Consider the following 54,653-nt stretch of genomic DNA (forward strand, 5'->3'; position numbering starts at 1 on the left):
TGGGGATGCTGGATCAGGCCCTGCGAGGCGGAACCTGTCCCAGGAGGCCGACTTCGCGCGCCCGGTTGGGGCGAAGGTAGGCCCAATTCAGGAACGCGGCGGGGACGCCGATCACGAGACCCGCGAGCGCAGCCCAGAGGAAGGTTGTCCAATGGTAGTGGCCAAGGGTAAGGCCGACGATGACGACGGCTCCGGCGACGGAGGAAGCCCAGAGCGCAATCAACCAGACGCGGAGGTGCGGGAACATGGGGGGTCTCCCTGTAGATGGTGGTTCATGGTGTCAACCCGGGGGGCCGGTCACGGTTCCCGTTCGGCGGTCGTATCCTGGCCCAACGCCGACCACGCCCTGATCTGCTTGCGGAGCTTCGCATCGACCTCCGCGCTGACCGGGGCACCGTTGGATGGTGCGCTGTAGCGCAGCCTACGATCGCCGCGCGCCGTCAACCGATGTCCAGCCCGATCGCATGAACCCGGCGGTTCAAATCCCCCAGCGCGGCCTGCACCGCGCGGTGCCGGGCCACCCGGTTCATTGCCGCAAGCGCCTCTGCCCGGATCGTGATGTGGAAATGGCTTTCCCCCGATCCGTCATCGCCGGCGTGCCCCGCATGGCGGTGGCTCTCGTTCACCACCTCCAGCACCGAGGGCGCGAAGGCGGCGGTAAGGCGGTCCTCGATCTCGTCTTTCACAGCCATGTCAGCGCCCCCTGCCCTTCCAACTTCCGCGAAAAGCCCTAAACTCGTGGCCCCGAGTCGGAAAGGCCCTACCCGCATGTCCAGTCGTCCGCCCTTTGATTTCAACCTCAGCGCTGCTGCTGACAAGAAGCGCAAGAAAACCGGGCGGCGCGGCATGTCGGGGGCGTTCGAGACGGCGGACAAGCCGTGCGATTATCCGGGCTGCAAGGAGAAGGCCGCGTTCCGGGCACCGAAATCGCCGGACCTGCTGGACGAGTTCTTCTGGTTCTGCAAGGACCACATCCGCGAATACAACCTGAAATGGAACTTCTTCCAGGGGACCAGCGACGAGGAGTTCCAGAAGTTCCTCGACAAGGACCGGGTCTGGGAACGCGAGACCAAACCCTTCAGCCGTCAGGGCGACGGCAATGCCTGGGCGCGGCTGGGGGTGAACGACCCGATGTCCCTTCTGGGGGAAAAGGCGACGCAGAATCCGGGCCGTGTGCAATCGACCGCGACGCGGAAGCTGCCTGCGACGGAGCGGAAGGCGATCGAGATCCTGGACGCGCGCGACACGATGTCGAAGACGGAAATCCGCAAGGTCTACAAGGGGCTGATCAAGGTCCTGCACCCTGACATGAACGGCGGCGACCGCAGCCATGAGGAACAGCTGCAGGAGGTCGTCTGGGCCTGGGACCAGCTGAAGGACAGCCGGTATTTCCGGGACTAGGCGGCGCAGACCGGCAAGCGGAAAATCCTCGGGCGGATCGGGAACCTTTGCGCGCGGCCTGCATCCAATGGGCATGTCAATTCCGACATGCCTGATGGAGACCCAACATGCGCAAGCTATCCCTGATCGTCGCCGCCCTGGCCCTGGGGACCACCCCCGCCCTTGCGGAGGGCAACCTGACGGCGCCCCCGCCCGCCCCCTTCGCCAAGGTCAGCGATCTGGTGCCGCTGCCGGATTTCCTGCCGGGGCTGGGCACGCTGTATGTCGATCCGGCAAGCCTGCCCGCCGGGCCCTTCCTGGGCTATGACCACGACGGGAAGCTCGCGGCCACGATCTACATGATCCCCGTCGCCGACCTGAACCCGGACAAGTCCTTCGCCGATCTGGCCGTCGGCGCCGGGACGGTCACCTCGGTCGATGTCTATTACAACGCCGGACATGCGGGGGTGGAGGCGCCGCACGAACACATCGTCCTTTGGCACGATGCGGGCGCCAAGGAGCGGGTGGCGAAATGATCCTCACGCGCAGGGGTGCGCTGGCGACGGGGGGCGGGTTCGCCGCCTCCCTCCTGGCGGCACGGGTCGGGTTTGCAGCCACGGCGACCGAGATCGCGATGCGCGGGACCAATTATGGCGGGCGGATTTCGTTCGACCCCGTGGGCCTGTGGATCGAGCCGGGGCAAAGCGTGAGGTTCGTGAACCGGGACGGCGGCAACACCCACACCTCGACCGCCTATTGCCCGGACATCGACGGTCGGCCGCTGCGCATTCCGTCCGGCGCGAAAGGGTGGGACAGCGACTATCTGGAGCCGGACCAGGCCTTCGAGATCGCGCTGGAAGTGCCGGGGGTCTATGACTTCTACTGCCGTCCGCACGAGCATGCCGGAATGGTCGGGCGGATCGTGGTGGGGCGCCCCGGGGACGGCGGGCAGTGGCAGCAGAACGCGGAGGTTGGCGACCTGCCGCCGGAAATCCTGGCGGCCTTTCCCACCGTCGATGACATCCTGTCGATGGGCCGCATCGCGGTGGCGTGGTAGGATGCGGCGATGAAGGACCATGCAACCGTCTTGCCGCGCCTTGCAGACAGGTCGGACCTGTCCGAAGCCGCGTTGCTGGAGCACGCCCGGTACGGGGACGAAACCGCGATCGGGCTCTTGATCCGCCGGTACAACCAGCGGCTATTCCGGGTGGTGCGGGCGATCCTGCCCGATGATGCCGCCGCGGAGGATGCGGTGCAGGAGGCTTATCTGGCGGCCTTCTCCAACCTCGCAGGTTTTCGGGGCGACGCGGGCTTTGGCACCTGGCTGACCCGGATCGCCATCAACGAAGCCTATCAGGGCCTGCGCCGGACGCGACCCTCCGCGCCCTATGACGCGGTCGCCGATCAGGTGGCGCAGTCGGATGGACGGGTGATCGCGTTTCCCGCAAGCGGGCCGGGCGTGGAGGAAGAGCTGATGCGGCGCGACGTGCGGAAGCTGTTGGAGCAGGCGGTCAGCGATCTTCCCGAGCCATTCCGCCTCGTGTTCACGCTGCGCGAGATGGAGGGGTTGTCGGTGCGCGAGGTGGCGCGGCTCCTGGGCCTGTCGCTGATCACCGTGAAGACCCGGGACTTTCGGGCGCGCCGGTTGCTGCGCCGCCATCTGGAGGCGGCGTTGATGGGTGGCTTCACGGCGGCCTTTCCCTTTGCGGGCGCGCGCTGCGACGCGTTCAGGGATCGCGTCCTGCGTGAACTGGCCGCGCGGCGGCGTGCCGGGCACTGAGCCTCGGCTGCCGGGTTGCCTCAGCCAGGCTGGTGCTGACGGACGGACTGGTCATGCCGCGTGCCGGGCCATGCGCAGCGGGAAGTTGCCCGGTCAGGCGAGCGGGAAGCCGCCCTTCCCCTTGAACCCCCCCGCGTTATGTTCCAAGGATGGCCAGTGCGGCGCGATGGGGCGTCTGCAGCTTGGGATGGACTAGGGCGATGCTGGATCAGGTGATGAAACCGACCGAGGAAGTTTCGGTCCGCGATGTGTTCGGGATCGACACCGACATGCGTGTGAAGGGCTTCGCCGAGCGCACCGACCGCGTGCCCGAGATCGACACCACCTACAAGTTCGACCCCGACACCACTTTGGCGATCCTCGCCGGCTTTGCCTATAACCGCCGGGTGATGATCCAGGGGTACCACGGCACCGGGAAATCCACTCATATCGAGCAGGTGGCGGCGCGGCTGAACTGGCCCTGCGTGAGGGTGAACCTTGATTCGCACATCTCCCGGATCGACCTGATCGGCAAGGACGCGATCAAGCTGCGCGACGGCAAGCAGGTGACGGAGTTCCACGAGGGCATCCTGCCCTGGGCGCTGCGCAATCCGGTGGCGATCGTCTTCGACGAGTATGACGCGGGCCGGGCGGATGTGATGTTCGTGATCCAGCGGGTGCTGGAGCATGATGGAAAGCTGACGCTTCTGGACCAGAACGAGATCATCACGCCGCATCCCTGTTTCCGGCTGTTCGCGACGTCGAACACCGTGGGCCTGGGGGATACCACGGGGCTTTACCACGGGGTCCAGCAGATCAACCAGGCGCAGATGGACCGCTGGAGCCTGGTGGCGACGCTGAACTACCTGTCGCACGATGCGGAAACGGCGATCGTGCTGGCGAAGAACCCGCATTACAATACGGACAAGGGGCGGAAGACGATTTCCCAGATGGTGACGGTCGCAGACCTGACGCGGACGGCCTTCATGAACGGCGATCTGTCCACGGTGATGAGCCCCCGGACCGTGCTGAACTGGGCACAGAACGCCGAGATCTTCCGCAACGTGGGCTATGCGTTCCGGCTGACCTTCCTGAACAAATGCGACGAACTGGAGCGGCAGACGGTGGCCGAATTCTACCAGCGGTGTTTCGCCGAGGAGCTGCCGGAGAGTGCGGCGAGCATGGCGATGAAGTGATAGGCGGGGCCCGGATCAGTCCGGCCCTTCTCCTTTTCGCAGTGCTCGGTCTTGCGGGCTGCGTCGACCCCTCGTCAACGATTGCTCCAAGCATGGCACCCGCGGCGGGGTCAGGCTGTCGCGTGACCTATGTCGTTGATGGAGACACTGTTCATCTTGCCTGTCCTGGCACGGGTGAGGTGAAAGCGCGGCTTCTGGGGTTCGACACGCCAGAAGTGTATTCGCCGGGCTGTAGGCGGGAACTTGCTGCGGGGCAGCAAGCAACGGCGATCCTTCGGAAGGTACTGCGTTCGGGGCCGATCACCGCAGCACGTTTCCAAGGCCATGACCGTTACGGTCGGGAGCTGGTGCAGTTGGAAGTTAATGGGCAAGACATCGCCGGAACGATGATCGCTGCCGGGTATGCAGTTCCCTATTCGGGTGGACGAAGCCCGGACTGGTGCAGGATGCTCTGACGGCGCCCCGCACAGAGGTTTTCACTTTGCCTTGAAAGCGTGCGCATTTCCGGGCTTCATGCCGAAATGGCGCGCGGTTTGGAAACTTTTCTGGCCGTCCTTGTGCTCGGGGTGTCCAGTGGCCCCGCAGCGGCTGATCCCTTGTTGCGCCAGTTTGCCATCTGCGCGGGGCGGCTTTCGGCACTGATGGAAGACCAGTGGATGTTCGATGGGCCCGGGTCGGAGCGGACCGCCGAGGAACTGGCCGCGGTGGTCTCGCTGATCGAGGCCTCGATGCCCGAAGGCGGGGGGCGGCAGGTGCTGGGCTGGCGGGTGGACGCGAAGGTGGCGCAACGGGCGCTTCTGGGTCAGGCGCGGTTCGGGCGGGATCGGCGGCTGGCGGAAACGGCAGCGGCCAGAGCAGAAGCCCTGGCCGCCGAGTGTCGTGCAATGTTGTTGGGTTAGGCGGCGGCGCTCATTTCAGCGCGGGCGGCCATCGTGGCCTTTGCCCACCACATCACGTCATCGAGCATCGCCTTCGCCGACGGGGCGATCCCGGCTTCGATGTCGGCGAGGTTGCCCGAGCCGCCCATACCGGGATGGACCTTGAAGAAGTCGCTGCCGCCGATGCGGACGTTGTTGCGGGTGGGGACCATTTGCAGCTCCACCCCGATGTTTTGCAGGTGGCCAAGGGCATTGGCCGCACCCATCGAGCCGTAGCCGACCGAGCCGAGGGGCTTGTGCGCCCATTCGACATAGGCCTGGTCAAGCGCGTTCTTCAGCGCGCCGGTGATCGAGCGGTTGTATTCGGCGACGACGAAGATGTAGCCGTCGAATTCGGCGATCTTCTTCTGCCATTTCTGGGCGACCGGATTCTGGGACGGCACCCAGGCGTTCGAGGCGACCTCGTCGAAGAAAGGCAGCGGATAGTCGCGCAGGTCGACGACCTCGACATCCATGTCGCCGCGGGCTTTCGCCTGCTCGACGATCCATTTCGTCGGGATATCGGCAAAGCGGGTCGGGCGGGTCGAGGAGACGACTACGGCAATCTTGGGTTTCACGGACATGGTTTACTTCCTTGCGGTCTGGGTTGTTCGCTGCGAATAAAATGAATGCAGGCGCAGAAAAACCAATTCCCCACACCCGCGCCGCATCTGTGCGCCACCGCACGGAGTCTTGCCGCCTGCCCGGTCGGGTGATTATCTGCCGGGCGACTTCGGGAAAGGGATGATCATGCATATCGGCCTGATCGGCGGCATCGGACCGGCGGCGACGGTGGTCTATTACCAGCGGCTGTGCGCGGCGATGGCGACGCGGGGGGCGCCGTTGGAGCTGACCATCGTGCAGGCGGACATTCACGAGCTGATCGCGAACAACCTAGCCGACCGGCGGGAGGAGCAGGCGGAGGTTTATTCCGGGTTGATCGACCGGCTGAAGGCGGCGGGCGCGGGTTGTGCGGCGATCACCTCGCTCGGCGGGCATTTCTGCTTTGACGAAACGGTGGCGCGGTCGTCCTTGCCGCTAGTTTCCGCGGTTGAGCCGCTGGATGCGTTCTTCGCGGGTGAGGGGATAGCGACGGTCGGCCTTCTGGGCACTCGCGTGGTGATGCGGACGAAGCTGTACGGGCAGCTTGTGAAGACAAAGGCGGTTGCCCTGGAAGACGAGATCGAGGACCTGGGCCAGCTGTATCAGGAGATGGCGGTTGCGGGGGTCTGCGACGCGGCCAGGCGCGCCCGGTTTCTGGGCGCGGGACAGCGGCTGGTGGACCAGGGGGCCGAGGCAGTGGTGCTGGCGGGGACGGACCTGAACCTCGCCTTCGACGGGCAGGAAACGCCGTATCGGGTGATCGACGCTCTGGACGTGCATGTGGCGGTACTGGCCGATCTGGCCTCTGGCAGCCGGTCGCTGGACGCATTAGGCTGACCCGCATGACCAAGCCCAGCGACAACCCCGCCGATCCGTTCAAGAAAGCCCTGGCCGAGGCCACCCGCACCATGGCGGATGACCCGGAGATGAGCGTCACCTATTCGGTCGACCCGGCGGGGATGAACAAGGAAGGCGTGCGCCTGCCGCAGGTCAGCCGCCGGATGACGCGGGATGAGGTGTTGCTCGCGCGTGGAACGGCGGATGCTTTCGCGCTGCGGCGTCGCTACCACGATGACGCGGTGGCGGCGCGCTATGCGCCGACCGGGCCTTTGGCGCGCGACATCTACGAAGCGATGGAGAACGCCCGCTGCGAGGCGGTTGGCGCGCGCGACATGCCGGGGACGGCCGGAAACATCGATGCGAAGATCGCGAACGAGGCTGACCGCAAGGGCTATGGCCAGGTGACGTCGGCATCCGAAGTGCCCCTGCCGGTGGCGGCGGGCTATCTGGTGCGGCAGATGGCGACGGGACGGGCGCTGCCGAAGTCGGCGGAGCACGCGGCGGAGCTGTGGCGGGGCTTCGTCGAGGAGCAGGCAGGGGCGACGCTGTCCAATCTGGATCACGTGCTGGCCGATCAGGCGGCATTCGCCCGGCTGGCGCGGAAGGTGATTGCCGACCTCGGCTATGGCGACCAGTTGGGCGACGACCCCGATGCGCCCGAGGACGCGGGTGACGACCAGGCGGAAGAGGATCAGGATTCGCCTGACAGCGCGGGGGAGGAGCAGGAGGAGGGCGAGGATTCCGAGGCGTCGCCCGAGCGGAGCCAGGAGGAGCAGCAGGATCAAAGCCAGGCGCAGGTCACGATGGAGGACAGCGCCGACATGGAGCAGGGCGACGAGGCGGAACTGCCCGAGGGCGAGGCACCGCTGGAGCCGCCGCCGCCTGCACCACATTCGGACGCAGACCCGAACTATGTCGTTTACACAACTGATTTTGATGAGGAAATCAAGGCGGAAGAGTTGGCCGAACCCGCAGAGCTGGAGCGCCTGCGGGCCTATCTGGACCAGCAGTTGGAGCCCCTGAAGGGGGCGGTGTCCCGGCTGGCGAACAAGTTGCAGCGGCGGCTTCAGGCGCAGCAGAACCGGTCGTGGCTGTTCGACCTGGAGGAAGGCACGCTCGACGCGGGCCGTCTGGCACGGGTGGTGGCGAACCCGACGACGCCGCTGTCGTTCAAGCAGGAGAAGGACACCGAGTTTCGGGATACCTGCGTGACGCTTCTGCTGGACAACTCGGGGTCGATGCGGGGACGACCGATTTCGATTGCGGCGATCTGTGCCGATGTGCTGGCCCGGACGCTCGAGCGGTGTTCGGTGAAGGTTGAGATCCTGGGCTTTACCACGCGGGCCTGGAAGGGCGGGCAGTCGCGCGAACGGTGGCTGGCGCAGGGGCGGCCGCAGATGCCGGGGCGGCTGAACGATCTGCGGCACATCGTCTACAAGTCGGCGGATGCGCCTTGGCGGCGGGTGCGACCGAACCTGGGACTGATGATGAAGGAAGGGCTTCTCAAGGAGAACATCGACGGCGAGGCGCTGGAATGGGCGCACCGGCGGATGATGGCGCGGCCCGAGGCGCGGAAGATAATGATGGTGATTTCCGACGGGGCGCCGGTGGATGACTCGACCTTGTCCGTCAACCCCGCGAATTACCTGGAGAAACACCTGCGCGACGTGATCGCGATGGTGGAACGCCGCCGGGCGGTGGAGTTGATCGCCATCGGTATCGGTCATGACGTGACGCGCTATTACCAGCGGGCGGTGACGATCACCGACGTCGAGCAGCTGGCGGGCGCGATGACCGAGCAGCTGGCGGGGCTGTTCGAGGTGGACCCGAAGAAGCGCGCGCGGGCGATGGGGATGCGGCGGGCGGGTTGAGGCGCTGTCGTTGAGTATTTGGGCCAAGAGGAAGCCGGATGTTCCAGACCTTTGACAGCCATGCCTCGCCGGACCAGGGGCCGCCGCGGCTGGCGGCGTTGCGGGCAAAGCTGGCGGAGATGGGGCTGGCGGGCTTCATCGTGCCGCGGGCGGATGTGCATCAGGGCGAATATGTTGCGGCGCGGGATGAACGGTTGCAGTGGCTGACCGGGTTCACCGGGTCGGCCGGGTTCTGCATCGTGCTGACGGATGTGGCGGCGGTGTTCATCGACGGGCGGTATCGCACGCAGGTGAAGGCGCAGGTGGACCTTGGCTCGTTCACGCCGGTCCCCTGGCCCGAGGTGAAACCGGGCGAGTGGGTGAAGGAGAAGCTGGCCGAGGGGCGGGTGGGGTTCGATCCCTGGCTGCATTCGGGCGACGAGGTGGAACGTCTTGAGAGATCGCTTGAGGACTCTGGCGTAACTCTTGTTCCTGTGAGAGAAAATCCGGTTGATGCGATCTGGCCGGAGCAGCCTGATGCCCCTATTGGGAAGGCCTTCGTGCACCCGCTCGACCTCGCCGGAGAGAGCCATGCGGAGAAACGCGCGCGACTGGCCGAAGGGCTGCGGAAAGCCGGGCAGAAAGCGGCGGTTGTCACGCTGCCGGATTCGCTCTGCTGGCTTCTGAACATTCGCGGGGCGGATGTGCCGAAGAACCCGGTGCTGCACGGGTTTGCGGTGCTGCACGACGATGGCCGGGTGGACCTGTTCGTCAATCCGGCAAAGCTGGATGACGCGGTGCGGGCGCATCTCGGGGGTGAGATCGCGCTGCACCCGGTCGAAGCCTTTGCCGGGGCGCTGAGCGGTCTTGCCGGGCCGGTGCGGGTGGACAAGGCGACCGCCCCGCTTGCGGTGGCGGACATCCTGCGCGGGGCGGGGGTGGAGGTCGTCTGGGGCGACGATCCCTGCCGGTTGCCGAAGGCGCGCAAGAATGCGGCGGAGATCGCGGCAACGCGGGAAGCGCACCTGCGCGACGGGGCGGCGATGGTGGAGTTCCTGCGCTGGCTTGATGAGGCCCTGCCCAAGGGCGGGCAGACCGAGATTTCGGTGGTGCAGGCGCTGGAAGGTTTCCGGCGGGCGACGAACGCGCTGCATGACATCAGTTTCGACACCATTTGTGGCGCGGGTCCGCACGGGGCGATCATGCATTACCGGGTGACGGAGGAGACCAATCGTCCGGTCGGGCAGAATGAGCTGCTGTTGGTCGATTCGGGGGCGCAGTATCTGGACGGGACGACCGACATCACGCGCACGGTGGCGGTGGGCGACCCGGGGCCGGAGGCACGGGAGTGCTATACACGGGTCTTGCAGGGGTTGATCGCGATCAGCCGGGTGCGGTTCCCGAAGGGGCTGGCGGGGCGCGACATCGACGCGCTGGCGCGGTTCAACCTGTGGGTTGCGGGGCAGGACTATGACCACGGGACGGGACATGGGGTCGGGGCGTTCCTGAGCGTGCACGAGGGCCCGCAACGGATTTCGCGCGTCTCCGAGGTGCCACTGGAGCCCGGGATGATCCTGTCGAACGAGCCCGGATACTACCGCGAAGGGGCATTCGGGATCCGGCTGGAGAACCTGATCGTGGTGCAGGAGGCCGCTGCCCTTGGCGACAACCGGGCGCAGATGGCGTTCGAGACGCTGACCTTCGTGCCCTTCGACCGGCGGCTGATCCTTGTGGAGGAGCTTTCGCCGGGCGAACGGCGCTGGCTGGATGGCTACCATGCAGAAGTGCTGGCAAAGCTTGCGTCCCGGGTATCGGGGGCAACGCTCGATTGGCTGAGGGCCGCCTGCGCCCCGATCTGAGGAGGACGACATGGGTCTGCCGATCACCATCACGCCGATTGCCGGGCAGGTCACGGTCGCGGTGGGATCGACCGTGCTTGGCGACAGCACGCAGGCGCTGGAGTTGCAGGAAGCGGGTCACGCACCGGTCGTCTATTTTCCGCGCGAGCATATCGACATGAGCAGACTGGTGCGAACGGACCACAAGACGAAATGCCCCTGGAAGGGTCAGGCCAGCTACTACTCGATCAAGGGCAGGGTCGGGATGCTGGCCAACGCGGTCTGGACCTATGAGGACCCCCTGCCCGAGGTGGCGCAGATTGCGGGGTATCTGGCTTTCCATGCCGACCGGGTCACGATCACGCGTGGCTAGCGGCTTCCTCACGGATGCGCTGCACCATGGCGCGTAGCCCGTTCGAGCGCTGGCTGGAGAGATGTTCGTTGAGACCGAGGCGGCCGAGTTCCGCCGGGGCGTCGATCTTCGCAACTTCGGCCAGCAAGACACCGGAATAGAGCGCGTGCAGGACGGCAATCAGGCCGCGCACGATCATCGCGTCGCTGTCGCCCTGAAAGTCAAACCTGCCCCCTTCGATCAGGGGCCGCAACCAGACCTGGCTGGCGCAGCCCTGGACCTTCAGCGCGGGGACCTTGAAGCTGTCATCAAGCGGCGGCATGGCCTTGCCCAGCTCGATCACATGGCGATAGCGGTCTTCCCAGTCGTCGAGGAAGTCGAAGGTTTCCGCGATGTCTTCAAAGGCTTCGGTGGCCATCTGCGCCCTCTTCTATCGAAGGTGAGGTAAGCCCGCGGGCCGCAAAGGTCCAGCCCCAGAGAAGCGCTTTTCAAACGCGGTGCCATCGGCTACCCAAGAGGCACATGTTCAGGATGCTTGCCCATGCCCGTTTCCCGCCGTCACGTCGTTCTTGGTCTGGCCGTCGCCCTCGCGGGATGCGGCAAGCTGCGGCAAAGCAAATTGAACCCGTTCAACTGGTTCAAGAAGTCCGAGCCGCGTGAGACCATTGTCCTGCCGGGAAAGGAGGAGGATCCGCGACCGCTGGTCGACACCGTGCTGACGATGGCGGTGGAGCCGATCCCCGGCGGCGCAGTGGTGCGGGCGCGCGGTGTGACGCCGACGCAGGGGTGGTGGGATGCCGAACTGGTGGCGCGCGACGTGGATGAAAAGGGCGTGCTGGTCTATGACTTCCGCCTGGTGCCGCCGACCGGACAGACGGATGTGAGCACGCAACAGTCGCGCGAGATCGACGTGGCGATCTATATCTCGGACGTGAAGCTGGAGGCGGTTCGCGAAATCGTGGTGCAGGGCGCGAAGAACGCGCGGGTGTCGCGGCGGTAGGGACGTTTTCTTCGGAGAAGTCGCTTTCGCGCCCTTGAAGGCTCCGGCCCGGACTTTCCGACAAGCCCGGGACTGTCAGAGATGGACGACGCGAACCTCGTTGCCCTTGGCCGAGAGTGCAATTTCGCCCTTGCAAAGGCGCATGGCATCATCGCCGAAGGCCTCGCGTCGCCAGCCGGAAAGGGCCGGGATGTCGCGGTCGCCTGCGGCGATCTGGTCAAGCTCGGCGGAGGAGGCGATCAGGCGCGGGGCCACGCCCAGGGATTCGGATTTGGCCTTGAGGAGAACCCGCAGAAGATCGGCCAGCGCCGGGTTGACCTGCATCTGTTCGCGCGAGGCATCGACCTTCGGCATATCCTCGGGCCGCATCTCCAGCCCTTCCTTCACCGCGGCAAGGATGCCGTCGGCGATCTCGGGCTTGCGGCCTTCGCGCAGCAGGAGTCGGGAGCGGCCCAGTTCCTCGGTGCTGGTGGGGCGGGTGGAGGCGAGTTCGAGAAGCGCGTCGTCCTTCATCACGCGCGAGCGGGGGACGTTCTGCCCTTGCGCATAGGTTTCGCGGAAGCGGGCCAGCGCCTTGACCACGGCGAGGAAGCGGCCCGAGGTGGTGCGGGTCTTGATGCGCTGCCAGGCCTCGTCGGGATTGACGGTGTAGGTGGCGGGGTCGGTCAGGAGCGACAGTTCCTCGGCCACCCAGTCGGCGCGGCCGTTCTTGCGCAGCTGCGCGGCGAGAAATTCGTAGATCACCCGCAGGTGGGTGACATCGGCGACGGCATAGTCCTTCTGCGCCTCGGAAAGCGGGCGGCGCGACCAGTCGGTGAAGCGCGAGGTCTTGTCGAGGTTGGCCTTGGCGATGCGTTTCACCAGGGTTTCGTAGCCGACCTGTTCGCCAAAGCCGCAGACCATGGCGGCCACTTGCGTATCGAACAGGGGCTTCGGGAAGACGCCGCCTTCGACGAAGAAGATTTCCAGGTCCTGCCGGGCGGCGTGGAAGACCTTGACCGTCGCCTCGTGCCGGAAAAGGTCGTAGAGCGGCTCCATCGACATGTCCGGCCCTTCGATCGGGTCGATGAGAACAGCCTCACCCGCTCCGGGCAGCGCCATCTGGATCAGGCAGAGCTTGGACCAGTAGGTGCGTTCGCGCAGGAATTCGGTGTCGATGGTGACGAAGGGCTGGGACTTGGCAAGCGCGCAATAGGCGGCGAGGTCTTCGGTCGTGGTGATCGTACGCATGGGTCAGCCTTTCGTCCACGGGGTCATCCCGCGCTTTTCCGCGCCTATAGGCGGGACCGGGCGAAATGAAAAGAGGCGGGTTGCGGTTCCTGCTGCCTCGTGCCTTGGTTGCAGCGGTCTACGGGAGGCGCGATGCGCGGATTGTGGTTGGCGGCAGGGATGCTGTTTCTGGGGCTGGGGCTTCTGGGCGTCGTACTGCCGGTCCTGCCGACGACGCCGTTCCTTCTGCTGGCGGCGGCGTGTTTCGCCCGGTCTTCGCCCCGGCTGCACGGCTGGCTGCTGAGCCATCCCATGTTCGGCCCGCCGATCCGGAACTGGGAGGAGAACGGTGCAATCTCGCGTCCTGCCAAGCGGTTGGCGGCGGGCAGCATGGTGGCGGTTTTCGCACTGTCGGCGGGTCTGGGGCTGTCGTGGAAGGTGCTTCTGGCGCAGGCGGCGCTGATGGGCCTTGGCGCGGCCTTTGTGCTCAGCCGCCCGGACGGACCGCGGGACTAGACCCGGGCTCGCCGGATCGCGCCGAGGCTTGAAATATCCGCGTGCGAGCCACATCCTTTCAAGGTCGGGCTCAGCGGCGGCACGCATCGGGCGGGTCGGCTGCGAACCTTGTAACCGGAGATAGCGTCATGAAATTGTCTGACATGTTTGCCAGCCTGTCCCGCGGCGCCCAGGACCTGGAGGGACGGATGGGCGAATGGGAGAAGGACTTCTCCAAGCGCGGTTCGGAATGGCTGGAGAGCGGCAGGCAATGGCTCGCCGAGGCGCAAAAGCGCGATGACGAGATCGCGGCCCAGATGAAGGGCTATGTCGATCAGGCCAGCGACGCGGTCAAGGCGCAATGGGCCAAGGCGCAGCAGGACTGGGACGCGGAAGTGACGCGGGTGCGCGGCATGGCGGAGACCCTTCGCGCCGACGCCGCCAAGCTGACGACGAGCGAGCGCGCAGAATGGGCCGAGGCCTATGCCGCGCAGATGGTGAACTTCGCCCAGAAGATGCAGGAAGAGGCGGGCAAGGCGGTGGCCGAGGCGGGACAGGCCCGCGCGAAAGCCGACGAGGCGAAGAAGGCCTGAGGCTCAGGGCAGCAGCACGGGCGTCCGGTCGTTCGTCGCGAAGCGGCGCAGCACGGCGGGGTAAAGCCGGTGTTCCTGGATGAGGACGCGGGCGGCCAGGGTATCCGGCGTGTCACCCGGCAGGACAGGCACGCGCGCCTGGCCAAGGATCGGGCCCGCGTCGAGGTCGGCGGTGACTTCGTGGACTGTGCAGCCCGCCTCGGTATCCCCTGCTGCAAGGGCGCGAGCGTGGGTGTGGAGGCCGGGGTATTTCGGCAGGAGCGAGGGGTGGATGTTCAGCATCCGTCCTTCGTAGTGCCGGATGAAGCCGGGCGTCAGGATGCGCATGAAGCCTGCCAGGCAGATCACGTCGGGATTTGCGGCGTCGAGGATGCGGGCGAGGTCGGCCTCGAAAGCCTCGCGCGAGGGATAGGCGCGGTTGTCGAGGGCGGCAGTGGGGATGCCGAGGGCGGCGGCTTTCGCAAGGCCTCCGGCTGAGGGATCGTTCGAGGCGACGAGGACGGGAAAGGCGGGATGGTCGCCGGTCATGTCCCGGGCCAGCGCCAGCATGTTCGAGCCACCCCCGGAAATCAGGATGGCGACACGCTTCACAGGAGCTTGCCCCGGTAGACGACCCCCTGCCCTTCGACGATCCGGCCAAGGCGGGTGACGGTTTCGCCTTCACCTTGCAGGAGGGAGGTCAGCGCGTCGGCGCGATCCTCGGCGACGACGAGGATCATGCCGATGCCGCAGTTGAAGGTTTTCAGAAGCTCGGGTTCCGACATGTTCGCGGTGGTGGCGAGCCAGCGGAATACCGGCGGCAATGCCCAGGCGCCAAGGTCGATCTCGCAGGCGAGGCCTTCGGGGAGGACGCGCGGGGGGTTCTCGGTCAGGCCGCCACCGGTGATATGGGCCAGGCCGTGGACGCCCCCGGCACGGACAGCGGCGATGGCCTGCTTCACATAGAGCCGGGTGGGGGTGAGGAGGGCTTCGCCGAGGCTGCCGTCGGAGAAGGGCGAAGGGGCGTCCCATCCGAGACCGGAGAGTTCGACGACCTTGCGGACGAAGCTGTAACCGTTGGAGTGGACGCCGCTGGAGGCGAGGCCGAGGAGGACGTCGCCCTTCTGCACCCCTGCGGGAAGTTCGGTGCCGCGTTCCATCGCGCCGACGGCGAACCCGGCCAGGTCGAAGTCGCCCTTGTGGTACATGCCCGGCATTTCGGCGGTCTCTCCCCCGATCAGGGCGCAGCCAGAGTCGGCACAGCCCTTGGCGATGCCGGTGATGATGCGGGTGGCTTCCTCCACCTCCAGCTTGCCGGTGGCGAAATAGTCGAGGAAGAACAGCGGCTCCGCGCCCTGGCAGACGAGGTCGTTGACGCACATCGCGACGAGGTCGATGCCGATGGTATCGACATGGCCGGTGTCGATGGCGATGCGCAGCTTGGTGCCGACGCCATCGGTGGCGGCCACGAGGATCGGGTCCTGATAACCCGCGGCCTTGAGATCGAAGAGCGCGCCGAACCCGCCGAGGCCGCCCATGACCCCGGAGCGGCTGGTGGACCTGGCTGCAGGCTTGATCCGGTCGACGAGCGCGTTCCCGGCGTCGATGTCCACGCCCGCATCGGCATAGGTCAGCCCGTTGTGGCCCTTGGTCATCTGCCTGCCCTTTCACGCGGAATCGATTGCCGCCCGCATAGACGATTGGGTGCTGGCGTGCAACGCGGCCCGCTTGACCCTTCGCCCGGTTCTGCTAGGCAAGGCCCAGCTACGGGCCTGTAGCTCAATTGGTTAGAGCAGGGCGCTCATAACGCCTTGGTTGGGGGTTCAAGTCCCTCCGGGCCTACCAGATCCCTTCAGAGCCCCGGATAGATGGGGAAGCGCTGGCAGAGCGCCTCGACCTCGGCGCGGACCTTGGCTTCGACGGCGCCGTTGCCGTCCTCGCCGTTCGCGGCCAGGCCCTCGACCACCTCGATGATCCAGGCCGCGATCTGGCGGAACTCGACCTCGGTGAAGCCGCGGGTGGTGCCGGCAGGCGTGCCGAGGCGGACGCCGGAGGTGATGGTGGGCTTCTCGGTGTCGAAGGGGATGCCGTTCTTGTTGCAGGTGATCCAGGCGCGGCCGAGCGCCTTCTCGGTCGCGTTGCCCTTCACGCCCTTGGGGCGCAGGTCGACCAGCATCAGGTGGCTGTCGGTGCCGCCGGTGACGATGTCGAGGCCACCCTTCATCAGCTCGTCGGCAAGGGCCTGGGCGTTCTTCACCACCTGCGCCTGGTAGGTCTTGAACTCGGGGCGCAGCGCCTCGCCGAAGGCCACGGCTTTGGCGGCGATGACATGCATCAGCGGCCCGCCCTGGATGCCGGGGAAGATCGCCGAGTTGACCTTCTTGGCGATCTCTTCGTCGTTCGTGAGGATCATGCCGCCGCGCGGCCCGCGCAGCGTCTTGTGGGTGGTGGTGGTGGCGACATGGGCATGCGGGAAGGGGCTGGGGTAGATCCCCGCCGCGACGAGGCCCGCGAAATGCGCCATGTCGACGAGCAGGTAGGCGCCCACGCTGTCAGCAATCTCGCGCATGCGCTTGAAGTCGATGATCCGGGGGATCGCGCTGCCGCCCGCGATGATCAGCTTCGGCTGGTGCTCGGTCGCAAGCTCGGCCAGCTGGTCGTAGTTCAGCGTCAGGTCCTGTTTGCGGACGCCATACTGCACCGCCTTGAACCACTTGCCGGACTGGTTCGGCGCCGCGCCATGGGTCAGGTGGCCGCCCGCGTCGAGCGACATGCCGAGGATGGTGTCGCCGGGCTTGAGGAGCGCCTGGAACACGCCCTGGTTGGCCTGGCTACCGGAGTTCGGCTGGACGTTGGCATGGGCGCAGGCGAAAAGCTTGCAGGCCCGGTCGATGGCCAGGTTTTCCGCCACGTCGACATACTGGCAGCCGCCGTAATAGCGCTTGCCGGGGTAGCCTTCGGCGTATTTGTTGGTCAGGACGGACCCTTGCGCCTCCATCACCGCGCGGGAGACGATGTTTTCGGACGCGATCAGCTCGATCTCGTGGTGCTGGCGGCCCAGTTCCTGCGTCACCGCCCCGTAGAGCTCGGGGTCGCGCGAGGCGAGGGATTCGGTGAAGAAGCCGGGGTCGCGGGGCTGGGCATTCATCTGGTTGGTCCTTTCGGTCAGCCGGTCCAGCCGAGGCCGGAGGCGATGCAGGTCATGGATTGCATGAGGGGGACGGTGGTGCCAGCGGCCCCGGTGCGGGACTGGCGGAGAAGGGTGATCTGCAGGTGGTTCAGCCGATCGAGCTGCGGGCGCAGATCCTCGCAGCGGGCCTGCATCTTCGGGAAGCGCAGGCCGAGCGCGGTGCCGGTGATGTCGCGCAGGGAGGCCAGCGCGGCGAAATGTTCGGCCTGGATGCGCGACAGGATCGGCGTGCGGGTGGCAGGGTCTTCGACAAGGTCCGCATAGGCGGCAGCGATGTCCATGTCGGTCAGCATCAGCGACTTTTCCACCTCGTCCACCATCAGGCGGAACAGGGGATGGCGGGTATACATGTCGGTCAGCAGGCGGTCGGCTTCGGGGCCGCGGACCTGGCGGAAGGCACGGAGTGCCGAGCCGAAGCCGTACCAGCCGGTGATCATGTGGCGGTTCTGCGACCAGGCGAAGACCCAGGGGATCGCCCGCAGATCGCCCAAGCTGCGCGCGCCGAAGCGCCGGGCGGGACGCGAGCCGAGCTTCAGCATCGCCAGTTCCTCGACCGGGCTGGCCTGCTGGAAGTAGTCGAGGAAGCCGGGCATCCCGAGGAGAGAGACGTAAGCGGTCTGCGACAGGCCCGCGAGCGCTTCCAGCGCGTCGATATGTTCGGGGTCGGCGGCAGGCTGCACGCGGACCGGGAGGTGGCTCAGGACCGAAGACGCAAGGAGTTCGAGATTGCCGACGGCGGTGCCGCGGTTGGCGTATTTCGAGGAGACGACCTCACCCTGTTCGGTGATCCGCAACCGGCCCTGCACGGTGCCGACGGGCTGGGCCGCGATGGCCCGGCCGGTGGGCGCCCCGCCCCGGCTGACCGAGCCGCCGCGACCGTGGAAGAACACGGGCCGCAAGCGGTGGCGGGCGAGCGACTGGGTCAGGCGGCGCTGCGCCTTGTCCAGTTCCCAGGTGGAACAGAGGAAGCCGCCGTCCTTGTTGCTGTCGGAATAGCCGAGCATCACCTCGACCGTGCCGTCGCGTGACCGCAGCGAGCGTTCAGCGAGGGGAACTTCAAGCAGGGCATCGAAGACCTCGGGCGCGCGGCGCAGGTCGTCGATGGTCTCGAACAGCGGGACAACCTGGAGGTCCAGCTTTTCCGCCCCGAAGCCTGCATGGCGGGCGAGGAGGAAGATGGCGAGAAGGTCGTCGGCGGTGCGGGTCATCGAGAGGATGAAGGGGCCGATGGCCTCGGGGTCGTGGGATATCCGGGCCTCGCGGATGAGGGCGAGGAGGTCGAGCAGCTCCCGCGCCTCGGGCGTGAGGCGGGTGCGGTCGGCGTGGGTCAGCTCGGGGCGGCCAAGTTCGTCGCGCAGGCGGCGGGACCAGCCGGGTGTGCCGTAGGTGGGGGCCGAGCCGGTGAGCGACCAGAGTTCCGTGAGGACAGCCGTGGTGACAGTGGAATTTTGCCGGATGTCGAGGGTATGGGTGCGGAAGCCAAAGACTTGGGCCTGCCAGCGCAAGGGCGTCAGGTAGCGGGTGGCCAGCCGGTCGGCGCGGAGGGTGTGGAGGCCGTCTTCCAGCACGCGCAGGTCAGTTAGGAAATGGCTGACCGTGGGGTAGCCCCCTGCCCCGCCGCCCAGCATGGCTTGCAGCCGGTCGGCGATGGCGGTGAGGGCCTGTCGGAAGATCTCGCCCGGGTTGCGGGTCGCAAGGTCGGCGGCGCGGGGGCTTTGGGCGATGATCGCCTTGATGCGGGCCTCGACCTCGGCCGGAACCGGAGTGATCCGCGTGGTGATGCTGATCCGCGCGGCGGCTGTGGTAACCGCCTCGAGATAGCGGCCCAGGATCGCCCGGCGCGAGCGGTCGAGCGCGTCGCGGGTGGTGGCGGTGGTGACGTTCGGGTTGCCGTCACGGTCGCCGCCGATCCAGGAATGGAAGCGGATACAGGGGGTGATGGCGAGACCCTCGCCAAAACGGTCACTGGTGGCAGCGGTGAAGCGGTCGAAAAGCTGGGGCACGGCGTCGTAAAGCGCGTCGCGGAAGAATTGCAGGCCCCATTCGATCTCGTCGGCCAGACGGGGGCGTTCGATACGCAGCTCTCCTGTCATCCAGAGAAGGTCGATCTCACCTTCGACATCGGCGAGGATCTCGTCGCGTTCGCGTGGGGTCCAACGCTGGGTTTCAAGCGAGACGAGGAGCCGATAGATCCGGCGGTGGATTTCCAGCACGGTGACGCGCTTGGCCTCGGTCGGGTGGGCGGTGAGGGTGGGGCCGACGGAGAGGCGGGCAGAGAGCGCGGTGAAATCCTCACGCGTCATGGCCGGGTCGAGGGCGGCGAGTACTGCGGCGAAGCTGCCTTCCACGGCTTCGGGGCCTTCGGCGGCCTCGGTCATGCGGCGGGCGCGCATGGCGGCGTTTTCGTCAATGATCCTGTTGAGTTGGAACCAGATGTTCACAGCCTGCATCAACGGGATCGCAGCCTCTCCCGACCGGAGGTGCGCGGTCGGGGACAGCGCAGCCTCCAGCACCTCGGGCGCGCGGCGCTGGATCACGTTGCCCCAGAGGCGGCGCAGGTCGGCGCGGAGCGTGGCGGTATAGTCGTCGCCCTCTTCCGCCGCCGAGTCGGTCAGGTGCGGGGCGGCGGGCATTTCAGGCCACCCGGTCGCGGGGGGTGCGGCCGTCGAAGAAAGCGGTGAGGTTGTCGAGAACCCGGAAGCCCATCGCCTCGCGGGTTTCGCGGGTGGCGGAGCCGAGATGCGGCAGAAGGACGAGGTTGTCGGCGTTGAGGAGCGCGTCGGGAACGGCAGGTTCGCGTTCGAAGACGTCGAGGCCTGCGCCGCCGATCGTGTTGAACCAGAGGCTCTGCGCGAGGGCGTGTTCGTCGACAACTTCGCCGCGGGCGGTGTTGATCAGGAAGGCGGTGGGTTTCATCAGGTCCAGCCGACGGGCGTTGATCAGGTGCCGGTTGGCCGCGCCGCCAGGACAGTGCAACGAGACGAAGTCGCAGTCCGGGAGCAGGTCCTCGATGGTCGGGACCTGGGTGGCATTGTAGCGGGCTAGGACCTCCGCCGGGACGGGGGAACGGTTCTGGACGAGGATCTTCATCCCGAAGCCGAAATGCGCGCGCTGCGCCATGGCCTGCCCGATGCGGCCGAAACCGATGATCCCCAGCGTCGCGCCCGAGACCTTGGTGCCGATCAGGTGGGTCGGGCGCCAGCCGGTCCAGCGGCCTTCGCGCAGCTCGCGCTCGCCCTCCCCTGCCCGGCGGGCCACCATGAGGAGCAGCGTCATCGCGATGTCGGCGGTGCATTCCGACAGCACGTCGGGGGTGTTCGTCACCGCGATGCCGCGCGATTTGGCGGCATCGGTGTCGATATGGGCGAAGCCCACGCCGTAGTTGGCCAGAATCCTTGTGCGCGTCGACGATCCGTCAAAGACCGCCGCAGGAAGGCGGTCGGTGACGGTCGGCAAGATCGCGTCGTATTGGCCCATCGCGTCGCGCAGATCGGCTTGGGAGAGCGGCTGGTCCGAGGTGTTGAGATGCAGGTCGAAAACCTGCGCCATCTTCGCCTCGACCGCCTCCGGCCAGCGCCGCGTCACAAGGACTCTGGGTCTCGTCATCGCATCCCCCTTCAGGCGGCGCGCTTGTTCAGGACGCGGGCGACGGTTTCGCCGATCACGCTTGGGTTCTCGGCCACGGTGACACCGGCGGCGGTGAGGATTTCCACCTTCTCCGACGCGCTTTCGCCGAAGGCCGAGATGATCGCGCCCGCATGGCCCATGGTTCGGCCCTTGGGTGCGGTCAGGCCCGCGATATAGGCGATGACCGGCTTGGTCATATGCTCCTGGATATAGGCGGCGGCTTCTGCCTCTTGCGGGCCGCCGATTTCGCCGATCATGCAGATGATGTGGGTGTCGGGGTCGGCCTCGAAGCGTTCCAGGATGTCGCGGAAGGACGAGCCGTTGATCGGGTCGCCGCCGATGCCGACCGAGGTCGAGATGCCGATGCCACGGTCTTTCAACTGCTGCGCGGCCTCATAGCCCAAGGTGCCCGAGCGGCTGACGATGCCGACATTGCCCTGCAGGTAGATATGGCCGGGCATGATCCCCAGAAGCGCCTTGCCGGGGCTGATGGTGCCCGCGCAGTTCGGCCCGGTCAGGACCATGCGGCGTTCGCGGGGGTAGCGCATCATGTAGCGCTTGACCCGGATCATGTCCTGCGCCGGGATGCCGTCGGTGATGCAGACGCAGTAGCGGACGCCCGCATCAGCGGCTTCCATGATGCTGTCGGCGGCAAAGGGCGGCGGCACGAAGACGAGGCTCGTGTCGCAAGCCGTGGCGGCAGCCGCTTCTTTCATCGTGTTGAAGACCGGGATGCCCATGACGGTTTCGCCGCCCTTACCGGGCACGACCCCGGCGACGACATTGGTGCCGTAGTCGAGCATCTCCTTGGTGTGGAACTGCGCCATGCGGCCGGTGATGCCCTGCACGACGACGCGGCTGGAACGGTCGAGATAGATGCTCATCAGACGGCCCTCATCATGGTGTTCTGCTTGCGGTCGTTCTTCCAGGCGGTCACGGCGCGTTCGGCGGCCTCCATCAGCGTGTTGGCGCGGATGATCGGCAGGCCGGACTTCGCGAGGATCTTCTGTCCCTCCTCGACGTTGGTGCCGGAGAGGCGGACGATCACGGGCACGTCGACCGGGTTCGCTGTCAGCGCCTGGACGACGCCCTCGGCCACCCAGTCGCAGCGGTTGATGCCGGCAAAGATGTTGACGAGGATCGCCTGGACGTTCTGGTCGGACATGACCAGACGGAAAGCCTTGGCGACCCGCTCCGGGGTGGCGCCGCCGCCGATGTCGAGGAAGTTCGCCGGTTCACCCCCGGCCAGCTTGATCGTGTCCATCGTCGCCATCGCCAGCCCCGCGCCGTTCACGATGCAGCCGATGTTGCCCGCAAGGCCGATATAGGCCAGCCCCCGGTCGGCAGCGCGGCTTTCGCGCGGGTCTTCCTGCGACTTGTCGCGCAGCTCCGCGATCTGCGGGTGGCGGAACAGCGCGTTGGTGTCGAAGGTCATCTTGGCGTCGAGTGCCAGGATGCGGTTGTCGGCGGTCACGACCAGCGGGTTGATCTCGACCATGGTCGCGTCAAGCTCGCGGAAGGCGCGATAGCAGCCTTGCAGGGTGCGGACCATCTGCTGGGTCAGTGCGGGCGGGATGCCGAGGGCATAGGCAATCTCGCGGGCCTGGAATTCTTGCAGGCCGACCGCCGGTTCCACGGTGGACCGCGCGATGCTGTCGGGACGCGAGGCGGAGATTTCCTCGATCTCCATCCCGCCTTCGGAGGAGGCGACGATCATCACCCGCTGAGACGAACGGTCGAGAACGAAGCCAAGGTAGATCTCGCGGGTGAAGTCGACGGCATTCTCGACATAGACGCGGTAGATGCCCTTTCCCTCGGGCCCGGTCTGGTGCGTCACGATCTTGCGGCCGAACATCGCGTCGGTCGCTTCCTGGATCTCGTGTTCGGAATTGCAGAGCTTGACGCCACCGGCCTTGCCGCGGCCCCCGGCGTGGACCTGGGCCTTGACGATCCAGCGTTCGCCGCCCAGTTCACGGGCGCGGTAGGCGGCCTGTTCGGGGCTGTAGGCCAGCGCGCCTGCCGGCACGGTGACGCCGAATTTGGCAAGGATTTCCTTGGCCTGATATTCGTGGATGTCCATTGGTTCCTCCCGTTATTCGGCAGCCAGTGCGGCGGTGTAGTGGCTTTCCAGCGCGCTGAGCGCCGTGTTTACGTCGACACCCGCGCCCATGGCGTTCATATCGGCGGCGAAGCGGGTCACGATCTCGGTGATCGCGGCTTCGCCGAGCTGGTTCAGGATGCCGATGCGGACCTGTACGGGCTCCGACAGCGTCGGCCAGATGCCGAAGCCCTTGGCGCGGCAGTTTTGCACCAGCTCCTTCTCGCGGCCCGCAAGCGACGGCGGCAGGTTCAGGACGACAAGGCTGGTCATGTTCGAGGTCACCTCGCAGCCAAGCGCCTGGACCGCCGTGCGCAGGGCGGCCTCGTGATGGGCGTAGTCGGCGGCCTTCTGCGCGCGGCCGTGCTGGAGGTTGATGCGCAGCGCCTCATGAAAGGCGGCGACGGCATAGCCGGAATGGGTGCGGTGATAGCTGCCCGCAGCCACGTCGCGGCCCTCGACGATGCCCCAGTGCCGGGCTTCGAGGATCGGGTTGTGGACATAGGAATAGCAGCCGTTGGCGCGCAGATGGGCGATGTAGCGGTCGGTGAAGCTGACCGGGGCATAGGTCAGCGGCAGGCACAGCACACCCTTCTGCGGGCAGGATGCCCAGCCCGCGACGCCGGGATAGTCGTCGATGGCGAAATCCGCGATCCCGAGCGAGGAGACGGCGTCGACAAGGCCCATCACGCCATGGCGGAGGCAGGCGTCGGAAAAGCCCTTCAGGTCGTTGATCCGGCCCGAGCCGGTCTCCCAATGCGCCATCACCGCCCAGGTGGGCTTGTGTTGGGCGAGCGCCTTCTCGACGATCTCGGCGGTGACGGACTGGCCGTGGGGGACGTTGATCACAGTCACGTTGGCGGGCTTGGGGTCCAGCGCGTTGGCCTTCAGGTCCTCGCGGCTGGCAGCTTTGGTACGGACGGTCAGGGCGTCGATGCCGCTGAAGGTGCCGTTGACGAAGCAGACAACAGTGTCGCCCGGCAGGATGGCGGAGAAAAGCGCGTCCAGCCCGCTAAAGCCGGTACCGCCGACGCCAAAGGTGTAGGTGTTCTTCGTGCCCCAGATCTTCCGCAACATGTGCTTCGCTTCGACCATGCCGCGCAGCACGTCCGCCTGCATGTGGTCGGCGAGACCCGCGTTGGCGAAGCTGGCCAGAACGCGTACATCGGTGTTGCCGGGGCCAGGACCGGCGGCCAGGGTCTCGGGAATGGTGAGCTGCGGGTAAAGTTCGGTGTCGGTCATGCGGCGCCCCTCCCAAGGCCTTTGACGTCGGGTGGACTGCGGTCTTTGGAAGACCTGCGACCGTTCCGGGTGCAGCGGAAGAAAGGGTCGCGGGGTCTGCCGGGGACCATTGTCCTGCCGCCTAGAAAAGCGGCACTCGACACAGGCCACAACATCCCTATATCCTGCTTTTGGCATTCCATCAGGGTGGCATTGAACCTACCCATATTGGTGGATATGCTGCGGTATACAATGAATTACCCTACCCAAATAGGTAGGGAGGAGCAATTGATGGCGCTTTGGGATGATCAGCAAAAGGTGGTAGCGGTAACGCTGATGCTGGCCGACAGCAACCCGCTGATGCTGACGGCAATGTCCGAGATCTTCGAGAAGGACCGCCGATTCTCGCTGGTGGCCACGGCGGCGACGGCGGAAGGCTTCCTTGGCATGGTGATGCGGATGCCGGTGCAGGTGGGGGTGATCGACTGGAACCTGCCCGCGCTGGGGGGCGCGCGGCTGATCGACGTGCTGCGGGCGCAGGCCAGTCCACCGCGGCTGGTGGTCTATGCCGAGGATAGCGGGGACGTGCCCAGAAAGGCGATGGCGGCGGGGGCGGCGGGGTTCGTTGCGCGCTCCGAATCGGTGGAGCGACTCTTGGACACCTGCGTGGCGGTGGCGAAGGGGCAGATGGTGTTTCCGTTCCTGGACGTGCGCGGGTTGAAGCAGGATCCGATCGAGTCGCTTTCCCCGCGCGAGCGGACGCTGCTGGAGGCCTTGTCGAAAGGGCTGACCAACAAGGAACTGGCGCGCGAACTGGATATCAGCGCGAATACGGTGAAATTCCACCTGTCGAACCTGTTCGAGAAGCTGTCGGTCAAGAACCGGGCGCAGGCGATTGCGTTCTTCTATGCCAACCGGGCGTCACGCGGGGAAATGTAGGGGGCGCATTTTCCGGCTTGACGAACCGCCCCGGCATCGCGGATGCCTAGGGCGGGTGCAGCTCCTACCTTGGCAGGAGCCCAAACATGTCTTTCCACGTCATCACGCAGGCGCCCGCGCGCCTGAACCGCAGCGAGCTGGCCGTTCCGGGCAGCGCCCCCCAGATGTTCGAGAAGGCCGCCGCGTCCGACGCGGACGTGATCTTCCTGGACCTGGAGGATGCCGTCGCGCCCGACGACAAGGCGCAGGCCCGCAAGAACATCATCAAGGCACTGAACGAGATCGACTGGGGCAAGAAGACCATGTCGGTGCGGATCAACGGTCTCGACACGCATTACATGTACCGCGACGTGGTGGATGTGGTGGAACAGGCCGGGGAGCGGTTGGACCTGATCATGATCCCGAAGGTCGGGACGGCGGCGGACGTCTATGCGGTCGACATGATGGTCACGCAGATCGAGGATGCGAAGGGCCTGAAGAAGCGGATCGGCTTCGAGCACATCATCGAGACGGCGCTGGGGATGCAGAACGTCACCGAGATTGCGGGCGCGTCGAAGCGGAACGAGTCGCTGCATTTCGGGGTGGCGGACTATGCCGCCTCGACCCGGGCGCGGACGACGATCATCGGCGGGGTGAACCCGGACTATTCGGTGCTGACCGACAAGCTGGAGGATGGCACCCGCGCGGTGCATTGGGGCGATATGTGGCACTATGCGCTGGCCCGGATGGTGGTGGCGGCGCGGGCGAACGGGCTGCGGCCGGTGGATGGGCCGTTCGGCGACTTTTCGGACCCGGATGGGTATCGGGCGGCGGCGAAGCGGGCGGCGGTCTTGGGCTGCGAGGGGAAGTGGGCGATCCACCCGAGCCAGATCGCGCTGGCGAACGAGGTGATGAGCCCGTCCGAGGCCGAGGTCACGCGGGCCAAGCGGATCCTGGAGGCGATGGCGCAGGCCGCGGCCGAGGGCAAGGGGGCGGTGTCGCTGGACGGGCGGCTGATCGACTATGCCTCGATCCGGCAGGCGGAAGTGCTGGTCCAGAAAGCGAAGCAGATCGCCGGGGCGTGACGGGTGTCCACGGTGGACAGAAAATCCGGGTCAACGATTTCAAGGTGTTGGCTGCGGACATTCAGGAAGGCTTAACCAGAGCGGTCAGGTCGGGGGTGTCCACCCTCGACCCGATTTCCGCGCAGGAGGGAACGGTGGCGAATTCCGCGACCTGACCACCTGGGTCACACTGGCGGCGATCTTCGGAGGCGCAGCTGCGCTGTACGGCTGGCTGTTCTGGTCGAAGACACGGGCCTTGTGGCGGGCGATGGTCCGGCTGCGCGACAGGATCGACCGGAGCAGGCGCTGGTAGCTCAGTCGACCGGGATCAGCGCCGCTGCGACCCGGCGGCCTTCGCCGAGGAGCACGTTGTAGGTGCGGGCTGCGGTGGGCGAGGCCATGACCTCCACCCCGATCCCCTGCCCTTCCAGCGCTTCGCGGAAGGCCGGGAGCACATGGGCGATGCTGCTGCCGGTGCCGACGAAAAGGACATCGATCTTGTCCACCAGGGTCAGGGGCGCGGCGGTATCCGCGAACCCGCCCCAGGGGCCCGCATCCCATGGCGTGATCAGGCAGGGCCCGCGCAGGACATGGCCTGCCACGCGGAAGAAGCCGGGGCCGTAGCCCTCGATTGCCTTGGCCGAGCCGTAGGTGACTTCGGTGAGGCGCATCGGATCAGGCGTCGACGTTGGCGAACTCGTTCTTGTCGGCCTTCTTCGGCTTGTCGCTGCGGTCGAGTCCGATGAACAGGACGAGGTTCTTTGCGACATAGACCGAGGAATAGGTGCCCAGCAGCACGCCCATGAAGATCGCGAAGGAGAAGCCGCGGATCACGTCGCCGCCGAAGACCAGAAGCGAGCCCACGGCGATCAGGGTGGTGATCGACGTCATGAGCGTCCGGCTGAGGGTTTCGTTGACCGAGAGGTTCATCACGTCGCGCAGCGGCATGGTCTTGTATTTCTGCAGGTTTTCCCGCAGCCGGTCAAAGACGACGACGGTGTCGTTGATCGAATAGCCGAGGATCGTCAGCAAGGCCGCGATGATCGTCAGGTCGAATTTCAACTGGAAGAAGGCAAAGATACCGACGGTGATGAACACGTCGTGCAAGAGCGCCAGCACGCCGCCCAGCGCCATCTGCCATTCGAAGCGCATCCAGATGTAGCCCATGATGGCAATCGAGGTGATCCCGACCGCAAGCACCGAGGTCCAGACCAGTTCGCTGGAAACCTTGGGTCCGACCGTTTCCTCGGCCACGACCTTGAGCTGCGGGTCAACCTTGACCAGCGCCGCCTTCACATCGTTCAGAAGCTCGGGCGACAGCGCCTCGTCCTGTTCGGCAGCCGATACGCGGATCATCGCGACATGCTGGTCGGGCGCAAAGTTCGTGTCGAACACTTCCGTGATCGCGGCATCGCCGATCGGCAGTTCCTCGAGCGCAGCGCGATAGGCACCCACGTTGACCGCATTGACGGATTCGGTGCGGAGCGTGGTGCCGCCCTTGAAGTCGATGCCGAAGTTCAGCCCCATCACACCCCAGGCCAAGAAGGCCAGGACCATGAGAAGCGCCGAGCCGCCAAAGGTCAGCCACTGGTGCTTGAAGAAGTCGATGTTGGTCTTTTCCGGGGCAAGTCGCAGACGCCAGGCCATGGTGCTTCTCCTTACACGACGATCGTTTTGGGTTTGGTCCAGCGCATCCACAGCTCGATGATCAGCCGCGTGATGTAGATCGCGGTGAAGACCGAGGTGATGACGCCGATGCCCAGCGTGACGGCAAAGCCCTTCACGGCACCCGCCCCCATGAAGAACAGCACGGTGGCCGTGATCAGGGTGGTGAGGTTGGCGTCGACAATGGCAGAAAGCGCGCGTTCGTAACCCAGTTCGATGGCGCGGCCCGGCGTCTTGGCCTGGCGCAATTCCTCGCGGATGCGTTCGTAGACCAGGACGTTGGCGTCGACCGCCATGCCGATGGTCAGCACGATGCCGCCGATGCCCGGCAAGGTCAGCGTCGCGCCGATCAGGGACAGGACCGCAATGATGAGAGCCATGTTGATGGCCAGCGCGATGTTGGCGAAGACGCCGAATATACCGTAGGACGCGATCATGAAGACCGATACCGCAAGCATGCCGACGACGGCGGCGATCCGGCCGGCGTCGATCGAGTCCTGGCCGAGTTCGGGGCCGATGGTGCGTTCTTCGAGGAAGGTCATTTCCGCCGGAAGCGCCCCGGCACGCAGAAGGACCGCAAGGCGGGTGGAATCCTCGACGGTGAAGCTGCCGGTGATGATGCCCGAGCCGCCGGGAATGTGGCTCTGGATCACCGGGGCGGAGATCACCTGGTTGTCGAGCACGATGGCGAAGGGGGCGCCGATATTGTTGGCGGTGTAGTCGCCGAACTTGCGGGCGCCGGTGGTGTCAAAGCGGAAGCTGACGGCAGGCGAGCCGTTCTGGTCGAAGGAGGGCTGGGCATCGACCAGCTCGTCGCCCGAGACGACGGGACTTTCCTCGATGATGTAATAAATGCCGTTTTCGTCCTGCGAGGGCAGGAGAACGTTGCGCGGTCCCGCAGTCGCGCCCGCGTCGGCGGTGCGGCTGACGACAGCGTTGAAGGTCAGCTTGGCGGTCTGGCCGATCAGTTTCTTCAACTCATCCGCCGAGCCGATGCCGGGCACCTGGATCAGGATCCGGTCCGTCCCCTGGCGCTGGATCGTCGGCTCGCGCGTCCCGGCCTCGTCGACCCGGCGGCGGATGATTTCCAGCGACTGCTGCATGGTGCGTTCATCGGTGGCCCGCTTTTCGGCCTCGGAAAGCTGCACGACGATATCGTTGCCCTCGGAGGTGACATCAAGCGTGCTTTGACCGACGCCGGTCAGCGTGACGACGCTGGAGCTGAGGCCACGGACGGCCTCAAGCGCGGCGGGCATCCCCTCGGCATTCGTCAGCGTCACCCGCAACACACCGTCGGGCGCGGGCGCGCGGCGGACGGCGCCGACCTGGTCGCGCAGGTCGCGAAGCGCATCGCGGATCTCGGGCCAGAGGGCATCCATGCGGGCCTTGTAGACGTCCTCGACCTGGACTTCTGCCAGAAGATGCGCGCCGCCGCGCAGGTCAAGGCCAAGGTTCATCAGGGCCGAGGGCAGGAAAGCGGGCCAGGCGGCCTTGGCGGCCTCTTGTTCAGGCGTGGCCGTGCCGCCGGCTGCCGCGATCGCGGCAACAGCGTCATTGTGGCTTTCGACCTTGGCATAGAAGGCGTTGGGAAGCGCGGCGACGATGCCCCAGGCGCACACGATCAGGATGAAGACACGCTTCCACAGCGCCATCGGTTCCATGGGTCAGGCCTTAGCTTGCGGCGGGTTCGGTCTTGTTCAGGACCTGGGTGATGGTGTGCTTGACGACCTTCACCTTGACCCCGTCGGCGATCTCGACCTCGACCATGCCGTCGTCCTGCACCTTGGAGACCTTGGCGACGATGCCGCCCGCGGTGACGACCTGGTCGCCGCGGCGCAAGGCGTCGACCATCGCGCGATGCTGCTTCATCTTCTTCTGCTGCGGGCGGATCAGGAGGAAGTAGAAGATCACGAAGATCAGGACGATCGGCAGGAACTGGGCGAAGGCGGCGGCACCGCCGGGGGCGGCGCCTGCGGTTTGCGCGAAGGCGGGGGTGACGAACATGGGCATCCTCTCTTGGCGGGGCCGGGCTGCCACCTGTCGCGGTGCCCGTTTTCGATTGTCGGCTCATGTAAGGCCTTTCGCCCGGCTTTGCCAGAGGGCGCGCGCGGCTGAGTGCCTTCCCCCCTGCCGCGTAATCGGGCATAAGCGCGGGCGCAGGCGTTCAGGAGGCTTCGATCATGCACGACATCCGCTTCATCCGCGAAAACCCCGTTGCGTTCGACGCGGCGCTGGCACGCCGCGGGCTGGCGGGGATGTCGGCCGAGCTGCTGGCGATGGACGAGGCGCGGCGGGCGAAGATCCTGGCGGCGGAGACGGCGGCGGCGGCGCAGAACGCGGCATCGAAGGATGTGGGGGCGGCGAAGGCGCGGGGGGATGACGCGGAGTTCGAGCGGCTCAGGGCGCTGGTGGCAGAGAAGAAGGCCGAGGGCGCGCGGCTGACCGAGGAGGCGGGGGCCGAGGACGCGCGGTTGCGCGATGCGCTGATGCGCATTCCCAACATCGCGCTGGACGAGGTGCCAGAGGGGCCGGACGAGAGCGGCAACGTGGAAATCCGTCGCTGGGGAACTCCGCGTGACATGGCGTTCAAGCCGTTGGAACATTTCGATATTCCGGCGGCGAAGGGAGGGCTGGACTTCGCCACGGCGGCCAAGCTTTCCGGGAGCCGCTTCGTGGTGCTGCGGGGCGCGGTGGCGCGGGTGCATCGGGCGCTGGCACAGTTCATGATCGACCTGCACACGGCCGAGCACGGGTTGGCCGAGACCTGGACCCCGGTGCTGGTCAAGGAAGAGGCGATGTACGGCACCAACCAGCTGCCGAAATTCGCCGAGGACAGCTATCAGACGACGAACGGCTGGTGGCTGATCCCGACCTCGGAAGTCACGCTCACCAACTCGGTCGCGGGGGATATTCTGGACGAGGGCGCGCTGCCCCTGCGGATGACCGCGCATACACATTGCTTCCGGTCCGAGGCCGGGTCGGCGGGCAAGGACACCACGGGGATGCTGCGGCAACACCAGTTCGAAAAGGTCGAGATGGTGACGATCTGCACGCCGGAAACCGCGCTGGCCGAACACGAAAGAATGACCAAGTGCGCGGAAGCAGTGCTGGAGCGGCTGGGGCTGCCCTACCGGACGATCGTTCTGTGTACCGGCGACATGGGATTCGGCAGCCAGAAAACCCATGACCTGGAGGTCTGGCTGCCCGGGCAGAACACCTATCGCGAGATTTCGTCGTGTTCGACCTGCGGTCAGTTCCAGGCGCGGCGGATGAATGCGCGCTATCGTCCGGCGGGCGGCAAGCCCGAGTTCGTGGCGACGCTGAACGGGTCGGGCCTTGCCGTGGGCCGCTGCCTGATCGCGGTCCTGGAGAATGGCCAGCAGGCGGACGGGTCGATTGAGCTTCCCGCGGCTCTGGTGCCCTGGCTGGGCGGGAAGCGCCGGATCACGGCTGAGGGCGTGCTGGTCTGATCCCGCCACATCCCGGGTCCCGTTGCCTGCCCGCAAAGGCAGGTTGACGCCGCTGCCCGATGCCAGCCACTGTGACGGCGGCCTGCGCTTGCCATCCAAGAAGGAATCCGACCATCGCCCCCACGCGTGCTTCCCGTTCAGTGGCAGTCGAGACCCAGCCGCTGCCCGCCTATGACGAGGTCATCGTCTCCAGCGGGGTGAAGGTGCCCTTCGTTCCGGCGATCATCTCGCCCAAGATCGAGGGCCCGCTGCGTGGCAACCGCTATGAGGCGCGGGAAGTTGCCGCCGTCCGGCGCATGCTGCGGCCGGGGGATCGGGTGCTGGAACTCGGGGCGGGCGTGGGCCTGTTGTCCACCGTGGCCGGGCTCAGTCCCGGCATCGACAGCGTGACCACGGTCGAGGCCAATCCCGGCCTTATCCCGTTGATCCGCGAGACGCACCGGCTGAACGGTCTGCGGAATGTCACGGTGATCAGCGGGGTGGCCGCTGCCGAGGATGGTCCCGACATCGACTTCTACCTGCGGCCGGATTTCTGGGCTTCGTCGATGGAACCGGCCTCGCGCCCCTATGACAGCGTGGCGAAGCTGCCCCAGATCGGCATCCGCGCGCTGGTAGAACGGCTGCGACCGACAGTGATCATCTGCGACATCGAAGGCGGTGAACTTGGCCTTTTCGATGCGGTGGACCTGTCGTCGGTCCGGACGCTGGTGATCGAACTGCATCCGAAGGTCTATGGCAGGGCGGGGCTGGACCGGATCGGGCGGGTTCTGAAGGCCAAGGGCCTTGCCGTGCCGGACGGAGTCCCTTTCGCCTCGGTCCGCATCCTGCATCGCGAGGTTGCGCACTCCGCCGCCCCGGCATCGCCGCTGCGCACCGCGCTTGTCACCGAGGTCGGGGCCGATGGCCCGTGGATCCTGGAATGGCTTGCCTGGCACAAGGCGGCGGGTATCGACACCGTCGTCGCCTTCAATCGGGGCGAGGATGTCGCGACGACGGCGCTTCTGGACCGGCTCGATGCGATGGGCCTGGTGCAACACCTTCCCCATCCCGCTCTGGCCGGGGGCGAGGGCGACTGGCTGGCCTATGCGCGCCACCTTCCCGCGCTGCGCCAGTCTGCATATGCGATGCCGCTGGCGATCGACGAATTCCTGAACGTCCGGGTCGGCGACCGGACGCTTTCGGCGCTTTACCGGAAGACGGGCGGGTTCGATGTCCTGAGCGCCGCGGAGGTGGTCCACGGCGCGAACCAGTGCGATGGATTCCAGCCCGGTTGGGTGACCGAGCGCCTGCCGCGCCATCAGAAGACGACGCCGGGCAAGCCAAAGGCAATGCGCCGGGCCCGCAGCCTGGTCCGCCTGTCCGGGCCGGTGGAAAGGCTGGGCGCGCACCGGCCCGTGTTGCGCGAAGGGGCCAAGGCGGCGTGGCTGGACGGGTCCGGGCGACCGATGTCGGCGCTTGCACAGGATGCGGCACAGACACAGGTGGATTGCCGCGGCGCCAGCGACCTGGTGCGGATCGAGCGGTATCCGCTGCGCAATCTTGACAGCTATCTGTCGAGTACCGTCGGAAGCGCCGGGACCGTGGCGGACCGACGGGCGTTCAAGACATTCTGGCTGGACTGCAACAAGCACGAGGAAGATACGGCCGATTGCGCCATCCCGCTCGCTGCGGCCCGATCATGGGCCAGCGCGACCCTGGAGCGCGATGCTGCGTTGATGGCGTTGCAGGACGCTGCCTGCAACGCCCATGCCAACCGGCTGGCATCGCTGTCGCTGGACCCGGTGTACAAGCGGCGGCGAGACTGGATTCTGGCCGAAGCCTGGTAGATCAGCTTTTCGGGCCGGACCCGGATTTGCCGTCGATGTGCTTGCGCAACCGGCTGGGCGTGTGGAACTTGCGTTCCTTCCACGGGTTCTGGTCGCCCTGGGAGCGCAGGAACAGCCGGATCGGCGTGCCCGGCATGTCGAAATGGTCGCGGAGGCCGTTGACCAGATAGCGCTTGTAGCTTTCCGGCAGTTCGTCGGGCCGCGAGCATTTGATCATGAAGCCCGGAGGCCGGGTCTTCGCCTGGGTCATGTAGCGCAGCTTGATCCGGTGGCCGCCGGGGGCCGGCGGCGGATGCGCCTCGGTCATCGCGCCGAGCCAGGAGTTGAGCCGCGCGGTCGGGATGCGGCGGTTCCAGACGTCATGCGCCTTGCGGATCGCATCGTGCAGGCGGTCGAGGCCCCTGCCCGTCTTTGCCGACACGGTGACGAGCGGAGCGCCGCGCAACTGCGGCAGGAGGCGTTCGAACATCTCTTTCAGTTCGGCGAGCTTTTCCTGCTTTTCGTCCTCAAGGTCCCATTTGTTGACGGCGACGACCACCGCCCGGCCTTCGGTTTCGGCGAAGTCGGCGATGCGGAGGTCCTGCACCTCGAAGGGGATTTCCACGTCGAGAAGCACGACCACCACCTCGGCGAAGCGCACGGCGCGGAGGCCATCGGCGACGGAAAGCTTTTCGAGCTTTTCCACCACGCGGGCCTTCTTGCGCATGCCGGCGGTGTCCCAGATGCGGATCGGCGTGCCCTGCCAGTCGGCGCGGACGGAAATCGCGTCGCGGGTGATCCCGGCCTCCGGTCCCGTGAGCATCCGGTCGGTGCCCAGGATCTTGTTGATCAGGGTGGATTTTCCAGCGTTGGGGCGGCCGATGACGGCGATCTGCAGGGGTTTCGCGGCGGTCGGCTTGTGGGCGTTTTCGTCCGCCTCAAGCTCGGCCTCGTCCTCGGAGATGTCGGTGTCGGTTTCCGGCAGGACTTCGGCGTCGCGCGCGGTGAATTCGTCCTCGAACGGCATCAGCGCGGCGTAAAGGTCGTCCATCCCCTCGCCATGTTCGGCGGAGAGGCGGATCGGTTCACCGAGACCAAGGCTGTAGGCTTCCAGCGCGCCGCTGTCGCCCGCCTTGCCCTCGGCCTTGTTGACGCCGAGAAGGACACGGGCGGCCTTCTTGCGCAGGATTTCGGCGAAGACCTCGTCCGAGGGGGTGACGCCGGTGCGGCCGTCGATCAGGAACAGGCAGACATCGGCCATGTCCACGGCGCGCTCGGTCAGGCGGCGCATCCGGCCTTGCAGGCTGTCGTCGGTGACTTCCTCAAGCCCCGCGGTGTCGATCACGGTGAAGCGCAGGTCGAAGAGCTTCGCGTCGCCTTCGCGCAGGTCGCGGGTGACGCCGGGCTGGTCATCGACCAGCGCAAGCTTGCGCCCGACGAGGCGGTTGAAGAGCGTCGACTTGCCCACATTGGGGCGGCCCACGATGGCGAGGGTGAAGGTCATGGCATGCGTCCAGGCTTCGGCAAGCCGCCCAGATACACGGCTTGCGCCCTATCGGAAAGCGAGAAGTTGGCCCTTGCCGCTGACAACGTAGAGCGTGCCCCCCGCCACGGCCGGTTGTGCGGCCGCACCGCCGGGGATTTCGGCGGTGTAGGCGAGACTGCCATCCGTTGGGTCGAAGGCGCGCAGGAGACCGTCGGAGGAAACGACCATCACCCGCCCGCCCGCCAGGACCGGCCCGTAATGCGCGTAGATGCCCTTGCGCTTCTTGATCTTTTCCTGGGTGAAATAGGGCATGTCGACTGCCCAGATCACCTCGCCCGTGGCGGCGTCGAGGCGGACAAGCCTGGCTTCGTCGTTCACCAGGAAGAGCGAGCCGCCCGCCACGGCGACCGGGCCGAGCGCGCCTTCGCCCGCCGACCAGATCCGCTCGCCCGCGGAAGCGGATATTGCCACCGTCCGGCCGGCACCCGAGCCAGCATAGATGGTCTTGCCCGCGATCACCGCGTCGCCGGTGACGTCGGAGGTCAACGCATAGGCGCGGCCGAGCCGCTTGCCCGCGAGCGATACCTGCCAGATCTTGGTGCCGCCGCCGATCTTCAGGACGGCCATCAGGTCCCCCGCGGCCGAGGGGAAGACCACCGCGCGGTCGCCGATGCTGGGCGCGGCGGTGCCGACATAGGCTGTCTTGCCGGGGGTGCCGACGACTTGCCAGATCACCTTGCCATTCGCTGCGTCGACCGCCCAGGCCGAGCCATCCATGCCGGAGACATAGACCGTGCTGCCATCGGTCGCCGGGGCGCCGCTGATCGGCGCATCGACGCGCTGGCGCCAGAGGATCGCACCCGAGGCGGCATCGAGCGACACAAGCTCGCCATAGCCGGTGGTGGCGAAGACGCGGTTGCCCGAGGTGGCGAGTCCGCCCGCCGACTGGCCGCCGCCCTTGTCGAAGGAGGCGGTCAGATCGCTGGTCCAGAGCGTGGCACCGCTGGTCGAGGTCGCGGTGACGGCGGTGCCCGCGTCGATGGTGAAGACGCGGCCGTCCGCGACGACGGGGGCGGCGGAAATGCGGTTCTTGCGGTTGGAGCCGCTACCGATGTTGGCGGCCCAGGCCAGGCGCGGCGTGGCCGACAGGGCGGCATGCGGCATCAGGTGGCGCGCGTTGCCTGCGCGGTGGGTCCAGTCGCCGCCGGTCTGCGCGCCGAGCGAGATCGGCTGGCTGCGGTTCTCGGCCTCGGCCGGGGCGGTCGGGGCGGGTTGGCCTTCTACCGGGATCGAGGCATCAAGGTCGGCGCGCACCGGGAAGCGTTCGCCCTGCAGGATCACTTCCTTGTTGCCGCAGGCGGCCAGAAGCACCAGAAGCCCCGCGCCGGTCATCAGCCTGCCGCCCATCTTCCTGAACTTCATGCCTGCCACCTGAAAGGACCTTTCGCTCACACCCATCGCCCGCCTCAGCCGCCCGCGGCTGTGGGCATCGTGCCGCCAAGCGCCGTCACGACCTGCCCCAGCCGCGCCCGCAGCGCGCCCGAGGCTTCCTGATCCTGCGCAAGCGCGGTCAGGGCGGCAATGGCGTCGTCGCGCTTGCCTTCTTCCACCAGCAGATACCCGAGTTGCTCTTCGGCGAGGACACGATAGGGACGTCCCGGCGTGGCGATGGCTTCCAGCGCCGCGCGGCGGTCGGCGAGCGGAAGGTCGGCACCCGCCACGAGGACCCGGCGCAGAACGGCGAGGTCGCGGTAGGCCGGGCCAAGGGCGTTGTCGTTCGCGACCTTGTCGAGCGCGGCAAGCGTCGCAGCCTTATCCTCGTCCGGATCGGAGGCCATGATCAGGTTCAGGATTGCGGACTGCGCCGCGTCCGAGGGCACGGCGGCCAGCGCCTCGCGGCGTTCTTCGGGCGTGCCCTGGTCGAGCGCGTCGATCACCCCGTCGCCGAAGGCCTGCGCCCGGGCTTCCGCGCGCGACTTGGACCATTCGGTCCATGCCGTGCCGCCGACGAGGCCAAGGATGATGACCACCCCGATCCAGCCGTATTTGCGGAACAGCCGGAACAGGCGGTCACGGCGCACCTCTTCGGTGACTTCGTCGATGAAGCTGTCGGGATTGCTCAACGCCTTGGCCTTTTCCTGTCGTTTGCCCCGTCTTACAGGGAAAGGCCGCACATTGCCAAGCCCCGCCCCGCCGCGCCGGCGGTCAGAAATCCGTTGGCAGGCCCAGGTTCTTGCGGAAGCCGGCGATCCAGTCGTCATAGCCTTCCGGCAAAGTGCCCGCCGACTGCATCTCTTCCAGCATCCCCAGCGCCTCCTGATTTTCGGCGGTGGGGTCTTGCAGAAGCATGGCGCGCTGGTCGAGGGCGCGGACGACGTCGAGCTTGTACCAGACGTCGTCCGGATAGGCGGCGGAGAGGTCGCGCATGATGCGCAGGGATTCGTCCTGATGCGGCAGCGCGCCTTCGTAGTCGTTCGCTTGCGCCAGCATGTCGGCCACGCTGGCCTGGCTGAGCGCAAGGTTGCGATACCAGTCGGGATTCGAGGGATCCTGGTTCACCAGCCAGTCGCGCAGGGCCAAAGCGTCCTGGTGGCTTTTCAGGGCGGCGGCGACATCGCCCGCCGCGGATTGCGCGTTGCCCAGGCGTTCGAGCGCAAGGCCAAGGTCATTGGCCCAGGGGGTGCTGTAGGCGTCGATGTCCAGGAGCTTGTTGCCCTGGTCGACCATGGCCTTGAAGCTTTCGACTGCCCCCTTGTTGTCACCCAGGGCAAACTGGGCATCGCCCAGGCGGTTCAGGGTCACGAGCCGGTCATGGAGATGCTCGGGGTCGTCGGGGGCGATCTGCAGCAGCCGGTCGGCGGTTTCCAGCGAGGCCCTGGCGACCTCGACCGCCTCGCTGTTGCGGTTGAGCCGCATCAGTGCCGAGGCGTGGATGTTCTGCGCGATCGACAGGTCGCGCAGGATGAACACGTCGCCGGGCGAGGCCCCGGCAAGTTGGGTGTGCTTCGCTACGGCATCGGCAATCAGCGGTTCGGCGGCGGCGGCATCGCCCTCGGACAGGTCAAGCTCGGCCATCAGGGTCAGCGATACGGCGGCATCACGCAGAAAGCGCTGCGTCGCCGGGTCGGCGGCGACGAGCGACAGCCGCAGGTCCAGCGCCGCCTGCAGCGCCTCGCGTCCACCGACGGGATCGCCCATCGCGTTCTTGGTGTCGCCGATCTTGCGCAGCGCATTGCCGAGGTCGGCCTGGCGCGAGAGATCCTGCGGATCAAGCGAGACCAGCGTTTCGGAAATCCGGCGGGCTTCCTCCTGGACCTCCAGGGCGGCCACGAAATCATTGTCGGCATAATGCAGGTCGCCCATCCGGTCGAGGCTGACCAGAAGGTCCTGCTGCCAAACCATGTTGGTCGGGTCGAGTGCCGCGAGGTTCTGCCGGATCGACATCGCCGCCTGATGCGAGATGAGCGCTGAATCCATGTCGCCCATGTAGCGCTGGACATCGCCGATCCGGTCAAAGTTGATCGCAAGATCGCGCTGGCGCGGCTTGTTGTCGGGGTCGAGGGCGGCCAGTTCCTCGCGGATTGTCAGAGCCTTGCCGTAGGTTTCCAGCGCGGTGGTGAAATCGCCCTCGTCCACCAGCATGTCGCCGATGCGTTCGTAACTGACCGAAAGATTGCGACGGATCACCTGGTCGCCGGGAAATTCCGCGACAAGCGCCTCGGAGATTTCCAGTGCGGTCTGGAAAGCGGCCTTGGCGCCTTCCTTGTCACCGAGAGAGAGTTTCGCATCGCCGATGCGTTCCTGGGTGAAGGAGATGTCCATCCGGTAGGTGACGTTGTCAGGCTCCATGTCGAGGAGCGTCTGAGCGATGCCCAGCGCCTCGACATGCGCATCGAGCGCGCCTGCGGCATTGTTGCGCGCGAGTCGGATCGAGCCGACGCGGTTCACCGCCACCTGCCGGTCGCGCATCAGGTCGACGTCGTCCGGGCGCTGGTCAGCCTGCCATTGCGAGAATTCGAGCGCGCTGGAATAGGCGGTCTCGGCTTCCTTCAGGTAGCCCTGTTGCTGCAACACGCTGCCAAGGTCGTTCATCGACCAGACCAGTTCGCGCACCCATTCGACATCGGTGGCGTCGGCCTCGACGCGCTTTTGCGCGAAGGTCGCGCGTTCGTTGTAGGCGGCCCAGGCGGCCTCGGTGTTTCCGGCGACAAGCTGAAGTTCACCAAGCGACGTCAGCGCCGTGGTGTAGGAAAACTGCGCCTCGCGATCCATTTCATCGGCCACCTCGGCGTAGAGCGCAGTGGCCTTCTGGAGGTCGGAGATGGCAAGGTCATAGCGCAGGTCGGTCTTGGCGGCGTTGGCGTTCAGCGTGTGCGTCGCGGCTTCGGACAGCGTGCGGGAGAGGTAGGTTTCGCGGATCGTGGTGCGGGCGGTGGCGTCGATTTCCGCCGCCTCGGTCAGAAGCGACCGGGCCGCATCGAAGGCGCCGAGGGTGAGCTGTTCCTCGGCCCGCGCGCGCAGGTCGGCGACGCGGGGGTCGTCGGACTGGAACTTCTGCAGCTCGGACTGGAACTGTTCGTAGGATTGCGCCGCGCCGAGGAGCATCGTCGCACGTTCTTCGGGTGTCTGTCGTTCCAGATCAGCGGAGAGGAGCGCGGCATAAAGGGGCGCCAGCGGCAGGTTGCGCTCGGCGGCCAGGGTTTCGACCTCGGCCCGGATGTCGGGGGTGAGGTCGGCCATGGCAATCAGGAGCTGGTCGCGTTCCGGCAGCGCACCCTGGCCGGAGATGAACACCAGTTCCGGCAGGCCGCTTTCGATATAGGGCAACTGCTTGCCCCGGCTGCGGTCGTAGACGTCCTGTTGCACCAGGGTCAGCGCGGTGCGCAGTTCGACCCCGGCGGTGGCGAAATGGCGGACAAGGGCTGCCGTGAAGGGGGAGTTCTTCTCGTCGCCATCCGAGGCGGTTTCGCCCGGCGCGGCGGAAAAGGCGAAAAGCACCCCGTCGGCGCGGCCCATGCGGCCCATCCCGGGTTTTGGCGGGGCTGCCGTGGGCGGGTCATCCTCCAGCGCGGCGGCGCCCCTGCCCTCTTTCCCGCCGCCCGAGAAGGGATCGTCGCGGCAGGCATCCAGGAGGATGATCGTCACCGGGGCGACGGACTGGACGGCTTCCTGGGCTTCGGACAGGGGCAGCGCGGTTTCGGCGAGCTTTTCGGCAGAAGAGGCATCGGCGTCGGTCGGCAGCAGGTAATTGACCCCGTCGATCGCCACGCCATGCCCGGCGAAGAACAGGAGCGCCACGTCGGCTCCCCTGGCATCTTCCCTGAAGTCATCGAGCGCGCGGCGGGTGCGTTTCAGGTCGCGGTTGGTTTCGACGAACACCTCGAAATCGAGGTTCTCCAGCACCTCCTCCAGCGCGCGGGCGTCGTTGGCGGGGTTTTCCAGCGGGCGGATGTAATCGTAGTCCTCGGCAGCGATCAGCAGCGCCACGCGCCTGTCGGCCAGTGCGGCGGTCATCCCGCACAGCCAGAAGATCAGCACCAGTGCCAGACGCCGCCCCAGCATCGCCCACTCCCATCGGACCGGCAAAGAATGCTGAAGCCTGACCGGATGGTCAAAGGAAAAAGCCTGTCATCCGGCGGGGTTCACGGGTCCGCGAGGTGGCAGGGGCCGGAACGGTCAGGCGGCCTCGCCCGCGGGTTCGGCTTCTTCTTCGGCGGACTGGCGTTCCCACATCTGCGCGTAGCGGCCGTTGCGGGCCAGAAGCTCTTCGTGCCGACCCTGTTCGACGATCTGGCCCCTTTCCAGAACGATGATCTGGTCGGCATCTGCAATCGTCGACAGCCGGTGGGCGATGACGATCACGCTGCGCCCCTGCCCCATTTCGTGCAGGCTTTCCTGGATCGAGCGTTCCGTCTGGGTGTCAAGCGCACTTGTCGCCTCGTCCAGGATCAGGATCGGCGGGTTCTTCAGGAGCGTCCGGGCGATGCCGACGCGCTGCTTTTCGCCGCCCGAGAGCTTCAGCCCGCGTTCGCCGACGGTCGTATCATAGCCTTGCGGCAGGCCGATGATGAAGTCGTGGATCTTCGCGGCTTTCGCGGCGGCCTCGATCTCGGCACGGCTGGCCCCGGCGCGGCCATAGGCGATGTTGTAGAGGATGGTGTCGTTGAAGAGCACGGTGTCCTGCGGCACGACCCCGATCGCCTGGTGCAGCGAGGACTGCGTCACCGCGCGGATGTCCTGGCCGTCGATCCGGATCGCGCCGGACTGGATGTCGTAGAAGCGGAAGAGGAGCCGCCCGATGGTGGACTTGCCCGAGCCGGACGAGCCGACCAGCGCCACCCGATCGCCGGGTTTCACCTTGAAGCTGATGCCGTGCAGGATCTGGCGCTCGGGCTCATACGCAAAGCGGACCGCATCGAAAGTGATCTCGCCGCCGGTGATCGCCAGAGGACGGGCGTCCGGGGCATCGGTGATCTCGGCCGGCTGGCCAAGGAGGCCGAACATCTCGCCCATGTCGACCAGCGCCTGCCGGATTTCGCGGTAGACCGTACCGAGGAAGTTCAAGGGCATGGTGATCTGGATCATGTAGGCGTTGACCATGACGAAATCGCCCACGGTCAACGTGCCCGCCCGAACGCCAAGCGCGCTCATCCCCATGACGATCACAAGGCCGGTGGTGATCAGGGCCGCCTGGCCGATGTTCAGGAAGGAAAGCGACAGGCCGGTCTTGACCGCCGCCGTCTCGTACTGGCGCATTGCGCTGTCGTATCGCTCGGCCTCGCGGGCTTCCGCATTGAAATACTTGACGGTTTCGAAATTGAGGAGGCTGTCGATGGCCTTCTGGTTGGCGTCGGTGTCCTGGTCGTTCATCTCGCGCCGGAGCTTCACCCGCCATTCGGTGACGGCGAAGGTGAACCAGACGTAGAGCGTGATGGTGACGATGACGACGGCAGCGTATTGCCAGCCGAAGACCCAGGCGAAGATGGCGGCGACCATGGTGAGTTCCAGGATCAGCGGGCCGATGGACAGGAGCATGAAGCGCAGAAGGAAATCGACGCCCTTCACCCCGCGCTCGATAATGCGCGACAGGCCCCCGGTCTTGCGGGTGATGTGGTAGCGCAGGGAAAGCTGGTGGATGTGGGTGAAGGTCTCGATGGCCAGCCGCCGGATCGCGCGCTGGCCGACCCGGACGAAGACGGCATCGCGCAATTCGCCGAAGACGACCGAGCCGAGCCGCGCGAGGCCATAGGCCACGACCAGACCCACAGCGCCAAGGCCGATCAACGCGCGGGGGTCCGAGCCGGCTTCACTTGAAAGACTGTCAACCGCCAGCTTGTAGAGATAGGGGGTCGAAACCGAGACGAGCTTGGCCGCGATCAGGAAGAGGAGTGCGACGACGACGCGGCGCTTCACCCAGCCTTGCCCCTCGGGCCAGAGGTAGGGAGCGACCCGGCGGATGGTGGTCAGGGCGGGGGCGCGGGCAGTACCCGCATCGGCAGAGGTGGCGGTCGTGGTGGTGCGGCGCATCGTCTTTCCTGGTCCCGCCACGAGCGTTGCGTGGCGGTCTTGGTTCGGCTATTGTCAATTCAAGTTTTCTTGAATAGTTGAACGATGGACCGAAGTAAAGCCCTCGCCGCCCTGTCAGCCCTGGCCCATGAAACCCGGCTGGACCTGATCCGCCTGCTGACCCCGCAGGGCAATGAAGGCATGGCCGCCGGGCAGATTGCCGAGACGCTGGGAATCGCCGCGCCGCGCCTGTCGTTCCACCTGTCGGCGCTGGAGCAGGCGGGACTTCTGCGGTCGCGCAAGGTAGCGCGCAACGTGTTCTACAGCGTCGATCCGCGCGGAATCGGGCTGACGATCTCCTACGTTCTGAACGATTGCTGCTGCGACAATCCCGAAGTGCTGGCCGCCTGCGGACACGGTCGTGACGCGGCGGCGGATCAGGGCGTGGTTGCGGTTTCGGGGACCGAGAACACCTGACCGGGATAGATCAGGTCGGGATCCTTGATCTTGTCGCGGTTCGCCTCGAAGACCTGAACGTAAAGGACGCCATCGCCATAGCGTTCCTGCGCGATGCCCCAGAGCGTGAAACCCGGCTGGACCGTGACGGTGACGGGCACCGGGGTTTCGGGGAGCGCGGGAGCCGGGTCGGCCTGTGGAGCGGCCGTGGCCTCGGGGGCGGCGGCGGTTTCGCTGGCAGCGGGGGCGGCAGTCTCGGGTGCGGGTTCGGTCGTTGATGCAGATGGCCCCGGTGCCGTCTCCTCGACCGGCGCGGGTTCGGCGGCCTGCGACTGCGCGGGGGCTTCGGCCAGCGCAACGGTATCTTCTGCTGCAGTGGCGGGCGCAGGTGCATCGCCGGAAACGGATGCCAGCGCCTCAAGCGTCTCCCGCTTGAAGGGGGTCTCGAAGCGCGACGTGACCTTGCCGGAGACATCCAGCTGGTCGACCCGCAGAGTATAGACACCCGGCGCTGTGTCGGGCAGCGTCGTCACCCAGAGGCCGTTCTCCGGCACCTGCAGGGTGGCTTTCTCGGCATTGTCGAGGTAGAGCCGCAGCCCCGCCCCGGCCGCCCCGCGCCCGCCGACCTGCACCTCGCCGTCCGGCGTGTAGGCAATGGTGTCGATCATCACCGTTGCGACCGGCCCGCTGGCAGGCTCTGCCGGGACCGGATCCTGCAGGACGACGGCGCCCTCCTCGGACAGAAGCAGCGCCGGCGGTGCGGCAGGGGCTTCGGTCAGGGCGGCGGTTTCGTCGGGAGTGGCGGGTTCCGGTTCGGCATTGGCCAACTTCGGTCCCTCGATCGGCCCAAGCGCCACCATCTCTGCCGAGGGGATCGGATCGTGATCCGGCAGGGTCATCGACAGCCACATGAGGCTTGGCTTCGGGTTCGGCGCGAGGGTGAAGAGGATGGCAAATTCTCCCGAGGCGGTGGCGGTGCCGCTCGCGACCGAGGTGTCGTCGACCATGACCTCGATGGTCGCGCCAGGTTCGGCACTGCCCGAGACGACCGCCTCGCCCTCGGCGGTGACGCGCCAGGTGTCGATCACCGGCAGGGCGGGCTGTGCCGGAGCGGCCGCGGGTTTCGGCTCTGCCGCGGGCGCGGCGGCGGGTTTGGCCGGTTCGGGAACGGCCGATGCCGGATCGGCGGCGGCGACTTCGGCCGCAGGTTCGGCAGGCGCCGGATCGGGCCGGGTCATCTGCCAGCCAAGGTAGCCCGCCCCAGCCACTGCTGCCCCGCCCAGAAGCAGGATCGTCACCCGTGTCCCCGGTCCGAGCGCCCCGAAAGCCGACATCCCCGTCTCCCCCCGGCGGTTTCCGCCGCTTTGCGTTTCTTGTGATCAGGAATCTCTATATGTCAGGGCAAAGCAACCATTTTCAGGATGGCCCATGTCTCTTCGCTCTGTCTGCGTGTTTTGCGGTTCTCGTTCCGGCAGGAACCCGGCCCATGTCGTGGCCGCGCGGCACACCGGCGAAATGCTGACCCGGAACGGCTGGCGGCTGGTCTTCGGGGCGGGCGATGTGGGGTTGATGGGCGAGGTCGCCAAGGCAGCGACCGCAGCAGGCGCCCCGACGCTGGGGGTGATCCCGACGCATCTTCTGGGTCGGGAGCGCAGCGCGCGCGACATGGCGCGGATGGTCGTCACCGAGGACATGCACGAGCGCAAGAAGGTGATGTTCATGAACTCGGATGCGGTGGTGGTGCTGCCGGGCGGCGCGGGGTCGCTGGATGAATTCTTCGAGGTGCTGACCTGGGCGCAGATCGGGCTGCATCGCAAGCCGATCCTGCTGCTGGATGCGGATGGCTACTGGCAGCCCCTGCTGCGGCTTCTGGATCATGTGATCTCAGAAGGCTTCGCCGATGCTTCACTGCTGCAACATTTCCGGACGCTGCCGGATGTGCCGGGGTTGGAAGCGGCGCTGACGGCCGCTTTCGCGTGACGGGAAACGAAGCGGCCCGCGGTATTGGCTGCGGGCCGCTTCTGAAATTATCTCAGGGACTTAGATCCCTGCGGCCACGGCTTCCCAGTTGACCAGCTTCTCAAGGAAGTTGGTCAGATAGGCCGGGCGCTTGTTGCGGAAGTCGATGTAATAGCTGTGCTCCCACACATCGCAGCCAAGCAGCGCCTTCTGGCCGAAGCAGAGCGGGTTCACCCCGTTTTCCGTCTTGGTTACCTTCAGGCTGCCGTCCTTGTCCTTGACAAGCCAGGCCCAGCCCGAGCCGAACTGGCCCGCACCGGCGGCGGCGAAATCGTCCTTGAACTTCTGCACCGAGCCGAAGCTTTCGGTCAGCGCCTTCTCCAGCGCGCCGGGGATCTTCTTGTTCTCGCCCGGGGCCATCCAGGTCCAGAACATGTTGTGGTTCCAGAGCTGCGAGATGTTGTTGAAGATGCCGTTCTGCGCCACCGCGCCCGACTGGTAGGTGCCGCGAACGATGTCTTCCAGCGACTTCTGCTCCCACTCGGTCCCGGCAATCAGCTTGTTGCCGTTATCGACATAGGCCTTGTGGTGCAGGTCGTGGTGATATTCCAGCGTTTCCTTCGACATGCCAAGCGAGGCCAGCGCGTCGTGGGCGTAGGGAAGATCGGGAAGGGTGAAGGCCATGGTGGTCTCTCCTGTTGGGTGATGAAGGCTTGGCACGAATAAGGGGGCTTCGCGGCGGAAGGTCAAGCTGTACCAACCTGGCGAAGGCCCCTTCGGCCAAACTACGGCCTTCTGGTCAACCCTTTGACACCTTGCAGGTTCCCTCGGCCGACCAGTTGCCGCGATAGCCCCCCGGCTCGCCCTTCATCTTGGCAGGCTGGCCGTTCGAGAAATACGAGAAAGTATAGATCATGCGTCCGCCCTGGCCTTTGTTCCGAAAGACGAGTTCCCAGGTATAGGTGGACCGGACCTTGGTGCGACCGCTCAGCCGCGCGTCGATCGGATTGCCGACGAAGTGCTTGATGATTGGGTCGAAGACCATGATCTCGCCCTTCACGTCATCGTCGGTCAGGATCAGGATTTCGGGAATCCAGCCGCCGCCACGGGCAGCTTCATATGGAAACTTGCACTCATACTGGGTGATCTTGGCCGCCGCGGGGTTCAGAGCCCCGACGATTGCCAACAGGCCAACCGCAACTGCACACTTGCCCAATGCCATCTCAAATACCCTCAATCTTTCACTGGTTGCCGATTGTCCCAAGATGGAAAATGGCAACCAGTTGTCAAGACTTCGAGACTGCTTCAGTGCGACGCATTTGCAAGAAGATCAAAGACATATTTGGCAACCGAACGGAAACAAACCAGGGTGAACCCCTGATCCTGTTGCCACATCGCAGCCGCGACCTGGGCGGTTCGACTGCGGCGCAGTTCGCCGGGCTCCAGTGTCCCGAAGTCGACAGGCGAAAGCTTCTGCAACACCTCCGCTGCCCGGTGTCCCTCGACCCGGAAGACTGCCCGGGCGTCGGAAACATCGACGGCAAGGTAGTGCTCTCCGGCCAGGGATTTGGCCAACGACGCCAAGGCCGGGGCGACGTCCGCATAGGGCAGGACCAGCAGGTATTCGTCGGGGCTCATCCAGCCGCAGGCGCGGTCGCCGTTCACCTCGATCCGGCGTTGCGCGGGAAGCTTCGTCCCCGTCACGGCCTTGACCGCCTTGTCAAGCGATTTCAGGCCCTTGGCGCGCAAGGTGATCATGCCCAAGGGGCCGATCTCGCGGATGGCGGCGAAGCCCTGGAAGCTGGCGCCGTTCAGGGCGCTGACCGGATCAGACATTCTGCTTCTCCCCATCCTTGTCGAAGAACACCGTATCGCGGACCTTTGCCTTCACGGTGCCACCGGCGACAGTATTGAACTCCACCACATCGCCCATCCGCGCGGGACCGTGATGCAGAAGGCCCATCGCGATGCCGCGTTTCAGCGTCGGCGAGTGGTAGGTCGAGGTCACGCGGCCTTGCGTGTTGCGCTGGCCGTTGGCGTTCACCCCGTCGGCGACGATGTAGCTGCCGTCCGGGATGACGGAGCCGTCGAGGGTCTCGAAGCCCACGAGTTTCCAGCGGTCGGGGCTGGCAAGGAAGCTGCGTTCCTGGCCGCGCTTGCCAAGGAAGTCGGACTTCTTCTTGGAAATCGCCCAGTCGAGGCCGAGGTCCTGCGGGATCACCGTGCCGTCCGTTTCGTCCCCGATCATGATGAAGCCCTTTTCGGCGCGCATGACGTGCAGGCATTCGGTGCCGTAGGACATCGCGCCAAGGGCCTTCCCGGCCTCATGGCACGCCGCCCAGAAGGCCGCGCCGTGGCTGGCGGGGACGGCGATTTCGTAGCTGAGTTCACCGGAGAAGCTGATGCGGTAGACCCGCACCGGGAAGCCCGCGAGCGTGCCGTCAGCCCATTGCATGAAGGGCAGGGTTTCCCTGGAAACGTCCATCCCGCCAAGGACCTGCAGGAGTTTCCGGGCATTCGGGCCGACGACGGCGACCTGGGCGTATTGTTCGGTGACGTTGGCGGTGTAGACCTTCCAGTCCCACCATTCACATTGCAGCCAGTCTTCCATCCAGCCGTGGATGCGGTCGGCCCCGCCGGAGGTGGTGTGGCAAAGCCAGGTGTCCTCGTCGATCCGGGCGACGACGCCGTCATCGGACAGGAAGCCCTGTTCGTTGCACATCAGGCCGTAGCGGCACTTGCCCACGGGAAGCGTGGACATGACGCCGGTGTAGAGCATGTCGAGGAATTTGCCTGCATCCGGTCCCTTGACGATGATCTTGCCGAGGGTGGAGGCGTCGAGGAGGCCGAGGTTCTGCCGGGTGTTGATCACCTCGCGGTGGACGGCCTGTTCGTGCGTCTCCCCAGCCCGCGGGAAGCAGTAGGGGCGGCGCCAGAGGCCGACGGGCTCGAAGTAGGCCCCGGCTTTCTCATGCGCTTCGTGCATCGGGGTGCGGCGGAGGGGCTGGAAGACGTCGCCCCGCGATTCCCCCGCCAGCGCGCCGATGGTGACGGGCGTGTAAGGCGGGCGGAAGGTGGTGGTGCCGACCTGCGGGATCTCTTGACCCAGACTGTCAGCAAGCACGGCGAGTCCGTTGATGTTGCTGAGTTTCCCCTGGTCGGTCGCCATGCCGAGCGTGGTGTAGCGCTTGGTATGTTCGACCGAGACATAGCCCTCGCGGCTGGCGAGCTGCACGTCGGAGACCTTCACGTCGTTCTGGTAGTCGAGCCACATCTTGTTGCGGTAGGCGATCGGCGCGCCCTGCGGCATGACCCAGACGGGGGGGATCACGGTGGGCGTGCCGGTCAGCGTCAGGTCGCCGCTGGCTGAGCCGACCACCTCGACCATCGCCGAGCCGTCGTGGTTCAGCGGCGGGCGGGACGGATCGGGGACGAAGGCCGAGATGGTCTCGTCCCAGGTGAGCTTGCCGCCGCAATGGCTCCACAGGTGGACGACGGGCGACCAGCCGCCGGACATGGCGACCGCCTCGCAGGCGATTTCCTCCTGCACGGCCCCTTCGCCCGCCTGGGCGCAGATGGTGACGCCGGTCACGCGCTTGCCGCCCTTGACCTTGGCGATGGCCTTGCCGGTCAGGACGCGGATGCCTGCGGCGCGGGCGGCCTCGGGCAGCGCGCCGGTCGCAGTTTCGCGGGCATCGAGGATCGCAGGCACGTCGAGGCCCGCGGCCTTCAGCGCCAGCGCGGTCTGGTAGGCGCTGTCATTGTTGGTGACGACGACGGTGCGGTCGCCCGGCGAGACGGCGTAGTTCACGACATAGTCGCGGACGGCAGAGGCGAGCATGACGCCGGGGATGTCGTTCCCGGCAAAGGAGAGCGGGCGTTCGATGGCGCCGGTGGCCGAGACAATCCTGCCCGCCCGGATACGCCAGAGCCGATGTTTCGGACGGCCGTCGCCGGGGGTGTGGTCGGCGACGCGCTCATCGGCCAGCACGTAGCCATGGTCATAGACGCCGAAGCCGCAGGTGCGGGTGTGGATCGTCACGTTGTCGCGGGCGGCGAGGTCGGATTCCATTGCCGAAAGCCAGGCCTCGACCGGCTTGCCCTGGACTTCGGTTTCGTCCACGGGGGCGCGGCCGCCGAGGGTCGGGGCCTGTTCCAAGAGGATCACGCGTTGCCCGGCATCGGCGGCGGCTTTCGCGGCGAGAAGGCCTGCCACCCCTGCCCCGATGACCAGCACGTCGCAGAAGGCGTAGGCCTGTTCGTAGCGGTCGGCGTCACCTTCAGTCGGCGCCATGCCGAGACCCGCCGAGCGGCGGATGATCGGCTCGAAGACATGCTTCCAGAACGGACGCGGGTGCATGAAGGTCTTGTAATAGAACCCTGCGGGCAGGAAGCGGGCGACGTAGTTGTTCACCACGCCCACGTCGAATTCGAGGCTGGGCCAATGGTTCTGGCTGGTGGATTCCAGCCCCTCGAAAAGTTCGGTCGTGGTGGTGCGCTGGTTCGGCTCCAGCCGTCCGCCCTGCCCGAGGTTGACGAGCGCGTTCGGCTCTTCCGGCCCGGAGGAGACGATGCCGCGCGGGCGGTGGTACTTGAAGCTGCGGCCGACCATGACCTGGTCATTCGCCAGCAGGCCAGCGGCAAGGCTATCGCCCTGGAAGCCCTTGAAGCGCTTGCCGTTGAAAGAGAATTCGACGGGTGCGGTGCGGTTGATCAACCGGCCGCCCTTGGCGAGGCGCGTGCTCATTTGGTGCCTTTCCAGTCAGGCCGCCGGGCCTGGATCTTCGCGATGATGTCGGCGGGGGGTTCGGAAACCTGTGCGGGGTAGGTTCCGAACACTTCCAGCGTGGCGGTGTCGCGCGCCGCAAGGAACCACTTGCCGCAGCCGAAGCTGTGGCGCCAGCGTTCGAAATGCACGCCCTTGGGGTTCTTGCGGGCAAACATGTAGGCCTCGAACTCCTCGGGCGAGGAGCCGGGGCCGAAGCGCTTCAGATGCGCCTCGTAGCCGGGCGACAGCTCGGTCTCTTCGGCCTTAACGCCGCAATACGGGCATTCGAGGATCAGCATGGCAGGGGTTCCAGAGTATGGGGAGCGGCGGGTGTCGGGGTCATTCTTCGTCCTCGGTGGCGCCGAGGCCCTTGCGGAAGAAGGTCAGCAGGTCTTCCAGCGGGACGGCAAGTCGGCCGGGGGCAAGGCCCATCAGCCAGCCCGCCACGCGGAAGGGGTAGAGTCCGGCGGTGGTCAAGGTGGCGATGCAGGTGTCGTCGCTGGCGGTGTCGGGCGTGGAATGCACCATGACCAGCGCAGGGTCGAGCGCGGCAAGGTCGAAGCTTTGCAGCACCTGCGCCTCGTGACCGCCCGCGTTGATCGCGACCAGCTGGGCACTGTCGATGCCCAGTTCGCCGAGGACGGTGTCCATCCGCAGGAAAGGCACCTCGACGGCCAGGAGATCATCTTCGGCGGAGCCGGGCGTGGCGATCCGGTCGCGGATCAGCGAAGCCCGGTTCAGGGGGATGCGGCGGTTGCGGGCATCGGCCTCCGGGGAAAGGGAGTGGAGCAGGAGGTTGGCCGAGACATCGGAGATACCGAGGTTCAGGACGGCCACGCGGTCGCTGTCCTTGTGCAGCGCATCAAGCTCGGCGAAGTTCTGCGGCAGGGGCTCGATCAGGAGGCCCGACCAGCCGTCATCCTGGAAACGTTGCAGAAGCGGCAGGCCGACCTGGCCACTGCCCGCCCCGACCTGCAAGACAAAGACCTGCCCCTTGTGGTGGTCGTGGACGCCGTTCAGGAGCATCGCCAGAAGCGGCGGGTTCAGCTTGTGGGCCCGTTTCGGGGCATAGGGGCCGAGGTCGCGGATCATGGCCGCACCCCGGGCAGGCAGGTGCCGGCGCGCGCTGCATGAGGCGCGCCGGACCCATGGGCATTACGGGTTGGCCGGAGGCGTGGCAGGCACGGCCGGTTCGGCGCCGTCATCGGCCGAAGCCGGTTCGACCGGTTCGGCAGGAGCGGCGGGATCAGCCGCTTCGGGCGCGGGGTCGATGGTGACATTTGTCGTGGTGTCCGCCGGAGCGGCAGGCGGCTCGATGGTGACGTTGGTCGTGTCGTTGGCCGGAACGACCGAGCTGCCGGGGCCGCTGCCGCCAAAGACGAGCCAGAGGATGAACCCGACGGCGACAACGAGGCCGCCGACGATAAGCGCGATGCCGCCCCCGCCGGGTTCGGTCGTGCGGGTTTCGCGAACGTAGGTCTTGTTGTTGTCTTGGTAGGACATTTGACGGTCTCCATGCCATTGCGGAATGGCTTGGAAACGCGGGCTGCGGGCGGAGGGTTCCGCCCGGGCAAAGCATCGGCAGGGATTTGCCGACGGGCATGCATCAGTGGGCGACCCCGGCAGCGACGGATTCGTCGATGAACTGCCCGTCCTTGAAGCGCCACATGTTGAACGCCTCGGCCAGCGGCCCCGGTTCGCCCTTGGCCATCAGCTCGGCCATCGCCCAGCCCGAGCCGGGGATCGCCTTGAACCCGCCGGTGCCCCAGCCGCAGTTGATGAAGCAGTTGCCGAGGGGGGTCTTCGAGATCAGCGGCGAACGGTCGCCGGTCATGTCGACGATGCCGCCCCATTGGCGGAGCATTTTCAGGCGGCTGATGATCGGGAAGGTCTCAACCAGTGCCCGCAGGGTTTCCTCGATATGGTGGAAGCTGCCGCGCTGGGTGTAGTTGTTGAACCCGTCGGTGCCGCCGCCGATCACCATCTCGCCCTTGTCGGATTGCGACATGTAGCCGTGGACGGTGTTGGCCATGACCACCACATCCATGCAGGGCTTGATCGGTTCGGAGACGAGGGCCTGAAGCGCCACCGCCTCGATCGGCAGGCGGAAGCCCGCCATTTCGGCCAATTGGCCCGAGTGGCCCGCGACGACGATGCCGAGCTTCTTCGTGCCAATGAAGCCCCTGGTCGTCTCGACACCCGTCACCTGGCCATTCTCGGACCGGACGCCCTTCACTTCGCAGTTCTGGATGACGTCCATCCCCATCGCCGAGCAGGCACGGGCATAACCCCAGGCCACAGCGTCGTGCCGCCCGGTGCCGCCGCGCGGCTGCCAGAGCGCGCCGAGGACGGGGTAGCGGGGGCCTTCGATGTTGAGGATCGGGCAAAGCTCCTTCACCCGCTGCGGGGTGATGAATTCGGTCTGCACGCCTTGCAGCGCGTTGGCGTGGGCGGTGCGGAGATAGCCGCGCACCTCGTGATGGGTCTGGGCCAGCATCATCACGCCACGGGGGGAGAACATGACGTTGTAATTCAGGTCCTGGCTGAGCGTCTCATAAAGGCTGCGGGCCTTTTCGTAGATCGCGGCGGAGGGGTCCTGGAGATAGTTCGAGCGGATGATCGTTGTGTTGCGGCCGGTGTTGCCGCCGCCGAGCCAACCCTTTTCGATGATCGCCACATTGGTGATGCCGAAGTTCTTGCCGAGGTAGTAGGCGGTGGCGAGGCCATGCCCCCCTGCCCCCACGATGATCGCGTCATAGGACGCTTTCGGTTCGGGCGAGGCCCAGGCGCGTTCCCAGCCCATGTGGTAGCGAAGTGCTTCGCGGGCGATGGCAAAGACCGAATAGCGCTTCATCGGGGCCTCTTGTCGGACAGCTGGCGCCGGGAAAGGTCCGGCATGGTTTTCTTGGAACGGAAGCGGGTTATAGCCGCACCTTTCTGCGGCACAATCGGGAAAATTGCGACATTCGCCAAGTGGGCGCGTCGCGGCTGCGGACCAGACCGGCCTATGCGGCTGAATGCCCCTTTCTCGGGCAGGGCGAAACGACTATGTCGGGCCGTGACCGGCACCCGGAACAGGGGGGCCGAAACACGGACAGCGGAACGGGCGGGGCATGGCGGACTGGGAATTCTGGGCAGTGGCCGCCCTGCTGGCGCTGGCGGTGGCGGCGGTGCTGATCGCGGCCCTGGGCCGGGCGCCCGTGGCAGGCCCCGGGGGTATCGAGGCCGATCTTGTCGTCTACAAGGATCAATTGGCCGAGATCGACCGCGACCTTGCGCGCGGCACCATCGGGCAGGAGGAGGCCGCGCGCCTGCGGGCCGAGGTCGGCAGGCGGGTGATCGAGGCGGATCGTGCGCGGAAGGCGGCAGAGACGACCGAGGGGCCGGGTCGGTCAGGGGTGCTGGTGGCCGTGATTCTGGCGCTGGTGCTGGCGGGCGGTCTTGCCGTCTATTGGGGCCTCGGCGCGCCCGGCTATCCCGACATGGCGTTGAAGCCCCGGCTTGAGGCGCTGGATGCGGGGATCGCGGCGCGGCCAAGCCAGGAGGCGGAGCTGGCGAAGCTGGGCAAGTCGCGCGATGCCGCCCTGGACGCAAGGCTGGCCGGGGAGCTGGCCACCGTGACCGATCCGGATGTCTTGCAGGAGGAGTTCCGGGTCCGGTTCGAGGCAGGCGAAACACAGGCCGCGGTGCGGGTGCAGGAGCGTATTCTGGCGCTGAAGGGCGAGGATGCCGGGTCCAGCGATCACGCCAACATGGCCCTGGCGCTGGTGGTGGAGGCCGAGGGCTATGTCTCGCCCGAGGCGGAGGCAGAGTTGCGCAAGAGCCTGCAGGTCGACATGGGCAATGAGCTCGCACGGTATCTTGTGGGAGAGATGTTCCTGCAGGGCGGGCGCTATGACCAGACGTTCCGCTTCTGGCGCCCGCTTGCCGAGGGTGGCACGCCAGGCTCGCCCTGGGTCGCGTCGATCCGCGAGCGGATCGAGCAGGTGGCCGAGCTGGCGGGCATCCGCTACGCGCTGCCCGCTGCCGAGGGTGCCGGACCGTCGGCGGAGGACATGGCGGCGGCAGGAGACATGAGCCCTGAGGACCGCCAGCAGATGATCGAGGGGATGGTGGCCCAACTCTCGGACCGGCTGGCAACCGAGGGAGGCTCGGTCGAGGACTGGAACAAGCTGATCCGCTCGCTGGCGGTGCTGGAGCGGGTGCCCGAGGCGCAGGCGGCTTATGACAAGGCCAGGGCGGTGTTCGAGGGGCAGGCGGCGGAGCTGTCGTTCCTGAAGCAGGCGGCAGTGGAAAGCGGGTTGAAGCCGTGATCTGCGCAACGGTCGAGGAGTTCCTGGCCGCCCTGCCCCCGAACCGGGCGATTGCGGGGCTCGACCTTGGCGACAAGACCATCGGCGTTGCGCTCTCGGACCTGCGGCGGCAGGTGGCGACGCCGATCGAGGTGATCCGGCGGGAGAAGTTCACGATTGACGCGGGGAAGCTGCTGGCGCTTCTGGAGGCGCGGGGGGCGTCCGGGATCGTGCTGGGGTTGCCGCTGAACATGGATGGCTCGGTGGGTCCGAGGGTGCAGGCCACGCAAGCCTTTGCGCGGAACCTTTCGAGCCTGACCGCCCTGCCCATCTGCTACTGGGACGAGCGCCTGTCGACCGTTGCGGCGGAAAGGGCACTCCTGGAGGCGGATACGTCGCGGAAGCGTCGGAAAGAGGTGATCGACCAGGTGGCGGCGGGATATATCCTGCAAGGAGCGCTGGACCGGATGGCGCATCTTGGCCGAGGTTGACCCTGTGAAGGACGACGTCTGGAAACGCGACGAGATCGCCAGTCCTTGCGTGAGGCTGTGTGTCGTGCATCCCGAGGAGCGCATCTGCGTCGGCTGCCTTCGGTCGATCGAGGAAATCTCCGGCTGGTCCCGGATGACGCATGCGGAGCGCGCGGCGGTGATGGAGGAATTGCCCTCGCGCGCGCCCCGGTTGCAGAAGCGGCGCGGCGGGCGGATGGCGCGGCTGGAGCGGTAGCAATATCGAGTGCCTGAGGGCACGTTGCCTTGGGTCGCCTGCGCGGGACGCGGCATCCCGCTTGCCTCCGCCGGGGGCGCTTCGCCCCCCGGCCCCCCCGAGGATATTTGGGCAAATGTGAAATCAGGGCTGGGTGAGCCAGGCTTCGACAGTGGACAGTTGCGGGCGGAGGTAGGCGATCATCCGGCCTTCCGGTGGAGCCTGGTCCCGCGGTTTCCAGGCGGCAACGCCGTGGATTGCAAGACGGTGGAGAAGCGTGGCTTCTCCGGGCTTGGCCGGGAGTTCGATGCGGTGGCAGGTGGCGAAGACCTCGCGGCGGGCTTGCTGGTAGGCGTCGGTGATGTCGATCTCGCCCCAGGTTTCGGGCGGATGGGGAGAGAGAGCCTTTAGC

At 66.5% G+C, this 54,653-nt stretch carries 55 protein-coding genes and 1 tRNA gene (1 of these 56 running past the window's edge); 24 read left to right on the plus strand and 32 right to left on the minus strand.

Going from position 1 to position 54,653, the window contains the following annotated elements; genetic code table 11:
- Positions 1 to 13: 13 nt before the first annotated feature.
- Positions 14 to 247, minus strand: coding sequence for a hypothetical protein (locus JNL31_RS17340; RefSeq protein WP_294976002.1), 234 nt, complete (start codon positions 245 to 247; stop codon positions 14 to 16).
- Positions 248 to 440: 193 nt separating this feature from the next.
- A complete protein-coding gene (locus JNL31_RS17345) occupies positions 441 to 692 on the minus strand; it encodes a BolA family transcriptional regulator (RefSeq protein ID WP_294976004.1) in 252 nt (83 codons plus the stop codon).
- 76 nt (positions 693 to 768) lie between these two features.
- Here JNL31_RS17345 and JNL31_RS17350 point away from each other — a divergent pair, with 76 nt between their 5' ends.
- From JNL31_RS17350 to JNL31_RS17380, 7 genes are all read left to right on the plus strand, one after another.
- Positions 769 to 1,401 carry a DnaJ domain-containing protein gene (locus JNL31_RS17350; protein ID WP_294976007.1) on the plus strand — a complete coding sequence of 211 codons (633 nt, stop codon included), beginning with the start codon at positions 769 to 771 and terminating at the stop codon, positions 1,399 to 1,401.
- Between the two features lie 107 nt (positions 1,402 to 1,508).
- A complete protein-coding gene (locus JNL31_RS17355; RefSeq protein ID WP_294976010.1) occupies positions 1,509 to 1,916 on the plus strand; it encodes a hypothetical protein in 408 nt (135 codons plus the stop codon).
- Positions 1,913 to 2,437 carry a plastocyanin/azurin family copper-binding protein gene (locus JNL31_RS17360; RefSeq protein WP_294976013.1) on the plus strand — a complete coding sequence of 175 codons (525 nt, stop codon included), beginning with the start codon at positions 1,913 to 1,915 and terminating at the stop codon, positions 2,435 to 2,437. Before JNL31_RS17355 ends, JNL31_RS17360 begins: the two co-directional genes overlap by 4 nt.
- Positions 2,438 to 2,446: 9 nt before the next feature.
- A complete protein-coding gene (locus JNL31_RS17365; RefSeq protein ID WP_294976016.1) occupies positions 2,447 to 3,160 on the plus strand; it encodes an RNA polymerase sigma factor in 714 nt (237 codons plus the stop codon).
- Between the two features lie 200 nt (positions 3,161 to 3,360).
- Entirely contained in the window at positions 3,361 to 4,335 is a 975-nt protein-coding gene (gene cobS, locus JNL31_RS17370) for a cobaltochelatase subunit CobS (protein ID WP_294976019.1), read from the plus strand.
- Positions 4,336 to 4,457: 122 nt separating this feature from the next.
- Positions 4,458 to 4,790: a thermonuclease family protein gene (locus tag JNL31_RS17375; protein WP_294976022.1), complete on the plus strand. Its 333-nt coding sequence runs from the start codon at positions 4,458 to 4,460 to the stop codon at positions 4,788 to 4,790.
- 66 nt (positions 4,791 to 4,856) lie between these two features.
- Complete coding sequence (locus JNL31_RS17380) at positions 4,857 to 5,234, plus strand: hypothetical protein (protein WP_294976024.1); 378 nt, start codon at positions 4,857 to 4,859, stop codon at positions 5,232 to 5,234.
- Here the strand turns inward: JNL31_RS17380 and JNL31_RS17385 are convergent.
- Positions 5,231 to 5,836 carry an NADPH-dependent FMN reductase gene (locus tag JNL31_RS17385; RefSeq protein WP_294976027.1) on the minus strand — a complete coding sequence of 202 codons (606 nt, stop codon included), beginning with the start codon at positions 5,834 to 5,836 and terminating at the stop codon, positions 5,231 to 5,233. The two genes, JNL31_RS17380 and JNL31_RS17385, sit on opposite strands and share 4 nt — an antisense overlap.
- A gap of 166 nt (positions 5,837 to 6,002) precedes the next feature.
- Between JNL31_RS17385 and JNL31_RS17390 the strand changes: the two genes are divergently transcribed.
- Genes JNL31_RS17390 through JNL31_RS17405 form a run of 4 tightly spaced genes read left to right on the plus strand, consistent with a single transcriptional unit; the run spans position 6,003 to position 10,756 of the window.
- Positions 6,003 to 6,692 (plus strand): aspartate/glutamate racemase family protein, encoded by a 690-nt coding sequence (locus tag JNL31_RS17390; RefSeq protein WP_294976030.1) that lies wholly within the window; start codon positions 6,003 to 6,005, stop codon positions 6,690 to 6,692.
- 5 nt (positions 6,693 to 6,697) lie between these two features.
- Positions 6,698 to 8,566 (plus strand): cobaltochelatase subunit CobT, encoded by a 1,869-nt coding sequence (gene cobT, locus JNL31_RS17395; RefSeq protein ID WP_294976033.1) that lies wholly within the window; start codon positions 6,698 to 6,700, stop codon positions 8,564 to 8,566.
- Between the two features lie 38 nt (positions 8,567 to 8,604).
- Entirely contained in the window at positions 8,605 to 10,404 is a 1,800-nt protein-coding gene (locus tag JNL31_RS17400; protein WP_294976036.1) for an aminopeptidase P family protein, read from the plus strand.
- Between the two features lie 10 nt (positions 10,405 to 10,414).
- Positions 10,415 to 10,756, plus strand: coding sequence for a DUF427 domain-containing protein (locus JNL31_RS17405; protein WP_294976039.1), 342 nt, complete (start codon positions 10,415 to 10,417; stop codon positions 10,754 to 10,756).
- On the opposite strand, the gene JNL31_RS17410 is transcribed toward JNL31_RS17405, so the two are convergent.
- Complete coding sequence (locus tag JNL31_RS17410) at positions 10,743 to 11,153, minus strand: SufE family protein (RefSeq protein WP_294976042.1); 411 nt, start codon at positions 11,151 to 11,153, stop codon at positions 10,743 to 10,745. The two genes, JNL31_RS17405 and JNL31_RS17410, sit on opposite strands and share 14 nt — an antisense overlap.
- Positions 11,154 to 11,276: 123 nt before the next feature.
- Here JNL31_RS17410 and JNL31_RS17415 point away from each other — a divergent pair, with 123 nt between their 5' ends.
- Complete coding sequence (locus JNL31_RS17415) at positions 11,277 to 11,735, plus strand: hypothetical protein (RefSeq protein WP_294976045.1); 459 nt, start codon at positions 11,277 to 11,279, stop codon at positions 11,733 to 11,735.
- Positions 11,736 to 11,810: 75 nt separating this feature from the next.
- Here JNL31_RS17415 and rnd read toward each other — a convergent pair whose 3' ends face one another.
- Positions 11,811 to 12,965 (minus strand): ribonuclease D, encoded by a 1,155-nt coding sequence (gene rnd, locus JNL31_RS17420; RefSeq protein WP_294976048.1) that lies wholly within the window; start codon positions 12,963 to 12,965, stop codon positions 11,811 to 11,813.
- Positions 12,966 to 13,097: 132 nt separating this feature from the next.
- Between rnd and JNL31_RS17425 the strand changes: the two genes are divergently transcribed.
- Together JNL31_RS17425 and JNL31_RS17430 are read left to right on the plus strand one after the other, a co-directional pair.
- Entirely contained in the window at positions 13,098 to 13,460 is a 363-nt protein-coding gene (locus JNL31_RS17425) for a YbaN family protein (protein WP_294976051.1), read from the plus strand.
- A gap of 143 nt (positions 13,461 to 13,603) precedes the next feature.
- On the plus strand, positions 13,604 to 14,032 hold the full coding sequence (locus tag JNL31_RS17430) for a hypothetical protein (protein ID WP_294976054.1): 429 nt from the start codon (positions 13,604 to 13,606) through the stop codon (positions 14,030 to 14,032).
- Positions 14,033 to 14,035: 3 nt separating this feature from the next.
- On the opposite strand, the gene purN is transcribed toward JNL31_RS17430, so the two are convergent.
- Together purN and purM are read right to left on the minus strand one after the other, a co-directional pair.
- A complete protein-coding gene (purN, locus tag JNL31_RS17435; RefSeq protein WP_294976057.1) occupies positions 14,036 to 14,623 on the minus strand; it encodes a phosphoribosylglycinamide formyltransferase in 588 nt (195 codons plus the stop codon).
- Positions 14,620 to 15,666 (minus strand): phosphoribosylformylglycinamidine cyclo-ligase, encoded by a 1,047-nt coding sequence (purM, locus tag JNL31_RS17440; RefSeq protein ID WP_294976060.1) that lies wholly within the window; start codon positions 15,664 to 15,666, stop codon positions 14,620 to 14,622. Before purM ends, purN begins: the two co-directional genes overlap by 4 nt.
- A gap of 113 nt (positions 15,667 to 15,779) precedes the next feature.
- Here purM and JNL31_RS17445 point away from each other — a divergent pair.
- Positions 15,780 to 15,856: transfer RNA gene (locus JNL31_RS17445), tRNA-Ile, on the plus strand.
- Between the two features lie 7 nt (positions 15,857 to 15,863).
- Here JNL31_RS17445 and glyA read toward each other — a convergent pair.
- From glyA to JNL31_RS17475, 6 genes are read right to left on the minus strand one after another with little or no spacing between them, the layout of a single operon-like run.
- A complete protein-coding gene (gene glyA / locus JNL31_RS17450; RefSeq protein ID WP_294976063.1) occupies positions 15,864 to 17,159 on the minus strand; it encodes a serine hydroxymethyltransferase in 1,296 nt (431 codons plus the stop codon).
- A 17-nt stretch (positions 17,160 to 17,176) separates the two neighbouring features.
- A complete protein-coding gene (locus JNL31_RS17455) occupies positions 17,177 to 19,834 on the minus strand; it encodes a phosphoenolpyruvate carboxylase (RefSeq protein WP_294976066.1) in 2,658 nt (885 codons plus the stop codon).
- 1 nt (position 19,835) lies between these two features.
- On the minus strand, positions 19,836 to 20,807 hold the full coding sequence (locus tag JNL31_RS17460) for a D-glycerate dehydrogenase (RefSeq protein WP_294976068.1): 972 nt from the start codon (positions 20,805 to 20,807) through the stop codon (positions 19,836 to 19,838).
- An 11-nt stretch (positions 20,808 to 20,818) separates the two neighbouring features.
- A complete protein-coding gene (gene sucD, locus JNL31_RS17465; protein WP_294976071.1) occupies positions 20,819 to 21,712 on the minus strand; it encodes a succinate--CoA ligase subunit alpha in 894 nt (297 codons plus the stop codon).
- Complete coding sequence (locus JNL31_RS17470; RefSeq protein WP_294976074.1) at positions 21,712 to 22,908, minus strand: malate--CoA ligase subunit beta; 1,197 nt, start codon at positions 22,906 to 22,908, stop codon at positions 21,712 to 21,714. The genes sucD and JNL31_RS17470 overlap by 1 nt, the downstream gene beginning before the upstream one ends.
- A gap of 12 nt (positions 22,909 to 22,920) precedes the next feature.
- Positions 22,921 to 24,168, minus strand: coding sequence for an aminotransferase (locus JNL31_RS17475; RefSeq protein WP_294976077.1), 1,248 nt, complete (start codon positions 24,166 to 24,168; stop codon positions 22,921 to 22,923).
- A gap of 315 nt (positions 24,169 to 24,483) precedes the next feature.
- Here JNL31_RS17475 and JNL31_RS17480 point away from each other — a divergent pair, with 315 nt between their 5' ends.
- Together JNL31_RS17480 and JNL31_RS17485 are read left to right on the plus strand one after the other, a co-directional pair.
- Entirely contained in the window at positions 24,484 to 25,086 is a 603-nt protein-coding gene (locus JNL31_RS17480) for a response regulator transcription factor (protein ID WP_294976161.1), read from the plus strand.
- Between the two features lie 86 nt (positions 25,087 to 25,172).
- A complete protein-coding gene (locus JNL31_RS17485; protein ID WP_294976080.1) occupies positions 25,173 to 26,150 on the plus strand; it encodes a CoA ester lyase in 978 nt (325 codons plus the stop codon).
- Between the two features lie 293 nt (positions 26,151 to 26,443).
- On the opposite strand, the gene JNL31_RS17490 is transcribed toward JNL31_RS17485, so the two are convergent.
- The 4 genes from JNL31_RS17490 to yajC are packed head-to-tail and all read right to left on the minus strand — an operon-like array spanning position 26,444 to position 29,798.
- Positions 26,444 to 26,800: an Mth938-like domain-containing protein gene (locus JNL31_RS17490; protein WP_294976083.1), complete on the minus strand. Its 357-nt coding sequence runs from the start codon at positions 26,798 to 26,800 to the stop codon at positions 26,444 to 26,446.
- Between the two features lie 4 nt (positions 26,801 to 26,804).
- Positions 26,805 to 27,776 (minus strand): protein translocase subunit SecF, encoded by a 972-nt coding sequence (gene secF / locus JNL31_RS17495; protein WP_294976085.1) that lies wholly within the window; start codon positions 27,774 to 27,776, stop codon positions 26,805 to 26,807.
- 11 nt (positions 27,777 to 27,787) lie between these two features.
- On the minus strand, positions 27,788 to 29,455 hold the full coding sequence (gene secD / locus JNL31_RS17500) for a protein translocase subunit SecD (protein ID WP_294976088.1): 1,668 nt from the start codon (positions 29,453 to 29,455) through the stop codon (positions 27,788 to 27,790).
- 10 nt (positions 29,456 to 29,465) lie between these two features.
- Complete coding sequence (yajC, locus tag JNL31_RS17505) at positions 29,466 to 29,798, minus strand: preprotein translocase subunit YajC (protein WP_294976091.1); 333 nt, start codon at positions 29,796 to 29,798, stop codon at positions 29,466 to 29,468.
- 176 nt (positions 29,799 to 29,974) lie between these two features.
- On the opposite strand from yajC, the gene serS reads away from it, so the two are divergent.
- Both serS and JNL31_RS17515 read left to right on the plus strand, forming a co-directional pair.
- Positions 29,975 to 31,264 (plus strand): serine--tRNA ligase, encoded by a 1,290-nt coding sequence (serS, locus tag JNL31_RS17510; protein ID WP_294976094.1) that lies wholly within the window; start codon positions 29,975 to 29,977, stop codon positions 31,262 to 31,264.
- Between the two features lie 140 nt (positions 31,265 to 31,404).
- The gene (locus JNL31_RS17515) at positions 31,405 to 33,090 is read left to right on the plus strand and encodes a glycosyltransferase family 2 protein (protein WP_294976098.1); all 1,686 of its coding nucleotides are present in this window, start codon (positions 31,405 to 31,407) and stop codon (positions 33,088 to 33,090) included.
- Between the two features lies 1 nt (position 33,091).
- On the opposite strand, the gene der is transcribed toward JNL31_RS17515, so the two are convergent.
- From der to JNL31_RS17540, 5 genes are all read right to left on the minus strand, one after another.
- The gene (der, locus tag JNL31_RS17520; RefSeq protein ID WP_294976101.1) at positions 33,092 to 34,573 is read right to left on the minus strand and encodes a ribosome biogenesis GTPase Der; all 1,482 of its coding nucleotides are present in this window, start codon (positions 34,571 to 34,573) and stop codon (positions 33,092 to 33,094) included.
- Between the two features lie 48 nt (positions 34,574 to 34,621).
- Positions 34,622 to 35,977 carry a PQQ-like beta-propeller repeat protein gene (locus JNL31_RS17525; RefSeq protein WP_294976104.1) on the minus strand — a complete coding sequence of 452 codons (1,356 nt, stop codon included), beginning with the start codon at positions 35,975 to 35,977 and terminating at the stop codon, positions 34,622 to 34,624.
- 44 nt (positions 35,978 to 36,021) lie between these two features.
- On the minus strand, positions 36,022 to 36,678 hold the full coding sequence (locus tag JNL31_RS17530) for a tetratricopeptide repeat protein (protein WP_294976106.1): 657 nt from the start codon (positions 36,676 to 36,678) through the stop codon (positions 36,022 to 36,024).
- An 82-nt stretch (positions 36,679 to 36,760) separates the two neighbouring features.
- On the minus strand, positions 36,761 to 40,117 hold the full coding sequence (locus JNL31_RS17535; protein WP_294976108.1) for a caspase family protein: 3,357 nt from the start codon (positions 40,115 to 40,117) through the stop codon (positions 36,761 to 36,763).
- Between the two features lie 114 nt (positions 40,118 to 40,231).
- Positions 40,232 to 42,082, minus strand: coding sequence for an ABC transporter ATP-binding protein/permease (locus tag JNL31_RS17540; protein ID WP_294976111.1), 1,851 nt, complete (start codon positions 42,080 to 42,082; stop codon positions 40,232 to 40,234).
- Between the two features lie 84 nt (positions 42,083 to 42,166).
- Between JNL31_RS17540 and JNL31_RS17545 the strand changes: the two genes are divergently transcribed.
- Positions 42,167 to 42,538 (plus strand): metalloregulator ArsR/SmtB family transcription factor, encoded by a 372-nt coding sequence (locus tag JNL31_RS17545; RefSeq protein WP_294976114.1) that lies wholly within the window; start codon positions 42,167 to 42,169, stop codon positions 42,536 to 42,538.
- On the opposite strand, the gene JNL31_RS17550 is transcribed toward JNL31_RS17545, so the two are convergent.
- Positions 42,499 to 43,851 carry an Ig-like domain-containing protein gene (locus JNL31_RS17550; RefSeq protein WP_294976116.1) on the minus strand — a complete coding sequence of 451 codons (1,353 nt, stop codon included), beginning with the start codon at positions 43,849 to 43,851 and terminating at the stop codon, positions 42,499 to 42,501. The two genes, JNL31_RS17545 and JNL31_RS17550, sit on opposite strands and share 40 nt — an antisense overlap.
- 94 nt (positions 43,852 to 43,945) lie before the next feature.
- Between JNL31_RS17550 and JNL31_RS17555 the strand changes: the two genes are divergently transcribed.
- On the plus strand, positions 43,946 to 44,497 hold the full coding sequence (locus JNL31_RS17555) for a TIGR00730 family Rossman fold protein (protein ID WP_294976119.1): 552 nt from the start codon (positions 43,946 to 43,948) through the stop codon (positions 44,495 to 44,497).
- Between the two features lie 60 nt (positions 44,498 to 44,557).
- Here the strand turns inward: JNL31_RS17555 and JNL31_RS17560 are convergent, their stop codons facing one another.
- The 8 genes from JNL31_RS17560 to JNL31_RS17595 form a co-directional block, all read right to left on the minus strand.
- The gene (locus JNL31_RS17560; protein ID WP_294976123.1) at positions 44,558 to 45,160 is read right to left on the minus strand and encodes a superoxide dismutase; all 603 of its coding nucleotides are present in this window, start codon (positions 45,158 to 45,160) and stop codon (positions 44,558 to 44,560) included.
- 115 nt (positions 45,161 to 45,275) lie between these two features.
- Positions 45,276 to 45,698 (minus strand): hypothetical protein, encoded by a 423-nt coding sequence (locus JNL31_RS17565; protein WP_294976124.1) that lies wholly within the window; start codon positions 45,696 to 45,698, stop codon positions 45,276 to 45,278.
- An 83-nt stretch (positions 45,699 to 45,781) separates the two neighbouring features.
- Entirely contained in the window at positions 45,782 to 46,312 is a 531-nt protein-coding gene (locus tag JNL31_RS17570; RefSeq protein ID WP_294976126.1) for a sarcosine oxidase subunit gamma, read from the minus strand.
- The gene (locus JNL31_RS17575) at positions 46,305 to 49,223 is read right to left on the minus strand and encodes a sarcosine oxidase subunit alpha family protein (RefSeq protein ID WP_294976129.1); all 2,919 of its coding nucleotides are present in this window, start codon (positions 49,221 to 49,223) and stop codon (positions 46,305 to 46,307) included. Before JNL31_RS17575 ends, JNL31_RS17570 begins: the two co-directional genes overlap by 8 nt.
- Positions 49,220 to 49,543, minus strand: a complete 324-nt coding sequence (locus JNL31_RS17580) for a sarcosine oxidase subunit delta (protein ID WP_294976132.1) — start codon at positions 49,541 to 49,543, stop codon at positions 49,220 to 49,222. The genes JNL31_RS17575 and JNL31_RS17580 overlap by 4 nt, the downstream gene beginning before the upstream one ends.
- 40 nt (positions 49,544 to 49,583) lie before the next feature.
- Positions 49,584 to 50,336: an FkbM family methyltransferase gene (locus JNL31_RS17585; protein ID WP_294976135.1), complete on the minus strand. Its 753-nt coding sequence runs from the start codon at positions 50,334 to 50,336 to the stop codon at positions 49,584 to 49,586.
- Positions 50,337 to 50,399: 63 nt separating this feature from the next.
- Complete coding sequence (locus JNL31_RS17590) at positions 50,400 to 50,747, minus strand: hypothetical protein (RefSeq protein ID WP_294976138.1); 348 nt, start codon at positions 50,745 to 50,747, stop codon at positions 50,400 to 50,402.
- Between the two features lie 103 nt (positions 50,748 to 50,850).
- Complete coding sequence (locus JNL31_RS17595) at positions 50,851 to 52,098, minus strand: sarcosine oxidase subunit beta family protein (RefSeq protein WP_294976141.1); 1,248 nt, start codon at positions 52,096 to 52,098, stop codon at positions 50,851 to 50,853.
- Between the two features lie 259 nt (positions 52,099 to 52,357).
- Here JNL31_RS17595 and ccmI point away from each other — a divergent pair, with 259 nt between their 5' ends.
- Genes ccmI through JNL31_RS17610 form a run of 3 tightly spaced genes read left to right on the plus strand, consistent with a single transcriptional unit; the run spans position 52,358 to position 54,262 of the window.
- Complete coding sequence (ccmI, locus tag JNL31_RS17600) at positions 52,358 to 53,557, plus strand: c-type cytochrome biogenesis protein CcmI (protein WP_294976143.1); 1,200 nt, start codon at positions 52,358 to 52,360, stop codon at positions 53,555 to 53,557.
- Positions 53,554 to 54,027, plus strand: coding sequence for a Holliday junction resolvase RuvX (gene ruvX, locus JNL31_RS17605; protein ID WP_294976146.1), 474 nt, complete (start codon positions 53,554 to 53,556; stop codon positions 54,025 to 54,027). The genes ccmI and ruvX overlap by 4 nt, the downstream gene beginning before the upstream one ends.
- Before the next feature lie 4 nt (positions 54,028 to 54,031).
- Positions 54,032 to 54,262, plus strand: a complete 231-nt coding sequence (locus tag JNL31_RS17610) for a DUF1289 domain-containing protein (protein WP_294976164.1) — start codon at positions 54,032 to 54,034, stop codon at positions 54,260 to 54,262.
- A gap of 123 nt (positions 54,263 to 54,385) precedes the next feature.
- Here the strand turns inward: JNL31_RS17610 and JNL31_RS17615 are convergent, their stop codons facing one another.
- Positions 54,386 to 54,653 carry the 3' portion of a hypothetical protein gene (locus JNL31_RS17615; RefSeq protein WP_294976149.1) on the minus strand. The gene runs 473 nt beyond the window's last position, so 268 of the gene's 741 nt are visible here — the last part of the coding sequence; the start codon falls outside the window, past its right edge; it ends in the stop codon at positions 54,386 to 54,388.

Origin of the sequence: Tabrizicola sp. (assembly GCF_016792905.1) — a bacterium.
Taxonomy (GTDB): Bacteria; Pseudomonadota; Alphaproteobacteria; order Rhodobacterales; family Rhodobacteraceae; genus Tabrizicola.

What these genes read in the sequence shown, in the direction of transcription:
- JNL31_RS17430 (WP_294976054.1), top strand. Translation starts at nt 13,604, where the DNA reads ATGTTTGCCAGCCTGTCCCGCGGCGCCCAGGACCTGGAGGGACGGATG.
- JNL31_RS17485 (WP_294976080.1), top strand. Translation starts at nt 25,173, where the DNA reads ATGTCTTTCCACGTCATCACGCAGGCGCCCGCGCGCCTGAACCGCAGC.
- JNL31_RS17595 (WP_294976141.1), bottom strand. Translation starts at nt 52,098, where the DNA reads ATGAAGCGCTATTCGGTCTTTGCCATCGCCCGCGAAGCACTTCGCTAC.
- JNL31_RS17555 (WP_294976119.1), top strand. Translation starts at nt 43,946, where the DNA reads ATGTCTCTTCGCTCTGTCTGCGTGTTTTGCGGTTCTCGTTCCGGCAGG.
- JNL31_RS17350 (WP_294976007.1), top strand. Translation starts at nt 769, where the DNA reads ATGTCCAGTCGTCCGCCCTTTGATTTCAACCTCAGCGCTGCTGCTGAC.
- JNL31_RS17340 (WP_294976002.1), bottom strand. Translation starts at nt 247, where the DNA reads ATGTTCCCGCACCTCCGCGTCTGGTTGATTGCGCTCTGGGCTTCCTCC.
- glyA (WP_294976063.1), bottom strand. Translation starts at nt 17,159, where the DNA reads ATGAATGCCCAGCCCCGCGACCCCGGCTTCTTCACCGAATCCCTCGCC.
- purM (WP_294976060.1), bottom strand. Translation starts at nt 15,666, where the DNA reads ATGACCAAGGGCCACAACGGGCTGACCTATGCCGATGCGGGCGTGGAC.
- JNL31_RS17345 (WP_294976004.1), bottom strand. Translation starts at nt 692, where the DNA reads ATGGCTGTGAAAGACGAGATCGAGGACCGCCTTACCGCCGCCTTCGCG.
- sucD (WP_294976071.1), bottom strand. Translation starts at nt 21,712, where the DNA reads ATGAGCATCTATCTCGACCGTTCCAGCCGCGTCGTCGTGCAGGGCATC.
- JNL31_RS17470 (WP_294976074.1), bottom strand. Translation starts at nt 22,908, where the DNA reads ATGGACATCCACGAATATCAGGCCAAGGAAATCCTTGCCAAATTCGGC.
- secD (WP_294976088.1), bottom strand. Translation starts at nt 29,455, where the DNA reads ATGGAACCGATGGCGCTGTGGAAGCGTGTCTTCATCCTGATCGTGTGC.
- cobT (WP_294976033.1), top strand. Translation starts at nt 6,698, where the DNA reads ATGACCAAGCCCAGCGACAACCCCGCCGATCCGTTCAAGAAAGCCCTG.
- JNL31_RS17425 (WP_294976051.1), top strand. Translation starts at nt 13,098, where the DNA reads ATGCGCGGATTGTGGTTGGCGGCAGGGATGCTGTTTCTGGGGCTGGGG.
- JNL31_RS17545 (WP_294976114.1), top strand. Translation starts at nt 42,167, where the DNA reads ATGGACCGAAGTAAAGCCCTCGCCGCCCTGTCAGCCCTGGCCCATGAA.
- JNL31_RS17455 (WP_294976066.1), bottom strand. Translation starts at nt 19,834, where the DNA reads ATGCCCGCCGCCCCGCACCTGACCGACTCGGCGGCGGAAGAGGGCGAC.
- ccmI (WP_294976143.1), top strand. Translation starts at nt 52,358, where the DNA reads ATGGCGGACTGGGAATTCTGGGCAGTGGCCGCCCTGCTGGCGCTGGCG.
- JNL31_RS17535 (WP_294976108.1), bottom strand. Translation starts at nt 40,117, where the DNA reads ATGCTGGGGCGGCGTCTGGCACTGGTGCTGATCTTCTGGCTGTGCGGG.
- yajC (WP_294976091.1), bottom strand. Translation starts at nt 29,798, where the DNA reads ATGTTCGTCACCCCCGCCTTCGCGCAAACCGCAGGCGCCGCCCCCGGC.
- JNL31_RS17540 (WP_294976111.1), bottom strand. Translation starts at nt 42,082, where the DNA reads ATGCGCCGCACCACCACGACCGCCACCTCTGCCGATGCGGGTACTGCC.
- JNL31_RS17575 (WP_294976129.1), bottom strand. Translation starts at nt 49,223, where the DNA reads ATGAGCACGCGCCTCGCCAAGGGCGGCCGGTTGATCAACCGCACCGCA.
- JNL31_RS17570 (WP_294976126.1), bottom strand. Translation starts at nt 46,312, where the DNA reads ATGTCTGATCCGGTCAGCGCCCTGAACGGCGCCAGCTTCCAGGGCTTC.
- JNL31_RS17415 (WP_294976045.1), top strand. Translation starts at nt 11,277, where the DNA reads ATGCCCGTTTCCCGCCGTCACGTCGTTCTTGGTCTGGCCGTCGCCCTC.
- JNL31_RS17580 (WP_294976132.1), bottom strand. Translation starts at nt 49,543, where the DNA reads ATGCTGATCCTCGAATGCCCGTATTGCGGCGTTAAGGCCGAAGAGACC.
- JNL31_RS17390 (WP_294976030.1), top strand. Translation starts at nt 6,003, where the DNA reads ATGCATATCGGCCTGATCGGCGGCATCGGACCGGCGGCGACGGTGGTC.
- cobS (WP_294976019.1), top strand. Translation starts at nt 3,361, where the DNA reads ATGCTGGATCAGGTGATGAAACCGACCGAGGAAGTTTCGGTCCGCGAT.
- JNL31_RS17560 (WP_294976123.1), bottom strand. Translation starts at nt 45,160, where the DNA reads ATGGCCTTCACCCTTCCCGATCTTCCCTACGCCCACGACGCGCTGGCC.
- JNL31_RS17405 (WP_294976039.1), top strand. Translation starts at nt 10,415, where the DNA reads ATGGGTCTGCCGATCACCATCACGCCGATTGCCGGGCAGGTCACGGTC.
- JNL31_RS17475 (WP_294976077.1), bottom strand. Translation starts at nt 24,168, where the DNA reads ATGACCGACACCGAACTTTACCCGCAGCTCACCATTCCCGAGACCCTG.
- JNL31_RS17585 (WP_294976135.1), bottom strand. Translation starts at nt 50,336, where the DNA reads ATGATCCGCGACCTCGGCCCCTATGCCCCGAAACGGGCCCACAAGCTG.
- JNL31_RS17490 (WP_294976083.1), bottom strand. Translation starts at nt 26,800, where the DNA reads ATGCGCCTCACCGAAGTCACCTACGGCTCGGCCAAGGCAATCGAGGGC.
- JNL31_RS17565 (WP_294976124.1), bottom strand. Translation starts at nt 45,698, where the DNA reads ATGGCATTGGGCAAGTGTGCAGTTGCGGTTGGCCTGTTGGCAATCGTC.
- serS (WP_294976094.1), top strand. Translation starts at nt 29,975, where the DNA reads ATGCACGACATCCGCTTCATCCGCGAAAACCCCGTTGCGTTCGACGCG.
- JNL31_RS17365 (WP_294976016.1), top strand. Translation starts at nt 2,447, where the DNA reads ATGAAGGACCATGCAACCGTCTTGCCGCGCCTTGCAGACAGGTCGGAC.
- JNL31_RS17360 (WP_294976013.1), top strand. Translation starts at nt 1,913, where the DNA reads ATGATCCTCACGCGCAGGGGTGCGCTGGCGACGGGGGGCGGGTTCGCC.
- JNL31_RS17385 (WP_294976027.1), bottom strand. Translation starts at nt 5,836, where the DNA reads ATGTCCGTGAAACCCAAGATTGCCGTAGTCGTCTCCTCGACCCGCCCG.
- JNL31_RS17380 (WP_294976024.1), top strand. Translation starts at nt 4,857, where the DNA reads ATGGCGCGCGGTTTGGAAACTTTTCTGGCCGTCCTTGTGCTCGGGGTG.
- JNL31_RS17410 (WP_294976042.1), bottom strand. Translation starts at nt 11,153, where the DNA reads ATGGCCACCGAAGCCTTTGAAGACATCGCGGAAACCTTCGACTTCCTC.
- JNL31_RS17460 (WP_294976068.1), bottom strand. Translation starts at nt 20,807, where the DNA reads ATGACGAGACCCAGAGTCCTTGTGACGCGGCGCTGGCCGGAGGCGGTC.
- der (WP_294976101.1), bottom strand. Translation starts at nt 34,573, where the DNA reads ATGACCTTCACCCTCGCCATCGTGGGCCGCCCCAATGTGGGCAAGTCG.
- JNL31_RS17550 (WP_294976116.1), bottom strand. Translation starts at nt 43,851, where the DNA reads ATGTCGGCTTTCGGGGCGCTCGGACCGGGGACACGGGTGACGATCCTG.
- JNL31_RS17480 (WP_294976161.1), top strand. Translation starts at nt 24,484, where the DNA reads ATGCTGGCCGACAGCAACCCGCTGATGCTGACGGCAATGTCCGAGATC.
- JNL31_RS17590 (WP_294976138.1), bottom strand. Translation starts at nt 50,747, where the DNA reads ATGTCCTACCAAGACAACAACAAGACCTACGTTCGCGAAACCCGCACG.
- JNL31_RS17525 (WP_294976104.1), bottom strand. Translation starts at nt 35,977, where the DNA reads ATGAAGTTCAGGAAGATGGGCGGCAGGCTGATGACCGGCGCGGGGCTT.
- JNL31_RS17400 (WP_294976036.1), top strand. Translation starts at nt 8,605, where the DNA reads ATGTTCCAGACCTTTGACAGCCATGCCTCGCCGGACCAGGGGCCGCCG.
- secF (WP_294976085.1), bottom strand. Translation starts at nt 27,776, where the DNA reads ATGGCCTGGCGTCTGCGACTTGCCCCGGAAAAGACCAACATCGACTTC.
- JNL31_RS17355 (WP_294976010.1), top strand. Translation starts at nt 1,509, where the DNA reads ATGCGCAAGCTATCCCTGATCGTCGCCGCCCTGGCCCTGGGGACCACC.
- rnd (WP_294976048.1), bottom strand. Translation starts at nt 12,965, where the DNA reads ATGCGTACGATCACCACGACCGAAGACCTCGCCGCCTATTGCGCGCTT.